This window comes from Candidatus Competibacter denitrificans Run_A_D11 (assembly GCF_001051235.1).
Lineage (GTDB): Bacteria > Pseudomonadota > Gammaproteobacteria > Competibacterales > Competibacteraceae > Competibacter_A > Competibacter_A denitrificans.
The window spans coordinates 115343-173013 of record NZ_CBTJ020000001.1; the positions used below are offsets into that span (position 1 = coordinate 115343).

The window sequence follows — 57671 nt, forward strand, 5'->3', positions numbered from 1 at the left end:
TAATCCAGTGACTGGAGCAACCATCCGCGCTCGTCCACCCCCGGTAAAGCAATCGTAAATCCGGCCTAATTCCGCGCCGGCCCGCACCCAGCGGCCCACCGCCACGGAAGAAGAAAAAATCCCCGATTGTTCAGCCAACACCACGAAAACCTGTCGCAAATCAAAGTAGCGCAATCGGTCTTCTTCATCGGTTAGGTTCAAACCATCGACGATCCCAGTGCGGTCAAGGAAGGACACCAGCGCTTTGAATAAATCCTCACAGTATGAGGTACATAAAGTACCTGCTTGTCCGATATGAACCGAGAAATTCTCCCCACCTAGTAATCGCCATGCCCGCCTCAGATCGGAACCGGCGCCAGGTTCCATCGGACGCTCAATAACGGCTGGGAGACCAAATAAACAGGCGGTAGCCCGCTCATCGTCGCTAGGCGCGTATAAGCAAACTTGAGGCATATCCTCAATATCAGGGCTATTTTGTTGAATTTCCACCCGATAATAAGCGGTACGGGTAAGCGCTACCAGTGCCTCAGTGGTCGCTCCCCAAAGTGAGCGGCGCTGATCGACGTGCGTGCGCGGTCGCTTCGCTATCCTCGTGGCGGGTAATTCAAGGATATTCGTCACGGGTACGATAACGACCCGTTCTCGCAGCCGCGAACCCGGCACCTGGCCGGAATGGATACCACTTAAAAAAGCGGCTAGCCGCGACAGCACAAACATGCCGTTCAAACCGGTGCCGCGCAGATCTCCTACCAAAGCCAGTCGGGGGGTACGCTCACGGGGACCGATGTCGTGGTAAAAAAGGTTTTTATTGCCACATAAAACAGTGGCCGACTCAATAGGCATCGTACTGATCAAGATCTTGCTCCATCATGGCGCGCCAAGTGAACCAAAAATTGTTCTTCTCTACCTATAGAACATAGTTCGGTTTTAAAATTTCACATAGGCGATGCCCCAATTCTGGAAACCGAAACTGTCGATGGCACACGCCAGATCCCAGAGCACGCAACCAAAGCCCACAGCAAACGGCAATATCTGGATGCAACCTTGTCAAAGCCATCAGTCAATCATTATACTGCGGGTCCGTTTTGACGGGCGATTAGCTCAGTGGGAGAGCACTACCTTCACACGGTAGGGGTCGCTGGTTCGAGCCCAGCATCGCCCACCATCTATTTTGTTTGAATCCCTCACCCTCTTTTCTGTTTTCCACAGCCCTGCTGTTCAGCTCGGCCCTTTTCCGCTGTACCCCATCAGTCGCTTTATCAGCCTGTTGCGCCTGTTTTGGAGAGTCTGGCCGTTCTGCGCTCAAGTTTTTGGCCATAAAAAAGAGCGCATTCGCTGCGCCCTTTTTTTGCTTCTCCACGCCTCGGCAACCCTTGAAAGTCTGCCGAGGACTGCGGGTTTCGCTTATTCCCCGATAATCTTCCTCACCACGTCAGTCATCGAGATGACGCCGGTGGGCTGATCGTTCTCGGTCACGATCAGGCGGTGCATCCGCCGCCCGGTCATCAGGCTCACCGCTTCGCTCAGCAGGATGTTGGCGTCACAGGTGGCGCAGCCGGGGGTCATGATGTCGCCGGCCTTCATCGCCCGCGCTTCTTCCGAAGTCCGGCCTTGCCGCGCCAGCACCATGTCGGTCTGCGACACTACGCCAACCGCCTTGCCGCCATCCATCACCACCACCGCATGGATTTCTTTATCCACCATGATCTTGGCGACCTGACCGACGGTATCGCCCGGCGCGCAGGCGATGATGCCGCGATGCATGAGGTCTTTAACCTGGGTGCCGTCGTCGGCAATCTTGATCGCTTCGGCTTCGGCGATGCCGGGCAGCGGCGCGGACATCGGGTACGGGTGCGGGGTCGTGTGTACGTCGCCCTTCGGGAGTATCGGATGAAGAATAGCTAGCGGTGCCTTACTGCTAGCGCCGAGGCCAAATTCCTTGGCGCCGACCAGCACCGCCATGTTGCCGTGCGGGTGCTTGTTTTCGTACATCAACTGATGCACATGGGGAATATCAGTGTAGGGGAAGGCCCGCGACAGACACGGGTCGAGCAGGCCGCGCACCGCCAGTTCGTTCATCTGCTTAGATTGCTCAGTGTTAGCAAAATGCGAGCCTTGCAGCCGCTTCTGGCGCATCCACAAATAGCGCAGATCGACGGTGGCGTTGTAGCCGGTCGTGCCCGCGCAAACGACGACCATGCCGCCGGTGTCGCAGACGAAAATCGAGGTCGGGATGGTGGTTTCGCCGGGGTGCTCGAACACGATGTTCGGGGCGCGCTTCTCGCCCAGCACTTCCCAAATCTTCGCGCCAAAGGCCCGCACCCCTTTCAGCCACTTGGCGTAGCCGACGTTATCCTTCCAGTGCGGCAACATGCCCCAATGGTCGAATTCGTTGCGGTTGATGCAGCCTTTCGCCCCCAGCTTCATGCAGTAGTCGAACTTGTCTTCGCCGGAGACCATCGCAATCGGGGTTGCGCCCGCCGCCTTGGCGATCTGAATCGCCATCGAACCGAGACCGCCCGCGCCGCCCCAAATCAGCGCCACGTCGCCTTTTTTGACCGCGTTCTTGCCCCAGCCGTGCAGCATCCGCCAGGCGGTGGCCGCCACCAGGACATACGCGGACGCTTCTTCCCAGTTCATGTGCTTGGGCTTGGGCATACACTGCTGGGCCTGCACCTTGGTGAACTGGGCGAAGCTGCCGAAGTTGGTTTCATAACCCCAGATGCGGAAGCTGGGCGAATACATCGGGTCGCCGCCACTCTTGACCCAGGCGCAGTTGCGATCCCAGGTGCCGCAATGGATGACCACCTCGTCGCCGACTTTGACGTGGGTCACGTCCTTGCCGATTTTGTAGACGATACCAGAGGCGTCGCTGCCGCCGATGTGAAATTCTTCCTTCTCGCCCGCCTTGTTGCGCGCGCCGATGACGTTGACCGGAATCCCCAGACCCGCCCAGACGTTGTTGTAATTGATGCCCGCCGCCATCACGTACACCAGCACTTCATCATCGGCGATGCTGGGCACATCGACCACTTCCTGCTGGAAGGCTTCGGTCGGCTTGCCGAACCGCTCGGCCCGAATCAGCCAGGCGTGCATTTTTTGGGGAATGACGCCTAACGGGGGTTGTTCGCCGAGGTTATAGAGTTCTTTGGCCATCTTTTTGATTCCTCTCTGTGGGGGTGGTTTTAAGGGTTGTTGTTGGAAACATCTTAATCGTGAGTTTTGATCGCCTGAATCACCCGCTCGCGCAAACGCTCGTATTCGGCAATCGGCGAGCGGCGCGGCGCGTCAGCCAAGGCGTTAAACAGCGCTTCCTCACCGCCGAGCAGACCCATTCCGTAGCGGCCAAATTCCTCGCGCAGGTGCTTGACCAGCCATTCCGCCTGACAGCGCTGGCGGCGGGCGGTGAACTGGCCCTGCCCCAGCAGCCATTGGCGGTGGCTGTCCAGCGCATCGGCCAGCTTATCGATACCGCTGCCGAGTGCAGCGCTGGCGGATAAAGCCGGGACTTGCCAGCCTTCCGGGTCCATCTGCCGCCGCAGGGTATTTTTCAGTTCGGACAAGGTTTTACGCGCCGCCATGCCGATGTCTTCCTTGTTGACCACGATGACGTGCGGCACCTCCATGATGCCCGCTTTCAAAAACTGAATGCTGTCGCCGGAAGCCGGTTGCGCCACAAAACAGGTGGTGTCGGTCATCTTCGACACGTCGATTTCCTTCTGGCCGACGCCCACCGTTTCCACCAGCACGATGTCAAACGCCGCCAGCATCGCCAGACTCATCGGCCAGACTTCGGCGCTGAGACCGCCAAACTCGCCGCGACAGGCCAGCGAGCGGATGAACACCTCGCGGTCGGCGCCGCTGGCGTGCATCCGCAGCCGGTCGCCCAGCAACGCGCCGCCGGTAATCGGGCTGGACGGATCGACCGCCAGAATGGCGACCTTCAAGCCGCGCTGCCGCCACACCTGAATCAGGGACGCGGTGAGCGAGGATTTGCCCGCACCCGGCGGCCCGGTGATGCCGATCAGATGGCCACCCGTCTCCAGCTTGGCAGCGGGCAGCGCATCCAAAAAGGCAGCGGCGCACTGGCGAGCCGCCGGGCGGCGGTCGTCCAGCAGATTCAGCGCCTGGGCCAGCGCCAGCCGGTCACGGCCGCTGACCGCAGCGGCCAGCGCCTCCGGTTCGGGCAAAACCCGACTCATACCACGGCGACCGCCTTCATCTCGTTGGCTTTGCGAATCAGGTTGAGGATGTCCACCATGATGCCGTTCATGTCGATGTCCTTCGGCGTGTAGACGGCGGCAATACCCCGTTCTTTCAACAGCTTGGCATCGCTTTCCGGGATAATGCCGCCGATGACCACCGGCAACTCCTTTAAGCCGACCTTGCCCAACTGGTTGAACACGTCTTCGACCATTTCGATATGGCTGCCGGACAGCACCGACAAGCCAATCAGATGCACGCCTTCTTCCAGCGCTGCTTTGGCGATTTGTTCCGGGGTCAGGCGGATGCCTTCGTAGACGATCTCGAAGCCGACATCGCGGCCCTTGACCGCAATCTGTTCCGCGCCGTTGCTGTGGCCGTCCAGACCGGGCTTGCCGATTAGCAGGCGCAATGGCCGGCCCAGCTCCTCGCCGGTCTTGCTGACCTGGGTGCGAATCGCTACCGCTCGCGCACTGCGGGCGTCGTCGTTGGCGGGAATGTCGATGCCGGTCGGGGCGCGGTATTCGCCGAAGATGTCGCGCAAGGTCTGCGACCATTCGCCGGTGGTCACGCCCGCATGAGCGCACAAAATCGAGGCGGGCATGATGTTCGCGCCGCTGCGGGCGGTTTCGGCCAGATTGGCCAGCGCCGCCTTGACTTCGGCGGCGTTGCGCTGGGCGCGGAAGGCGTTGAGCCGTTCGATCTGCTCGCGTTCGGCGCGGGGATCAACCTTCATGATGCCGCTGTCTTTGCCGCCGGTCAGCGGTGATTCCTCGGTTTCCTGATAGCAATTCAGGCCGATGATCTTCAGATCGCCGCGCTCGATGGCCCGCATCCGCTCGGTGTGGCTGGTGACCAGTTGCCGCTTGACGTAGCCGGATTCGATGGCCTGCACCATGCCGCCCTGCTCCTGCACCCGCGCCATTTCCGCCGTCGCACCATCCACCAGTGACTTGACCTTGGCGGCGATCACCGGCGAGCCGTCGAAGATGTCGCCGTATTCCAGCAAATCGGTTTCAAACGCCAAAACCTGCTGCATCCGCAGCGCCCATTGCTGATCCCACGGGCGAGGCAGACCCAGCGCCTCGTTCCACGCCGGTAGCTGGATGGCGCGGGCGCGGGCGCGCTTGGACAGGCTGACACCGAGCATTTCCAGCACGATGCGCTGGACGTTGTTTTCCGGCTGGGCTTCGGTCAGGCCCAGCGAGTTGACCTGCACCCCGTAGCGGAAGCGGCGCATCTCTTCGGTTTGTGCGTTGTAGCGTTCCTGCGCCAGCTTGTCCCACATCTCACCGAAGGCCCGCAGCTTGCAGGTTTCCTCAATGAAGCGGATACCCGCATTGACGAAGAAGGAAATCCGCCCGACCACCTGCTCGAAGCCGTCCGCGCCGATCTGGCCGGAATCGCGCACCGCGTCCATCACCGCGATGGCGGTGGACAGCGCGTAGGCCAGTTCTTGCGTGGGAGTCGCGCCCGCTTCCTGCAAGTGGTAGCTACAGATATTGGTCGGGTTCCACTTGGGAATGTTTTTGACGGTGTAGGCGATGATGTCGGTGGTCAGGCGCACCGAGGGCGACGGCGGGAAGATGTAGGTGCCGCGCGAGAGGTATTCCTTGAGGATGTCGTTTTGGGTGGTGCCTTGCAGTTGCTCCGGTTTCGCGCCCTGGCGCTCGGCGGTGGCGACGTACAGCGACAGCAGCCAGGCAGCGGTGGCGTTGATGGTCATTGAGGTGTTCATCTGCCCCAGCGGAATCTGGTCGAACAATGCCTGCATGTCGCCGATGTTGCCGATGGGGACGCCGACCTTGCCGACTTCACCCCGCGCCAGCGGATGGTCGGCGTCGTAGCCGGTCTGGGTCGGCAGGTCAAACGCCACCGACAGGCCGGTCTGGCCTTTGCTTAAATTGGTTCGGTACAACTCGTTGGATGCCTTGGCGGAAGAATGGCCGGAATAGGTCCGCATCAGCCAGGGTTTGTCGCGTTTGGGGTTAGACATTCGGCGCCTCTCTTGGGAGTTGTGGTTATTGGGTTGTTATTGTTACGTCCTTGTGATGGGTCAATTCTTGGGAGTTTCTATTTTTATCTTATAACCCGAAAAACTTTCTGAATTCGTGGTTCAATACCTTTAAGCTTGATATATTGATTACGGAGAATTTCTATGGCATCTATACGTTCGCTGACCGGTCTTGAAATCCAGTATTTATAATCATTAGTCTGCTCATGGAGCGGAACGATTTTTAATACTTTTTCCATAGCTTTAATATTAGTTAATTTTCTTCGGGAAAAATTTAGAAAAATCAACCTGAATCCCTTCGTTTTCAATCAGCTCTTCATGAAATAAGGTCTCGCCATTTTGAGTAGTAACAAACACTGTCCGGCTATATGGCTCGACCGTCCAAACCACTTTAACACCCTCATTGACCAATTGCGTCGCTTTTTGCAGCATCTCCTGAATTATCTGGCTCGACGAAACGACCTCAATAGCTAAGATAGGGCGTTCCTGAAAGCGAAGGATGTCACGAAAAGGATTAGACTGAATCTTAGCTTTCGGAAAAATAGAAATACCAGGCGTCAACCCGTTAGCAATATCGAGCGTTAATTCTGGCAATGGCTCAATAGTTTCATTACTTATCAGTTGTTTAAGGATTTGCAGGCAAATATAGCTATGATTGAGGGATGGCATGGCCGTTTCATCTTCGCTTTCAACGCTTGGTAGAGGACTAACCCCACTAGAGGTAGCAATATTTTCAAGCATCAAAACCTCCAATTAAATAACAATAAATTTTTCAAAAATATTCATCCTATATTTTATAAGGAAGAATCGGCATCAATTCAAAAAATTTTCGGCACTTCTCCACAACTGATTCCATAGATTGTGTGCGAAAAACCTCCGTATGCAATTTATCACATCCTACCGTGACACACTCGATTGCAGTTTTTTCCCAGAGCCGTTTACAGGGCCAAGCATTCACAACTTCAGCAAATGGAGCAGAACAACGCAATGCACGTAACCGCTCGGAAAGATTAATAGCAAATCCTACTTTGAAACGACCAGGATCATGATTTGGCTCAAGTATTAACAAATAAAAAACTCCCTGCTCAAAAAGTAATGCTTCAGGTCCTAGATTACTCTCTACTACATCTATATCAAAGTCTTCTTTAAGCTTTATCTGCTCGAGAACTTGTCTTAACTCTTCATTTGTAATATATGAAATTACTTGACCGCGATTGGCGGAACTACGCCTTTTAATAGGCTCTATATTAAGACGCTTTAGAATCTTAAAAATAGTGGCTTTTCGCTTCCCTGTTTGAGCGGCGACATCAATGATAGAGATTAAATTCTCAGACATTGAAACCAATTTAGGCAGCTCCAGAAGCCCCTCTCTCGCAAGGAAGAGGGGCTTTTCTCACCTCACGCCGGACGCCGTTTAATCAACAACCGCCGTTCAATCTCAAAAATCTTATTGCTGAGTTTCTCCTTACTCAATTTCTGCTTATCGTTCTCCTTGATAAACAAATCCGCGCCGTATTGTTTCAGCGCATCAGCGGCGCTGATGTTCTTCACGCCGATGAATTGGAAAGTGACGATACCCAAAGCATCATTATTCGGCACCGTTTCAGTCGCCACCACCCTTGAAAGCGCCGCCACCGTATCGCCAGAGATTGACGGCTGGGTGTGATAACCCTCAGTGAAGCCCAATTCCCACACCGCATTTTCGCTGACATCACGGCTGGCCAAGCCTTCCAGCCAGGCGAACACCAAACCGCCGTAGACAATCGGATCACCGCTCATCTTGCCCGACAGGCCAGTGCTATACACCCGGTCGAAGTGCAAGGGATGGGTGTTGCCGACCAGATAGGTCCAATACATGTGCTCGTCGGTGATGGTGCGACCGTTGTTGTGCACGATCAAATCGCCGAGCGAGAAATCCTCGAAATAGGTGTTGGGGCCGGTCAGCCCACCCGGATAGTTGCCCGCGTTGACCGGAATATCCACCACCGGATGCTCCACCCACGGGAAATCGACCGGCGTGGTCGGCGCAGGCGTGGTCGGCAGGCGATCGCCACGATAGCCGACCATGATTTTGCGCTCGTATTGCAGCACCACCTGATTGTGCTGGTTCACGCTCAGGGTACGAATCAGCACGATACCGGGCTTGTCTTCGCCGCGTACCTTGCGATCCACCACTTTGGTATAACCGCGCAGGGTGTCGCCCGGATACACCGGCCGCAGGAATTGCACGTTGTAATAGCCAAGATTGGCAATCGCCTTTTCGGAATCGTTGTGCACGCCCAGCGACAGCGTGACGTTGAACACCATCTGCGGGCTGGCGGGCAAGTCGGGGAAGCCGTGCGCCTTCGCATACTCCACGTTCAAATACAACGGGTTACATTGCATGAACACGCGGGAGAAATCCAGCATCGGCCCACGCTCGAAGGTGTAGCCACGCGGGTGGACAAACACCTGTCCCGGCACGAATTCATCCAGATAGCGCCCGTATTGCGGCCGCCGCGCCCATTCCACGTTGACCGTGACCGATCCGGCGACTTCGGTCTGCTCGCTCAAACGCATCGAAAAACTCATCGCTCAACCTCCCACTTCGGCTTTGGATTTGGCGTTGTCCACCAGAGAACGGGCAATCACTTTCAGCGCCAGGGTTTCCTCCGCGCCCTCGAAAATCGACAGCACCCGTGCATCGATAAAATAGCGGCTGACCGAGGTTTCTTCGGCGTAGCCCATGCCGCCGTGAATCTGCAACGCCTCGCGGGTCACCCATTCAGCGGTCTTGCAGGTGAAAAATTTGACCATGCTGGCTTCCATGTCGCCCTTGCCTTCATCCATCAAGCGCCCGACCGAATAGGTGAACTGCCGGCCGATGGCGAGATAAGTGGCCATCCGCGCCAGCTTGATCTGGGTCAGTTGGTAGTCGCCGATGGGATAGCCGAACACCATCCGCTCCTGGGAATAGCTCAGGGCCTTTTCGTAAGCCGCCTGCATGATGCCGATGGCGCGGGCGGCGGTCTGGATCCGGCCGCCGGAAAATCCGGCCATGGTGAAATAGAAACCCTTGCCCTCGCCCTTCGGCCCGCCGAGCATGTTCTCGTCCGGCACGAAGATGTTGTCGAAAAACAGGTCGAAGGAGTGCATCCCGCGATAGCCGATGGTGGCAATCGCCTTGCCGGTCAGCTTGCCGCCGCCGTCTTGGGTGAAGTCGATGGCGTGGCCGGGGGTGCTCGGTTTTTCCAGCAGGAACATGGACAGGCCGCGATGGCCGAACGATAGGTCGGGATGGGTGCGGGCCAGAATCAGCAGCACGCCGGCCTTGCCCCCGAAGGTGCACCAGGTTTTCGCGCCGTTCAGCAGCCAGCCGCCCTCGGTTTTGGTGGCCTTCAACCGCATGTTGGCGACGTCGGAGCCGTAGTTCGGCTCGGTCACCGCCACCGCGCACAGCATCTCGCCGGAGGCCAGTTGCGGCAGCCATTTGTTCTTTTGCTCTTCGGTGCCGCCCTTCAGGAGCGCCTTGGACAGGATTTCCGGCCGGGTGATCAAACTGCCGGCCGCGCCCAGCGAGCCGCGGGTCAGTTCCTCGGTCACCACGATCATGCCCAGGTTGTCTTCCTGCTCGTCGCTCTGGATGCCGCCGAAGCGTTCCGGGATAGAAATGCCGAAGCAGCCCATATCCTTGACCTGTTCCAGAATGGCGTCGGGAATGTCGAGGTCGTGACGGTGGACTTCTTCGGCCAGCGGCATCACCACTTCTTCAGCGACGCGGCGGAATTGCTCGCGCATCATCTCGTGGTGGTCGTCCAGCAGATAGGCGCCGGTCACGCCGTCCTGCGCCCGCATCAACTGGCCGAGTTCCGCCACATGGGCCGCTGGCAGTTGGGCGATGCAGAATTGGCGGACTTGGGGATCGTCCACCGTTTTGCTGAGCCAAGTGTCGTCGAGACCGAAATCGGTGGGACGGGCGCTCAGGCGATTGCGCACCGCTTGCAGGGCTTCGGCGGCGAACAGCAGCGCAAAGCGTTCTTCCAGCGTCAATTCACTGGCCGAACCGCCGCCCGCTGCCCGCGCCCGTTTGGCGTAATCCAGCCCGAAACGGGCGCCGGTAATTTCGGCGCAGGACAGCGCCAGGTCATAGCTGACCAATTGGTGATGGTCGAGCAGTGCGGCGGAAATTTTTCCGTCGGCTTTCTGGGAGCGTTCCTTCACGTCCGCCAGAGAATAATCGAGCGCCTTCTGGACGGTATCCAGCGCCAGCGCGGCCTGTTGTAATTGTTCTGCCGGATTTTGAATCGGTGCGGGCATGGGTTTTACCTCTTCATTAGTGGTGTTGTGTTTATTCTGAAAACCCTAAATTTGTTAACGCTATCACCAAAGTTTAAGCGGAAATGGCTTGGAGCACACGGGATTATGGCCCGCACCAGAAAATCTTTGCAGCACGCAACCCATAACCTATTCCTTGCGACAGTCTACCTCTCGGCGCAGCGGATTGGAGCAATGGCGGGTCTATTTGCCCGTATAATGGCCCCCTCAACGGCAGCGCTTTGACCGGCTATAGTGCCTGCCGTACTCTCGTTATTTTTCGCGATAGTCGCAACCCTGAAAACACCGTGCGGCCTCACAACAAAAGAGATCTCCGTGGCTACCATTTCCAACCCATCGACCGAACTGAGCCATTATGCCGGCGTGCTGGCGCTCGAATTGGATGCGGAGCAATCCGATCCGAACGGCGTACCACCCGCTCCGTTGGATGTAGCCACTGCCACCGCACTCGCCGGTCATCTCGCTAAGGATCTGGAACGCATTCTGGGCCACATCGACCCATTGGGTTTGATCCTGGTCGGCGCACTCTATGACCAAACCGAAATACTCCGGCCAGGCTTTCCGCTGACCAAGGCGCTAGCCGCCCTCTACAAAGGAAGTTCCCCTTCACCGGATTTCAAGCCGCAATTAATCGCGCTGGGTAGCGACCGAGGTTTCTTTCCCGTCGCGGCCATCAATCCGCTGCGCCGACCTGGGTCTGGCCCGCTGCTGTTACTCCCGTTTTGCTTCGTCGGACAAGCTAACGCGATTGCTGACTTGGCGCGAATCATGGAAGACATTTTGCTGCAAAGCGGCGAAGTGTCGCAAGCAACCCGTGAAGCAGTTCAGCAAATGTTTAATCTGACGATCCTGAATGTCTCTTTTGCGACCCTTAGCGACCTGTGTGCGCTCTTGCGGGTGCAGTTAGAAAGTAACGAATTACTACCGTTATGGCGCTTATTGGAGCATGGCTGGTTCGAAAAAGACGAAATCTGCACCGTCACGCTAGAGCCGGGAAATTATTTCATTGCTGAGAAGGATGATGTACACACCCTGTTCTATACCTTCGATGACTGGGCGCAATTTGGACCAGGCCAGGACTTGCCGGCGACGACTTTAGGAAGCGGTTATGGCCGTTGGACCCGCGCCCAACGACTCTACACGCTAGCTTTAGAATTGTACGGCGTACATGTGCGGACGGTGTTGGCTAATCCGCCACTGACCGCAACGCTGGCGGGTGCTGAAGGTGCAGCGGCCGTGGCAGCCCTGCGGGAGATTCCCTGCCTGTCTGGCGATTTCCTGGTGGAAGCAGTTTTTCAAAATGACAGTGAAAACACCGAGCAGCAAATACTGATCACCAATCAAGTTGATCTCGAACTGGGCACCCTAGCCTATACCGTCACCAGCTTGGATGCAGCAGGGAAATTATTGCGTTTGGAACACCACTACCCGCTGAACCCAGAGGGCCTAAAGGTGATCATTGACCGCTTGCGTCAGCGCGGCGCTGAGCAAGGTGCGCAACGGCGTGTTCTGCATCCGGGCCAACTGGTGTACTCCGAAACCGGACGCAGCCTGCGTGCAGCCGCTGAAACGGACGTAGCGGTACAAACCGGCAAGCTCCATTAGGAAGGTGCGCTGCCAGAGAGACATCCCTCCTCCAGCATAATACTCGGAGGTAGTCCAACATGGAGGTCCATCTGGCCGAGCGGCACATAAAACCAGAATGTCGATCCCTTGCCCTCTTCGCTGTCTACCCCAAGCGTCCCGCCCATCCGTTCGACCAATCGCTTGGCGATGCACAAGCCTAACCCAATCCCGCCAAACCGGCGCGAAATGGAACCATCCAACTGGGTAAATGGCTCAAATAGCCGAGCCTGCGCCGCCGGAGCAATGCCAACGCCGGTATCCGCTACACTGAACCGCAACCAGATCTTGCCATCTTTAGCGGCCTCTGGAGCCGGCTCACAACGGAGCACAATCTCACCGTGCTCGGTAAATTTGATGGCATTACTGAGCAAATTTAGAGCCACCTGCCGCAAACGGCCTTCATCACCCCGCGCAAAGGTTGGTGTTTGCGGTGCCACGAAAACATTAAAGCCAAGACTCTTCTCCGACGCCTTCGTGTTGATCACCTTAGCAAGCTCTTGTATCAGAGCGGTGGGCGAAAACGGCATCTGCTGCAATTCAATCTGACCGGCTTCGATGCGGGATAAATCGAGGATATCGCTGATCAACTGAAAGAGCGCCTCGCTCGACTGGCGAGCAGTCAGGGCAAATCGCTGTTGCCGGTGATCGAGCGTTGTTTTAAGCAGCAAATCAAGCATACCCAAAATACTATTTAGCGGAGTGCGCAGCTCATGACTGACCGTGCCGAGAAACTCGGATTTCAGTCGTGAAGCCTCTAATGCCGCATCGCGTGCCCGCTCTGCCTCTTCTTGCGCAAGCCGCAGTTGACCGTTGGCAACACCGAGCTGTTTACCCATAGCCACTAGGCAGATTGCCGTTTTTTGCAGCTCACGTACCTTAAAATTGGGAACCTGCTGTTGATAATCACCCTGGCCGATCCGCTCGACCAGGTTATCGACCACCTCCAGAGGTTGGGCGATGATGCTTGCCATAAGGCGGGCACGCCGATATAACACAGCAAAAAAGATTCCGTAGAACAATATGATACCACCGATCATCCACAACCCAATCATGAACAAACGATGGCCCAACTGGTTAGCCTGGGCATGGATGTTCGCTTCGCGCACCATCACCACTAATTTCCAGCCAGTTTCAGGAACGGTAGCCCAAGCCGCCAATTGTGGACCGTTCAATTCCAAAGGTGCGACGCCCTCGGGGCGAGCGCGCACAGGGGCGAATGCTGGGCGCCGATCAATGTTGAACTCTTCAGGCTTGAAGGTATCCTGCCGGATATAGTCGGTGTAGGCGTGAGTGGTCAGTTCCCGTAGATTCCAATCGGCTTCTCCGGCGGACGGCAGCGCAAGCAGGGTACCGGTTTTGCTGACCAACAACCCGTAACCCTGCCAAGGGATAGCCAGATTAAGAATCGTGTTGGCGATGGTCGCCACCGTGACATCCAACCCAATAACCCCTTCCAGGAAATTCTCCCGATAAACCGGCGCGATAGAGGACACCATCCAACCCTGGCCGGCCGGATCGACATAGACATCAGTCCACACCACACCACGCTGTGGGTTATGCTGGGCATCGGCTTCGTAATAAAAATTAAACTGCGGAATATCTAGCTTGGGCTGGTAGTGGCCCAACACGTTAAAATAGGGATAAATCCGATTCAGCGAATCGTGTGTATTCAGATAAACCTGGACCACCAACGGGTGGGTTTGCCGCAAATCGCGCATGAGCGGATCAAGCTGAACGGTGCGCCAAACCTTCTCGCGCTGCTCCGCTCCAACCGGCACGGCACCACTATAAAACAACGCGCTACCACCATTATCCTGGGTTGTGTAATACACACCATCAGGCGAATAGGCATAGCGCTTGCGCTCGTCCTTGTCAGGCTCGAACGGGATTTGCAGGATACGGGCCGTTTGGCGGCGGAACAAATCGGTCGATTGAGAAATCGCTTCGAGCTGCTTTTGGATAGCTACCGCTTCCCGTTGGGCGATGCGGCGTAACTCGTCGGTGGCGATAGTCCGCACCGTTTCGATGTTTTCTTGGGTCGCTAAATGATTAGCGGTCAAATAGATGATGACAAACACCACCTCGACCAACAACAGCGGCATGAGGGCTGCGCGAAAATACGAACGCCACACCCACTTTAGCAATGGAATCGCCGATCTTGGGTCCAGCGAAAGATCAGCATTCGCTTGATGATCCGTCACCTTCCACCTCCCCCATTCAGCAATGTCTCAATCCGGCACCAGAATGAGCCGCAACCACAAGCCTCTTTAGTATATTCCACGAATATTCTCATCCATGAGCGCCGATCTCGTGGCGAGACCGGAAATCTAGGTATCAACAGCTAGGTATCAACCTAGTATAACAAGGCGAGCTTTGAGCATCTCCACCCGACCACAAAAAACCATCGGAGACAAGCGGTGTTCCGGCTCCCCTACGGCACTAGCAAATCGCCGCCTTCCAGTTGCAAGAGTTCCACTCGCAACCCGATCAGCAACACACTGCCGATTTGGCGCCGTTGCCCGGTATCGGTGAACTCGAACACATACAACCGTTCCAGCTTTAACCGGCCATCACGCCGATCCCGCCGTGGCCAGAGCCGCTCCAAGGCGACGGTATCATCCAGCAACTGAACACCCGTTTCCCTGCAAGCACGAGCGCTGGCGGCTCGCGCCTGTTCACGAGCACCCAAGCTGTCTCGCCAAAACCACAGGCCGATGCCGACAACCAGGAAAAATCCCATAAGAAAGGAAAAACTCATCGGTTTACAGCAGCGGCTTTAAACGGGCCAAAATATCCTCGCGTGCCTGCGCCAACAGCGAGTCGCGGTCAAGACTGTCCAGAATGTCTTGCACCACACGCTTTGGCCCACCTTCACCCCACGATTTACCCTGCGCAAAATACTGTTCGGCGGCCTTACCCACCACATAAGTCCCATACCAAGCGACCGCGCCCTGCGCCGCAGCGGTCACGACCGTCGATAACCCAAGGCTAATGCCCTTGAGCGCCGAAGCCGCCAAATGCATGACCCATACCGTTCCCATCAGAAACACCAGTTGGGTAAAGATGGTCTTGAGCAGCGAACCAGCCTCACCACGGGTGATCGGCAAACCGTAGACCCGACTCAGATGGATGATCATTGCGGCATCAGTGGCAACCGCCGCGAGCAGATCGGCGACCGGAATCGGGTTGAGCGCCACGGCCACGCCCTTGGCCAGACAGTAGTTACGGACCACTTTTTCGGCTAAGTCGCGACGAATTACAATGATTTCGTGACTCAGCCGATCAGAAAAACGACCGGCGAATAACCCGGCGTTGAGGGCGGCCATGGTTTTGCCCTCGGCTTTGAGAATATCCCAGATCCGCTCCCGTAACGCGGCCACATCCGGTGCGGGTCGGCGGCGACTTTCCGTTTCGTTGCCGTCAGCGTCCACCAGAATCACAATGCGCTCGGCCGGTTGCGCGGCGGCGGTGACAATATCGTGTGCCTCGATCAAACCCTCGGCGCGCTGGCGCAAAGTCTGTAACAAAAGTTCCCGATCAGCCGGCGTGTAGCGATCAATCTTGTTCAGCACTAAGACCAGTCGTTGTGCGGCACTCTTCACTTGCCGCAACGCCCGCAGCTCCGTATCAGTGATATCGCCTTCTACCACAAATAGCACCAGATCGCAGCGACTAGCCACATCGTGCGCGAGCCGTTCCCGCTCCTCGCCAGCAACCTCATTAATCCCCGGCGTATCGATCAAAAACACGCCCCCGGCATCGTACTCCTGCCAGCGCGCGTGGGTAGCGTGGGTAGTTTCGCCATGCAGCGGGCTGGTTGAAAAGCGCGTTTCGCCCAATAAAGCGTTTAGCAGCGCCGATTTACCGACACTCACCCGCCCGAATACCGCGATGTGGATGTGACCATGTTCGATTTTCTCCAGCAGCAGTTGTAACTGCTGATAATCGGCGGCCAATGCCGAACGCACGGCTGGGGGTACCCGCTTATCATTGAGCAACTCTCGCAGGCTTTCGCGCGCCAGAGCCAGGTGCGAATCGCCGTTAACCGGTCCCTGTTCCGGCACCATCACCACTCTCCCGCTGTCGATTCCAAACCATTTGGGCCAAGCGTTTTGCACGCGCTTCCAAATCTTCACTCAAATTATCCTCGAACATCCGCAGGGTGGGGCCATTGACCAAATCACCCCGAGTTTCCAAGGAGCGGGCTATCGCCTTCCCCAAACTTTCGAACACCAATCCGTAAACCACTGCGTGGATCATCCCGCCCACGACGGTTCCCATGCCGGGGAAGGCTTTGAAGATGTTACCGACCAGCGCCAACAACAAATTGACGTTGCGCCGTACCTGACCGCCGGCCAGATTGAGAAAACGCTGCATATCCATCTCACGGGCCGGTACTTCGTAGAGTGCACACAAATCCTTGATGAGATTGATGCCCAGATAGCCCTGAATCAAAATATCGGTCCCGGGGCTAACCGCCGCCAATGCCCCAAAGACCGCTTTACGGGAATAGCTTTGCACGATATCGCCGGCTTTTCCCTGGCGGTACGCAGCGACCGCGACATCTAGTTTTTGCTGAGCAAGCACGAAGACCGCTGTATCGCGTAAGGCGTCGAGCACTTGCGGGTCGGTGTCAAGGTAGCGCTGTAACGCTCGGCGCAAGTCCTCGACTTGGGGTGGGCGTTCGCGCAGCGTGGTCTCTTCGCGGCCATCGTGATAGATGCGAGTCACCTCCTCTACCCCACCCGACTGCACTGGTGCTACTTCAACCTGTTCGCCGACCCGTTCGGCAAGTCGCTGGCGAATCTGTACCAGTTCCGCTTCGGCATACCGGTCAATCTTGTTCAACGCCACGATGACGGGGCTGCCCAAATCCACCAAGGTGCGCAGGGCCTCGTACTGGTCACGGGTCAAATCGCCCTCACAGACGTAGATGATGACATGGGCGCGCAACGCTTCATCCCGCGCTTGCCGATCAAGCGAACCATCCGCTTCGTTCAGGCCCGGCAAATCCGCCAAAATTAACCGATCCCCCGCCGAACTGCTCCAGGTGTAATAGGTCACTTCACGGGTGGTGCCACCGCGCACATCGACGGCAATATCAGTGCCCGGTAATAGGGCGCGGATCAGGGATGACTTGCCGGTGCTGATCTCGCCGAATACCGCCACGATGATTTCGCCTGCGGCCCGCCGTCGCTGCAACTCTTCCAGTTCGTCGCGAATGGAATCGACTTGAATGCCGGCTGCTTCTCGACGCTCGATCTGTTCACGCAGGCTTGCTTCATCGGGTGGTTTGGCCGGAGCCAGTCGGCGGGAACGCCCGGCAGGTTGGCCCCAATTGAGCACTCGCCAAACCCCATAAGCGCCCCCCGCGCTCAAAACCCCAAGAATCAGCAGATAGATGACCCAAAAGGTGGTGGGTGCCCGTTGTAGGCGCTCCCACACCGACAGACCCAGATCGGTGATATAAAGCACCAGCACCAATAAGACCGCCACACCGATACTGGCACCCACACCCAGCAGTAATCGAAACGGCAGCCAGCCACGCGACACAGAGGAAATCGCTCCGCTTGGAATCGATTGGCTAGGCTTGCTGTTAGAACGCTCAGGAAAAAGCTTGTCCATCGAAAATCGCTTAGGAAGCAACGCGCTCAGGGGCGAATAACGCGAGGAAGGATTGCGGCACCTTCTGGACCGCCCGTGTTTGATAATCGAAGAACACAATGCCGGTTTTGGCACGAGCCACTTCGCGGCCGCTGGTTTTCTCGGTCATCTGATAAACAAAATCGCAGCCGTATTTGTTGAAATCGGTGACCGCGACACCAATCACCAACACCTCACCGGCAAAGGCTTCCGATTTATAGAGAATCACATTATCGGCGATGATGACGCCTAAACCCTCGACATTGAGTTCCGGCAACCCATGATGCGCCATGAAACGATAGCGCGCCTCATGCATCAAGCTCACCACTATATCGTTGCCCATGTGGCCGGCATAATTGATATCGGTGATTCTGACCTGTAATTCAGTGTGGAAGGAAAAATCAGCCGGCAGCTTCAACTCGATTCGTGCCATGCCTTGCCTCAATGGGTTCGAAAATCAACTTTCAATTAGACTCAACCGCCACCACTGGGAATCATTGCGGCTGGGCGGGAATTGTAAACGATATTGCTAAAAACGGCCGTGTCCGATTTCTAACCGCTCTTGAAAAAGCTGATGGGAGAATAACCTGTATGCTGCTTAACTACGATATGCCGCTCTGGCGGCCGCCCTCCGAAGCGGACAGCTTTATCCTGCAAGCCACACTGGGTTGCAGCTTTAATCGCTGTAGCTTCTGTGCGATGTACCGCAGTAAAGAGTTCACCATCCGCCCACTCGATTAAGTACAAGCTGAGATTCAGACCGTGGCACGGGCCTATCCGGCTGTGCGACGGGTGTTCTTGGCTGATGGCGACGCGCTGGCGGCACCGACGAATCATCTGCTACACCTTCTCGGCACTCTGTCCGGCGCCTTTCCCAGCCTGGAACGGGTTTCCAGTTATGCCCTACCCGCCAATCTACTCAAAAAATCGGTGGAAGAGCTAAGGCAATTGCGAGAGAACGGCTTGACCCTACTCTACTACGGGATTGAAACCGGTGCGGCGGAGTTGCTCAAGCGCATCACGAAGGGCGCAACTCCGGAAGCCATGGTGACTGGGCTTGGCAAAGCCAAAGCCGCCGGCTTCATGATCTCAGCCACGGTGATTCTCGGCCTTGGCGGCCAACCGTACTGGCAAGAGCACATCGACGGCACTGCCGAGTTAGTGAATCAAGTCGCGCTGGATTATCTCTCGACGCTGCAATTGATGATCGAGCCATCCCTGCGTGCGGAATTTACCCGCAAATTCCGAGAGCCTTTTCATGAACAGGATGACCGGGCGCTGTTGTTGGAGCAAATGCGCTTAATCGAACGGCTGAATCCACCGGCTCCGCTGGTGTTCCGCTCCAATCATGCGTCCAATGCCCTGGCGCTGGCCGGGACGCTACCGCAAGACCAACTTGAGCTGCTGAGCCGGTTAGAATTGGCCCTGGCCGGTGGCCTGCACCTGCGCCCCGAATGGTTGCGCGGTTATTGACTCAGGCTGCAACGGACGTATCGACATGACGGACAGCGGCGACAATGCGATCTTCCAATTCGATTCGGGTCGCCAGCGACTCGCCCAACCGCGACAGTTCCTGGTTCAGTTCAGGCAATGCCGACTCGGCGAGTTCATCCTCGTAGCGGTCGTGAAAATCCAACGCGGTCTGGGTGGTGTGATCGATCTGGGTATAAAGCCGACGGGCCACATCGCGCGCTTGGCGATAGGGCGAGTCCGCCGACTGTTCCTCCAGAGCCTCATAGATTTCAAAGGGTCCGAGTGCCAAATAATCGACGAGGGCTTGGCGAAACCGGCGCAATAAGTGATAAACCGAGCCAGCGGGCGCCACCGGCTTCAGCATGGCCAGCTTGTGGAATAAAACTAAGCTTTCCTGGCGCGACATCAATAGTTTATGGATTAAATCTGGCAAGGTTTTGCTATGGAGCTGAGCGGCGTTAAGAGCAGCGTTCATCGTCATCTCTCCAGTGGGGTTTTTTTTCGCACATTATACTTGTGGTCGCATGAGACTATCACAAATCGTGCCAAATGCTATCACCTAACCCAATAACAACCGGTTAACGCCGTAGAGAGGAGGGTTTATCGACCACCTGATCGCGCAAATACACCGGCAAGGCGGCTTCGGCGGCAACCCATTCACTGCGCCGGTTCGGATCGGCGGCAAGCCGGGCGATATCACCGGCGCGTGGCCAACACTCTGCCAGCCAACCACTGACTGCCATGTGCTGGGAAAAAAGAGTGGCATACAGACTCCAGCCACTGCCCACCCCAAACCACTCATCCGCCTCGGCAGTTGCCAGATCCGGTGGGCAGACCCGTTCCGCACCCACCAGATGTGCCGTTTCACCAATCACCTGATAGGTGGCCCAATAGACTTCGCCCATTCGCGCATCCAAGGCGGTCGCAAGATAGCGGTGTCCGGTCTCACGGCCCCCGCCTAAGGCCAATGCGGCCAGCGTGGAAATCGGTACGGCCGGCAAATCGGCGGCAAACGCGAGGCCTTGCGCAATACCGGCTGCGATCCGAACCCCGGTGAATGCACCAGGCCCCCGCCCGAACGCGACGGCATCTATCTGCGATAAAGCCAGTCCTGCCTCGGCTAATAATGCCTCGATCATCGGTAAAACCAATGCAGCATGGCGGCGAGGAGCCAGCTCATAGCGCTCCAGCACCGCACCATCCACCCAAAGAGCCGTGGTGCAAGCATCGGTCGAGGTATCCAGCGCCAGCAGCTTCATCGAAAATAGCCTCTCGGCGGGCCTTTAACTCGCCAAACCGCTCTCGGCTTGCTCACGCCGTTGAGCGCGATCCAACGCCGGGCGCTCCCATAGCCGAGCGGCATAGGCTTGGACATGCTCATCCTTCAAGGGCAATTCCCAAGCGTGTGCCCATGCCAGGGTATGACCGATCAAAATATCAGCGACGCTAAATTGCGCACCCAAGATAAAAGGTCGGTGGCCTAAGCTAGCCGCCAAAATATTGACGGCGCCGGCAAATTCCCAACGAGCCGTATCCAGAATGGCCGGCACTCGATGTGCTCTCGGCAATGCAAAACGGTGCTTGGCCATGGTCCACAGCGGCTGCTCCAATTCGGCCATCGCAAAATAGCACCACTGATGACAAGTGGCGCGCTCGTGGGTACCAACAGCCGGTATCAGGTGAGCGTCGGCAAAGCGGTCGGCGATATAGGTGCAAATCGCAGCGGATTCGGTAAGGATAAAACCGCTATCCACCAAGGTCGGTACCTTACCGGCGGCGTTGAGCGCCAAATAATCGGGCTGATTTCCCGCACCAGCCCGCACATCGACCGGGACGTACTGATAGTCCGCATTGGCTTCTTCCAGCGCCCAGACCACGCGCGTGGAACGTGTGTTCGCACAACCGTATACCGTCAGCATCGTCGCCACCTCTGTTTGTAGATGTTTAAGCAGCCCGCAGCTAAGAATCCCGCTTGCGGACCTTTCTGGCTACCGGTGGATTGGTTTCTTCCCTGGGTATTTTTTTAGCGGTGCTCGCCCGTCTGGGCGCCGGACGCTGGTCACCCACGTCTGCCTCGTCAAGACGGCTGATCTTGAGCGGATATTGCCGCACCCGAACCTTTTTCAGGTGTTGAAAAATTTCCTTGGGCATTCCATCGGGCAAATCCACGGTGCTGTATTGATCGTAAATCTCAATACGACCGATGTAGCGGCTCTCGATACCCGCTTCATTGGCGATAGCGCCCACGATATTCTGCGGGGTAGCGCCGTGTTGATGACCCACTTCAAGCCGATACGTCACTTTATCCAAATCGGTGTCACGCTTGCCGCCCTCTCTGGCAAACCGTTCCCGCCGACCCGGCGCCGATCTTGGTTCCCGCTCTGGGCGAACCGGCAGCCTTTCCAACTCGCTTGGGATCGTGTCCTCAAATTGAAACGGGCGGTCGCGCTGCGCCAGCCATGTCAGAGCGGCCGCAATATCTTGGGCGCTAATCTCCTGTTCCCGTTCGATTTCGGCAACTACTTCCTGGAAAAACTCCAAATCCTGGGAACCCAGAATTTCGCTGACCTGTTGCTTGAACTGGGCTAGACGATGACCGGTGATCGCCTCTTGAGTCGGCAGTTGCATCCGCTCAATAGGCTGGCGGGTGGCTTTTTCGATGGCGCGCAACATGCGTAACTCGCGTGGCGCCACAAACAAGATCGCATCGCCAGTGCGACCAGCACGCGCCGTGCGGCCGATACGATGGACGTAAGCCTCCGTATCATAGGGAATATCGTAATTGACGACGTGGCTGATGCGGGATACATCGAGTCCACGCGCGGCCACATCGGTGGCGACCACGATATCCAACTGATTGTTTTTCAACTGCTCAATGGTCTTCTCCCGCAGCACCTGGGTCATGTCGCCATGCAAGGCGGCACTGGGATAGCCGCGCGCCTCCAAACGCTCCGATAATTCGGTCGCGGCGATTTTCGTGCGCACGAAAATCAGCACGGCATCGGCATCCTCCACTTCCAGTACACGGGTCAGCGCATCGAGTTTATGCTGTGGGCCGACCTGGCAGTAGCGTTGGCGAACCGTTTCGACCGTGGCGGTGCTGGCCTTGATCTTCACCTCTCGCGGTTCGCGCAGATGGCGATGCGCCACCTGGCGGATCGGCTCCGGCATCGTGGCGGAAAAGAGCGCAATTTGCCGCTCTGCCGGCGTTTGCTCAAGAATCCAATCCACATCGTCGATGAAGCCCATCCGTAGCATTTCGTCCGCTTCATCGAGCACCACCGTGCGCAATCCCGCCAGCGACAGCGTTTCTCGCCGTAGATGATCCATCACTCGGCCAGGCGTACCGACTACCACATGCACGCCGCGCTTCAGATGGCGCAACTGGATACCCATGCTTTGGCCGCCATAGATCGGCAAGACGTGGAAACCTGGCAAATGGCGAGCATACCCCTGGAACGCCTCAGCGACCTGGATCGCCAGTTCACGGGTCGGCGCTAGCACCAGCGCCTGCGGCAACCGCTCCGCCAGATTCAGGCGCTCCAGGATCGGCAGGGCAAACGCCGCCGTTTTGCCGGTGCCGGTCTGGGCTTGCCCCAAGACATCGGCTCCTTCCAGTAACGGGGGAATCGTTGCGGCCTGGATCGGTGACGGCGCTTCATAGCCAATTTCTTTGAGGGTTTCGAGCAAGGGTTGAGAAAGCCTGAGTTGCTCGAACGAGTCGATGAGTTCTGACATACCAAACAAGACCTGAGAGTTAGAAAAGCCCCAGCACTAATTCAGTGCATGAAGTGATTGAAATAAACGGTGTCGGCTCAGATCGGCCGTCATGAAGCGCGGTGCTTCAACGCGAATGCGCCAGACCGCGCCGTCGGCGAAATCGGCTAATGATGGCCCAACGCCAAATCAGATGCGCCAACACAAATGTCGCAATCCCGGCCACAACCGCCGTCGCCATCGAACCCGCCAGCAGCGGCAACCCAAGATCGCCGGCTTGCCGCAACAGCCACTCCAGAGAGGGTTCAAAATGCCAATCCACCGGCGGTCTACCCAGCAACCAGGCGCCGAACCGATAATTCACAAACGCAATGGGCGGAAGGGTCAACGGGTTGGTAATCCAAACCATGGCGACAGCCACCGGCAAATTGAACCGCAACCAAACCGCTGTGATCGCAGCCAGGATCATTTGCCATGGCACCGGCACGAATGCGAAGAAGGCGCCGGCTGTCAATCCTCGAACAGTGGACCGCCGGCTAAAATGCCAGAGTCGTGGATCGTGGAGATGATCACCCAGAAACCGCAAAGATTTATGAGTGCGTAACGAGTGGGGGTCGGGCAACCAGCGGCTGAAAAATGATTTCATTAAGGCTGAACTAAGCAGCGGCCGAAGCTTGGCACGTTAAGACTTTTATCATGTTCCACAGCCGTTTGCTGCGGGTGTCAGCAAAAATAACAAAAAATCATGGGTCTGGCAGGGACCGCGGCTTTCGACCATAGGCCAGGATCAGCAGAATCACTCCGACCAGAATCAGCGGCAGCGACAGGACTTGGCCCATGGTCAGCCAACCGAAGGCCAAATAGCCCAGATGGGCGTCCGGTTGACGCACCAATTCGACCAGAAAGCGAAAGATACCGTAGGTCAGAGCGAACACACCGGACACCGCCATGGCCGGGCGTGGCTTCGCCGAATACAGCCAGACAATGAAAAACAAAGCGACCCCTTCCAGGGCTGCTTCGTACAATTGCGAGGGATGATGCGGCAAGCCATCATTAGCCTGTCGGAACACCATTCCCCAGGGGACATCCGTCACCTTCCCCCACAATTCACCATTGATGAAATTGCCGATACGCCCGAACAGGATGCCCGGAGGAACCAACGGCGCAATGAAATCAACGGTGCCCCAGAACGGTTTACGATGCTTGCGGGCGAACAGAACCATCGCAAGCAACACGCCCAAAAAGCCGCCGTGGAAGGACATGCCGCCTTCCCAAATCCGAAATAGGATCAGGGGATTGTGTAAGAACGCATCGAAGCCGTAGAACAAGATATAACCGACGCGACCGCCGAGAATCACCCCCAAGGCGATGTAGAACACCACATCATCGACTTGCTCGGTACGCCAAGTTGAGCCAGCTTGGCGGGCACGATAGCGGCCCAATAGCCAACCACCGATGAATCCCAACAGATACATCAACCCATACCAACGCACCTGCAACGGCCCCAGACTCAACGCGACCGGATCGAAATCGGGATGCACCAGCATAAAAACTCCTTGATAGTCCACAGAGCAACATAGACCACACCCTCGCGGCAATCAGCGATTTCTTGGCAACGAAAATTCGCGGAAGGATTAGGGCGCGCGGCGGTGCGCAAGGATATACCGGTTTTGACCGCTTGTCCGATCAGTCGAGACAAAGACACGAACCAGCAAAGCACGGGCCTATGAAAAAGATGAGGAGTTACCCAGGCAGGTACAGATCGAGTTTTTTACGCTCTTCGGGAACCAACAGCAGGCATCGCCAAGCTCTTTATTTAGCGTTTCGAGTCCTAAACGTGTTATACAACAAAAACTGTCCAAAAATGACAAATAATAGGAAGATATTCTGTAATTTGTCAGATATGAACTTTTTCAAAAATTCCTTTTTTTGTCATAAAAATCTAACAATATAATTTTCGCTCACGTTTCCGCGCGATAGAATCCCGCGCCATCTCCAACAGTTCGACTGGTGGTTCGTAGCCGGTGCGGCGGCAATGGTGCAGATAATCGGTCAATCGAGGCTCCACATCACTGCGATTTGCCAGGTCAATCAGCTCCAGCAACTCAATCATCCGCAAGGTTGGAACGGTGGCAACGGTTTGCAGCATCTTGGCATTCCTTATTTTAAAAATTGCTTAAGTAATGGTTCGGGATAATCCGGGAAATCAGCAAAGAATTAAGCATATTTCATGCCAAAGTATCTATCGCTGACTTTGGTTGATGGAATCAGCGCCTGGGACGGCTCGATCTCGGCTAAACTTTTCTAACTTCGCCCTCTTCGATCAACCTGTCATCGCCAACGGAGCGCTCATGGCCAACTATCTCGATGTTTCGCTGACGATATCCCCAGATCTACCGCAATGGCCTGGAAGTCCACCGATTGAGCTGAAGCGGCGCCGTGACATGGCGCAGGGCGATAAAGCCAATGACAGCGTATTGATGTGTGGGGTTCATACAGGAACGCATGTCGATGCCCCTGTCCACTTTCTGGCGCATGGTGCCGATGTCACCCATCTCCCGTTAGAGATCCTCATCGGGCCGGCTGTGGTGGCCGCATTGCCCGATGTGGATGCCATCACAGCAGATACGCTAGAAGGCTTGAATCTACCCAGTGATACTCAGCGGTTGCTGCTACGGACCCGCAATTCGGAAAGCTGGCGACGGGGAGAGCGCGCCTTTCAGCCCGATTTCGTGGCGCTGACCGCCGATGCGGCGCGTTGGGTCGTCCATCGGGGAATTCGCCTGATCGGCGTCGATTATTTGTCGGTCCAACGCTTTCATGACCATCACGAAACCCACATCGTCCTGTTGGAGGCCGAGGTCGTCATCGTCGAGGGCTTAAATCTGGCGCAGGCCACGCCGGGAAATTATGAATTCATTTGCCTGCCGCTCAAACTGGCTGGCGCCGATGGCGCACCGGCTCGGGCAGTGCTCCGATCTCTATCGGAATGAACGCAAGAGCTTAAAAACATCCGCAATGTTTTTATTCAAGGCTTATGGGTCGCACCGACCGGCCGATCCGTCAGCCAACGCACAGTTCGTGTCATCGGTTCCGGTTGCAATGTGGCGTGTTGGATGGCGAATTGTGCGACCAGCAAAGCGTGGCAAGCATCGAGCACCGCTTCCCATTGCCTTAAATCTCGAACGACCAGATGTGCGGTCAGCATGATCCGTTCCGGCCCCACACTCCAGATATGCAGATCATGCACCGAAGCCACCCCCGGCACGGTCGCCAGCGCTCGGCCCACGGTTTCCGGCGCGAGCGCCAGGGGCGTCCCTTCCATCAATCCGTGCAACGCCTCGCGCAGCAGGCGCAAGCTGGACATCACGATTAAAGCGCCAATACCCAATGACAGCAGCGGATCGACCGGGGTCCAACCGGTAAAGGCGATGATGACACCAGACAGCAGCGCGGCCACTGAACCGAGCAAATCGCCGAGCACATGCAATAGCGCCGCACGGGTATTAAGGTTGTGCGCGCCGTGACCAAGCAACCAGGCTACCAAGAGATTGATACCTAGACCGACAGCGGCGGCTAGCGAAACTGCCTCGCCGAGCACCGGTTGCGGGTCATGCAAACGGCGGATGGCGGAAACCGCCAGCCATAAAACCAGTATCAGCAAAGCCAAGCTGTTAACCAGTGCCGCCAGAAATTCAGCCCGACCGAACCCGTAGCTATGCCGCGCCGACGCAGGGCGGCGCGCCAGCCACGCTGCAACCGCCGCCAATCCCAAGGCCGCTGCATCGTTGACCATGTGGCCGGCATCGGCGACCAGCGCCAACGATCCCGCCCACCAACCGACCCCAGCCTCTACGCCGGCATACGCTAGCGTCAGGCCGGTTGCCAGCCATAGGATACGACCAGCAGAATCACCATGATGATGGTGATGATGGCGGTCTTCGTGATCGTGATCGTGGTCGTGGTCGTGGTCGTGGTCGTGGTCGTGGTCGTGGTCGTGGTCGTGAGGCGAATGCATGATCCTGGCTCAAGCAGTAGCGTCAATTCCACCGGATGGCCGGTGAACAACGGCCGATGGCATGCGGGCCACACCTAATGTCTGGTAGTAATCCTTGCAGTCCAAGGAAGCCCCTCCTCTGAATAGAGTCGATCAATCAGCGGTCTTATTCCAACAATGTATGTGCGATTTTTTGGATATCAAGCGGCTATGGCCGCTTTTTAAGCGCCAAATTCCCAACGGTGCAGCCGTCCACTCTGCCGGTTTCATAGTAAGCTTGCCGCGTGCTCGCCAATCATTCCTGGCGGCGGATTTATACATTTCGAGGCCCCAAGTTTGCAGCGCGTTCTCATCTTTTTGATCGCCGCCTGGTCCGGTTTTTTCGTTATGGCGATTGAGCTGTTGAGCGGGCGGATTCTCGCGCCCAATTTCGGCAACAGCATCTACGTCTGGGGCGGTGTCATCACCGTGTTTATGCTGGCGTTGTCTATCGGCTATCTGCTGGGCGGACGGTGGTCGCTACACGATCCCAGCCTGCGCCGACTGGCCTGGCTGCTGATGCTGGGCGCTTCGAGCACGATTCCGGTAATCCTGTTCGGAAATGTGGTTCTCGACTGGGTTTTCGATCAGGTGCGCGACCCCCGCTACGGGTCTCTGTTGGCAGCGACTATGTTCTTTTTCATTCCGACCGCCATTGCTGGCATGGTGTCGCCCTATGCCGTTCGGCTGCTGGTGCGGAATCCTCATTCAAGCGGCCATTTCGCGGGGTTGCTGTATTTTTTCTCAACCTTCGGCAGTGCGGCTGGGACTATCCTCACCTCGTTTTATTTGGTTTTGTATTTTGAAATCAACCAGATTCTAACTGGCCTCATCGGCATTTCACTGCTTTTGGGCCTCATCGCCACCCTCATCGGAAATCGTGAAAATGCGCCCGGTGCCTAGCCTCAAAACACTGTTCGCCCTCTTTGCTTCGCTTATGGCCACCTCATCTTCTGCAACCAACGTCATCCACACCGAAAAGTCCCTCTACCGCAACATCGTTATTTATGAAGAGGGTGATCAGCGCTGCATGAGCTTCAGCCAACGCGACCAAAGTGCTCGGCAAACCTGTAAATCCCTGGGTGATCCGAACGCCTTCGTGTTCACTTACACCAAGATGATGATGGGCGCGTTGTACCTCAATCCCACGCCGCGAAATGTCCTGATCATCGGGCTGGGCGGCGGCGTGCTGCCGATGGCACTGGCGGCGATCTACCCTGATACGGTCATCGACATCGTGGAAATCGATCCGGCCGTGGTCAAAGTTGCTAGCCAATTCTTTGGCTTTCATTCCGGCCCGAAAATCCGCGTTATCGAAGAGGACGGACGGGTTTTTGCCAAGCGTGCCGGTAAAGCCGACCAGCGCTACGATCTGATCATGCTGGATGCATTTGACCATCAATACATCCCAGAGCATTTGCTGACTCAGGAATTTCTTCTTGAAATCAAAAAGCTATTAACCCCGGATGGGGTGCTGGCGGCCAATACCTTTTCGACCAGCCGTCTGTACGATCACGAATCGACCACCTACCAATCGGTGTTCGGCGTGTTCTACAACCTCCGGGTTCAATACAAAAATCGCATCATCCTTGCCAAGCTGGACGGTTTGCCTACCCGTGACGCCATCGAACGCAACGCCGCCACGTTGGAGGAAAAACTGAAGCCGCTCGGCTTTGGGCGCGACTGGTTGTTGCCATTGTTCTCGACCGAGCGCGACTGGAAGCCAGAGGCTCGCATCCTGACCGATCAATATTCACCGTCGAATCTGCTGAACAGCCCTCTTTAGCGGCGTTCAATCCGTTACGGCAATAGGGTGCCGATCCGATCCAGTTCGACCTTGAAACGGTTCCGGTCATTTTTCAACTCGTCCAATGGTAAAGCGATAAACGCTTCAATCCGGGCGCGCAGAATCCGATAAGCCTGCATGAACGCGGCATCGATTTCCGCATCCGTACCGGTGGCGTGAGCCGGATCATCAACCCCCCAATGGGTCCGCAACACCGGCCCCAGATAGGCCGGGCAGGTTTCGCCGGCCGCGCTGGCGCAAACCGTGATCACGATGTCTGGCGTCACCGGCAGATCATCCCAGGATTTGCTGTGATAGCCCTCGGTCGAAATACCCTCACGCGCCAATAAGGCGAGCGAACGAGGGTGGACCTTGCCGGTAGGATGGCTGCCGGCACTCAGCGCTTGCCAACCCGGCGGGGCGAGATGATTGAAGGTAGCCTCACCTAGGATTGAACGGCAGGAGTTACCCGTACAGAGAAACAAAATATTCATGATTCCGCGTTCCGGTCAGTGTGGACAAGGATCAGTTGTCATGTTGTGGTGCGGGCACAGCAGCCATAACGCCAAGACCCTGTTCGTACCAGGCGCGACTGCGATTAACGATATGCGCCACCAGCAACATCACTGGCACCTCAATCAGTACGCCGACCACAGTGGCCAGCGCCGCGCCCGATTCGAAGCCGAACAAGGCAATTGCCGCCGCCACCGCCAACTCGAAGAAATTGCTGGCGCCGATCAGAGCGGAGGGTCCGGCCACACAATGCGGCGAACCCACTTTGCGATTCAGCCAGTACGCCAGCCCGGCATTGAAAAACACCTGAAACAGGATCGGCACCGCCAGCAGCAAAATCACCAGTGGCTGGCGGATGATCTGCTCGCCCTGAAAACCAAACAGCAGCACCAGTGTCGTCAGCAGCGCCACCAGCGAAACCGGCCCCAGCGTCTCCAGCAGCCGCGCCAATCCTGCCGGACCTTGCGCTTTCAGCAGCAGGGCGCGCACTACCTGGGCAATGATCAGCGGAATGACGATATACAGCACCACCGACAGCAACAGGGTTTGCCACGGCACCACGATAGACGTTAACCCCAGCAGTAAAGCGACGATGGGACCGAAGGCAAACACCATGATGAGGTCATTCAGCGCAACCTGGGTCAAGGTGAAATGTGGCTCACCCTTGGTCAAGCTACTCCAGACGAACACCATCGCGGTGCAGGGTGCGGCGGCCAACAGAATCAGACCGGCGATATAGGATTCAATCTGCTCAGCGGGCAGCAGTGGTGCAAACAGGCTGCCGACGAACAGCCAACCGAGCAGCGCCATTGAAAAGGGTTTGATACCCCAATTGATCAATAGCGTGACCCCGATGCCGCGCCAATATTGGCCGACCTCGCGTAGTGCGGCGAAGTCGATCTTAACCAGCATCGGAATAATCATCAGCCAGATCAGCAGCGCCACCGGTAGATTGACCTGAGCGATTTCCAGCTTGCCGATGGTTTGGAACAAACCCGGCAGCAGATGGCCCAGCACGATGCCGGTTACGATGCACAACGCCACCCATACCGTCAGGTAGCGCTCGAAGAGGCCCAGCCGGCGACTCTCATCTGGGTTGGCATTGACTTCGCAAACAGCGCTCATCGTTCGTTCTCCACAACAGACCCGTCGGTGTGATCCGCCAGCATGGCTGGCAGATTGCAGCAGTGTTCGGTCAGATAGCCCAGCAACTCGACAATCACCGTGCAGCGCGCCTGGTAAATCAACTGGCGACCCTCACGGCGGCAATCCAACAAGCCAGCTTGTTGCAGCGTTTTCAGATGAAAGGACAGGGTTGCCAGCGGCAAGCCGAAATGCTCACCTACCTGTCCGGCGGGTTGTGGCCCGCTTTGCGCTAAATGACGAAAAATATGTAAGCGGGATTCCTGGGCAAGCGCGCTCAGAATCGCAATAGCGACTGATGTTTCCATAATTCCAAATATATAGAAATATAAGAGTGAAAACAACCGTGGCGTATCAAGGTAGGGGCTATTCGAGCAACGGTATTGCGGCACCAAAAGGGAAGCCGATCAGGCGCTGGCATCCCTTTGTTTTTAGACGATGAAATCAGCCAAGATTACGCTTGGGCAGAACATCTTTCAGCTTGGCATGGGCCTCACGCAGCATGGTTTCCGTGGTTGCCCAATCGATACAAGCATCCGTGACCGAGACACCGTACTTAAGCTGGCTGCGGTCGGCGGGAATGGATTGATTACCCGCACAGAGATTGCTCTCAATCATCACACCGACGATGGACTGGTTACCTTCCAAAATCTGATGGACGCAATCGCGCATCACCAACGGTTGCACGGCCGGGTCTTTGAACGAGTTGGCATGACTGCAATCGACGACGATATTCACCGGCAACTTCTTATCGCGCAATGCTTTCTCGCACAAGGCGATGGACACAGAGTCATAATTGGGCCGGTCGCCGCCGCGCAGTACCATGTGGCCGTAGCGGTTACCGGTCGTGCGGATGACCGCCGAGCGGCCAAATTGGTCGATTCCCAGAAAACTGTGGGAGCGGGCAGCGGACTGCAAGGCGTTGATCGCCACTTCCAAGCTACCGTTGGTGCCATTCTTGAACCCGACCGGTGTTGACAAGCCACTGGCGAGTTCGCGGTGAGTCTGCGATTCGGTGGTACGCGCGCCGATGGCGGTCCAGGCGATCAGATCAGCGATGTATTGGGGGCTGATTGGGTCCAGCGCCTCGGTACCGGCGGACAAACCCATTTCCGCCAGTTCCAACAGTAAACCCCGCGCCACTTGTAAGCCTTCTTCGATATGGAAGGAATCGTCCATGCGCGGATCGTTGATCAGTCCCTTCCAGCCAACCGTAGTGCGCGGTTTCTCAAAATAAACCCGCATAATGATAAACAGCGTGTCACCCACCTCATCGGCCAGTTTTTTCAAGCGTTGCGCGTAATCGCGGGCGGCTGTGACATCGTGAATGGAGCAGGGACCGACCACAGCAAAAACCCGATGATCCTGACGATCCAGGATACGCTGCACGGTCTGACGGCCTTCGAGTACTGTGGCCTCGGCGGTGTCGGTCATCGGCAACCGCTGTTTGATTTCCTCAGGCGTTAGCAACACATCTTGGGCGGCGACATTGACGTTGTGGATGAGATTCGGATGCATGGGGTTCCTGCCAGCAGTTAATTCAGCGAGTTCGGTTCGAGCGGACAACGCCACCCAAACGGCCGCATAGCATAGCGAATTCCAGGAAACAGCGGTAGCAGCGGGTTGCGGCAGGCTTTGCCGTTGATTCAAACCCCACCAGCACAACCCGGCTCAGAGCCGCGTCGATTCGGCAGCAGCCGTTTGCTGGTGGTTTTGCTAAGCTACCATTGACGATCCATTGGACGATGGCACCTCATGGCCAGCATCGACTTCGAGCATATCGATAAAATTTATCCCGGCGGTAACCAGGCGATCTTCGATTACAACTTAGCGGTTGCCGATGGCGAGCTGGTGGCGTTCGTCGGGCCTTCCGGTTGCGGTAAATCGACTCTGCTGCGCTTGCTGGCCGGTCTGGAAACCGTGACGCGCGGTACGCTGCGTATCGGCGGGCAAGCGGTCAATACCTTGCCGCCACAACAGCGTAATCTCGCCATGGTCTTTCAAGATTACGCGCTCTACCCCCACATGACGGTGCGGCGCAATCTGGAGTTTCCGCTGCAAATGCGGGATCTGCCAACGGCGGAAATCGGCCGGTTGACCCAGTGGGTTGCTGATTTGCTAAGTCTTGGCGATCTACTCGACCGCCTACCCCGTCAGCTATCCGGCGGGCAGCGTCAGCGCGTGGCGATGGGCCGCGCGCTGGTGCGACAACCGGCAATCTTTCTCATGGACGAACCCCTGTCCAATCTGGATGCTCGGTTGCGGGTACAAATCCGCGCCGAAATCGGTGAACTGCTAGACCGCACCGGGATTACCACGATCTACGTCACGCATGACCAGGCCGAAGCGATGACCCTGGGTGACCGGGTTGCGGTGATGGATCGTGGCCGTTTGCAGCAAGTGGCTCCACCGCAAGACTTGTACGAGCGGCCGGTCAATGTCTTTGTAGCCGGTTTTATCGGCAATCCCCCGATGAACCTGTTTCCCGCGCAACTGGCCGATACTGACAGCGGGCTGAGCCTGCACCTTGGCGAGCAACGCTTATCCCTGCTCTTGCCTGACGCGCTCCTTACCTCCTGGCGGGCCTGGCTTGGGGATTCGCTCACCGCCGGTATCCGGCCCGAACACCTGCATCTGGCCGATACGGACGCGGCGGGACTGAGCGCAACCGTGGTCGATGCCGAATATCTGGGCCATGAAACCTTGCTACACACCCGAATCGACGGCATGACAGCGCCAGCGCCAACACTCATAGCACGGCTTACCGGTATTCGTCCGTTCGCTAAAGGACAGTCGGTTCGGCTGGCGTTGGCAGCGGATCATCTGCACCTGTTCGGGCCTGACGGCCGGGTACGGACCAACGCTGCCGCCGACTTAGCCACTCGAATTTCACCTTGAGATTCTCCGCGATGAACGCAGATCGTGTCTTCCCCCCCCAATTTCTCTGGGGTGCTGCAACCTCGGCCTACCAGATTGAAGGCTCGCCACTGGCCGATGGCGCTGGCGCCAGTATCTGGCATGAGTTTTCCCACACGCCGGGACGCACTCGCGCCGGCGATACCGGTGATGTCGCCTGCGATCATTACCGCCGTTACCGGGATGATGTGGCGCTGATGCGGACGTTGGGTCTACAAGGGTATCGATTCAGTGTCGCATGGGGGCGGGTGTTGCCTGAAGGGCGCGGTTGGGTCAATCCGGCCGGGCTGAGCTTTTACCAACGCTTGGTTGACGCTTTGTTGGAACAAGGCATTGAGCCGATGGTGACGCTCTATCATTGGGATTTGCCGGCTGCACTGGACCGGTTAGGTGGCTGGCTCAATCCAGATAGCGCCGCCTGGTTCGCTGACTATGCCCAAGTGCTATTTCGGGCGCTGGGGGATCGGGTCAAGCTTTGGGTAACGCTGAACGAACCGTGGGTGGTGGTCGATGGCGGTTATCTGCACGGCGTGCTGGCACCAGGCCAGCGCAACCCGTTCGCTGCCCCCGTCGCAGCCCATCATCTCTTGCGCGCGCACGCCACTGCTGTGCAGGCGTATCGGGCTGAAAGCAACCAGCAAATCGGCTTGGTGGTCAATCTGGAACCGAAGTATCCGGCCACCGAAACGGTCGAGGATTTGGCCGCCACCATGCGCGCAGACGCTTATTGGAACCGCTTTTATCTTGATCCGGTCTTCTTGGGCAGCTATCCGCCGGAATTGCCGGAGATTTTCGGCGCAGCCTGGCCGAGCTTTTCCGCAGCGGATCTTGCCTTGATCCAACAGCCCATCGATTTTCTCGGCATCAATTACTACAGCCGACAAGTGGTGAGCCACGATCCCACCGATTGGCCGTTGGCCGCCGCTCGCGTCCGCCAGCCGCACCAAACCCATACCGGCCTGGACTGGGAAGTCTACCCGCAAGGGCTGACCGACATTTTGGAATGGGTCAGCGGCCGTTATGGGCCACTGCCATTGTATGTGACGGAAAACGGCGCGGCGTTCTACGATCCACCGCAGTCAGCAGGTGAAATCGCTGATCCGTTACGCCTCGCTTACCTGCGGACTCATTTGCGTGCTGCGTTGGCCGCCATCGACAAAGGCGTCGATCTGCGCGGTTATTTCGCATGGTCGCTGCTGGATAATTTTGAATGGGCGCACGGTTATTCACAGCGTTTTGGCCTTGTTCATGTGGATTATGCCACTCAGCAGCGCACACCCAAGGCCAGCGCACGGTTTTACTCTGAGGTGATCCGCAGCCATGGCGCCGCGTTGGCAACGGATTTTTCAACGGAGCGCGCAGGCTGAATCCTGCCATGGCCAGCCGCATCAGCCGTTTGCACGGGCTTCGATTGCAAGCCAGCCCACCCATGCCACAATGGAGGCAAATCTCGGTCATGAGGGCGACTCATGGAGTACGCAACGGCCACTGATCTCTACGCACAGGCCAATCAACAATGGCGAGAGGCTATCGAACTTGATTTGCACAGTTCGGAAGACATCGTTTACGCGATTATGCCCTTGCTGGCTCAGAGTCTCAGCCTAGAGCCGGATTATTTGCCGTCCCTGGATTTATTAAGCGACATGTTGATGGAGATCGGAGCTTATGACGAGGCACTTGAATTCGCCGAACGGTTGCACGATTTGGCGCCGGACGAAACGGATTATGACCACAAACTGGCGGCACTCGTCGGGGAAGAGAATCACCGGCGGCGCCTGATCCGAGCCTATTTGCGTCAGAAACGGCAGCGCTTGATCGGAAACCCGCATCACCACTGAACTTGCCGGCTATATTCCTCTACCCTTCAGCGTACAAGACGTAAACCTTATCCCCTCATCATGCTATAGAGAGCGGCACATGCAACCGACCGAATGGCACTATCTCGCTGCCCTTACCCCGGAAACGATTGGGGCGACGTTACAGCACTTTCAGAATCATCGCCTATCGGGGGTCGAGGTCGGCATTTTCGCCTTGGTCTGCGAGCAAGAGTGCGGCGCGACGGCTCTACTGCAAGAGGCAGCCAACGCCGTAAGGCTACCACTCGTCGGTGCGGTTGTCCCTGGCCTGCTGGTTGAGGCCAAATTCTGTCGGCAGGGTGCGCTGCTCATCGCGTTCGCTGCCACCACCCCACAACGGCTCTTCCGCTTTTCTTACCATGAACAGCATACGACGGATCAAGCCATTGAGTCGCTGAGTGATTTTATCGCCGAGCACGCCGACGAAAACGGGGCCGATACTTTATTGCTGCTGGTCGATGCGAAGCTACCGAACATGACCTCCGTACTGGATCGCCTCTATCTGGAAATCGGCGATCAAGTCAATTATGTCGGGACGTGCGTCGGCAGCGAAACCTTCCAACCCATGCCCTGTTTGTTCGATAACCGGCGCTTTATCGAGGCGGGTATTTTTGCCTTGGTATTGCGCCAACATCCAGGCGCGGCACTCGCTCATCACTATCGGGGCAATGAAAGCTTGTGGGTGGCTACTGCAACAGCCGGCAGCTACATCAAGACCATTGGGGGTCAACCGGCGTTCGAGGTCTATCAGAGGTTGATGGAGAGCGAATATGGAATCGACCTGGATCGGGAAAACTTTTATCGCCATGCCGTCCATTTCCCCTTCGCCTTGAATCGTGCCCATGGCGAGTCCATCGTGCGCATTCCGGTGTTGGTCGAAGAGGACGGCGCCGTTTACTGTTCCGGTGAAGTCCCGGAGAATGCCTTGCTCAGCGTGGTTCGCGCCGTAGCGCCCGGTAGCCTGGAGACCGTACATGCGTTAGGGGCATGGATGCGTCCGCATACCGCCCGTGGTGTATTAACCTTCTATTGCGCCGGGCGTCTCATGCATCTCGGTGTGGAAGCGGGTCTCACCGAATTGGCAGCGCTGACCAACGAACTGGCTCCTATGCCACTGTTCGGTGCCCTGTCCTTGGGAGAAATCGGCTCTGGACAGCGGCACTATCCCGCTTTTCATAATGCGATGATCGTGGCGCTACCTTGGATCTGACTCAAAACCAGTCCACCAGCATCCTCTATGACTTAGCGATGACGATGGCCGGTGAAACCCGGCCTCGACCGCTAGCCACCGTGATGCTCCAACAATTCCTGGCGCATACCGGCTGCGCCTGTGGTGTCCTGCTGCTTGATACATCGAACGCCGCGTTGGCTTCGGTGTCGGCCGGTGAAGCGGCTGACAACCACGCCAAGCACGTTTATATCGCGATAGGCAATCAGTCGCTGCGCGCTTTGGAAGGGCAGCGTGTTCTCTGGTCGGCCGATTTGCTGCAAGGCGACCGCGCGTGGTCTGCATCGGGTTGGTTTCCGGGCGGTGCCAAATATCCCTATGCGCTCAACCTTGTCTTGCCGGACATGGGCCATGTCTTGCTATTTTCCAGGGTCACCCTGAATACAGCGGTCGATCTAGCTAGAGTCCTGTTTCCGCCAATTTTGGCCAAATTTGCGCGCAGCCTACGGCTTTGTCTGGATAACGAAAGCCAGCGAGCGGCACTGCTGGAAGCTAAAAACGCCGCTGAGGCGGCCAGCCGCGCCAAAGGCATCTTTTTGGCCAATATCAGCCATGAAATCCGCACGCCAATGAACGCTATCCTCGGCTTGACCCATCTGTTAAGCCAGGAGATCAGTGCGCCTAAGCCACGCGAGCAACTGGCCAAGATCCAACAGGCAGCCCGCCATTTGCTCCAGATCATCAACGATGTTCTGGATTTATCCAAGATCGAATCAGAGCAATTGACCTTGGAGAAGGTCGAATTTTCACCGGTCCAAATCATCCATCACGCGATTGGCCTGCTGAGCGAACGGGTTACCGCCAAGGGACTGCAACTTGCGTGGGCTATCACGCCGGATGTACCGGAGCGACTGTGCGGCGACCCGTTTCGGTTAGAGCAAATCTTATTGAATTTCATCGGCAATGCGATCAAGTTTTCCCAACAGGGCGAGATTATGATCCGTGCGCGTCTGGAGGCCGAAGATGGCAACAGCGTGCTGGTCCATTTTGCAGTGGAGGATCAAGGTATTGGCCTGACCCCGGAACAGCAGGCTCGCCTATTTCAACCCTTTGTTCAGGCCGATGATTCGACCACACGCGAATACGGCGGTACGGGCTTAGGCTTAGTGATCAGTCGGCGCTTGGCGCTGCTGATGGGGGGCGACGTCGGGGTTGTCAGCAAGGCCGGGGTCGGCAGCATGTTCTGGATGACCGCCCGGTTAGGCAAGGTGGCGGAAGATCAGCCCAGGCCCGAAGTCAAGGTGGCATCGGACGTGCCCCCAGAGCGGATTCTGGCGCAACACTATCAGGGAGTCCGGGTATTGCTGGTCGAGGATAATCTCGTCAATCAGGAAGTGGCGCGGGCCTTGCTGGATCAAGCGGGCTTAACGGTCGATGTCGCTTGCGATGGTCAGCAAGCGGTAGAGCGGGTACAAGCCGACGACTACGCTTTGGTGTTGATGGACGTACAAATGCCCATCATGGATGGCCTTGAAGCGACCCGGCATATTCGAGCCTTGCCGGATAAAGCAAGCCTGCCGATTCTGGCAATGACCGCTAACGCTTTCGCGGAAGATCGCCAACAATGTCTGGCCGCTGGTATGAACGATTACATCAGCAAGCCGGTAGTCCCAGACGTACTCTATCGCGCCCTGTTGGCTTGGTTGCCGAGTGAAGCAGGAGTAGCGGAAAAAGTACCGGGAGAGAGCACCAGCCCAGCGGCAATGACGTGCAGCCACTCTTTAATTCGTTAGCGTTCAGGCATCATGATCCGCCGGAGCTTTGCCAAAAATTTCTCTGCAATCATCCAGATAGGCGTTACACAGTTGGGGGTTTCTCAAAGCCCCTAGCGGCCTGGCTGATAAATCTGATCGAATGTACCGCCATCCTTGAAATGTACCGCCTGTGCTCTGGCCCAACCGCCAAACACGTCAGCCACTGTGAACAGATTTAAAGCAGGAAACTGTTCCCGATAGCGCTCAGCAACCGCCGCTGTCTGAGGACGGTAATAATGCTTGGCAGCGAGTTCCTGCCCCTCCGGGCTGTACAGATAGTCGAGATAAGCCTGCGCCACCGGTCGCGTACCATGCTTATCAGCCATTTTGTCCACCAGCGCGACCGGCGGCTCAGCCAGAATGCTGATCGATGGCCGCACGATCTCAAAGTCCCCCTTGCCCATTTCCTTGACCGCCAAAAAAGCCTCGTTCTCCCAAGTCACCAGCACATCACCGATTTCACGCTCAACAAACGTGGTGCTGGAACCGCGCGCCCCTGAATCCAATACCGGGATATTGCGATACACGCGAGCAACGAAATCACGCGCCTTGGCTTCATCGCCGCCGGGTTGGCGCAGCGCATAGCCCCAGGCCGCCAGATAATTCCAGCGTGCCCCACCGGAGGTTTTTGGGTTGGGAGTAATGACGCTGATCCCCGGCTTCGCCAAATCATCCCAATCCTTGATCCCCTTCGGATTGCCTTTGCGAACCAGAAAGACGATGGTCGAGGTATAAGGCGCGCTGTTATGGGCCAGCCGTTGTTGCCAGTCGGTTGGTAACAGGCCACTTTTAGCGCTGATTTCGTCAATATCGTACGCCAGGGCTAGAGTCACGACATCCGCTTCAAGGCCATCAATGACCGAGCGGGCCTGTTTGCCGGAACCGCCATGGGATTGGTGAATCATCACCAAATCTCCCGTTTTCGCCTGCCAATATTTACTGAAGGCCGCATTGAAGTCAGTATAAAACTCGCGGGTCGGATCATAAGACACGTTTAATAAAGTCATGGTCTTACCGGCAGCGTCGGTGTTACTCCAGAAGCTCACCCCCAGTACCACCGCTAGCACCGCCAGTAGGAAAATTCGGCTGATCGCCATCAAAGACTCTCCAAGGACAAAATGAATACAAAGACACTATAAAGAAAATTTTTATATATAAAAATAATAAAAAAATATTTTATTATTCCAATAAGAGATTAAAACTCAAGCCCAGCCAGCCGATAGAGGGAACTTCCGCCCTCACCTAACCGCAATCCCCCATAGCCTACGAGAAGCAGACCCAGCCCACGCATCAGCAGGACATAACCTCGGCTATGGAGAGCGACCCCAGCATAGCCAACCCCAACCGCCAGCAAGATCTTGGAACCGACTAACAACACATAGAAGGCCACGATGAACGCAGCGACCGCCGACCAGCCATACCGCCACGCATCCAACACGGTCGGAGCACCGATAGCCAGCCAGAACAGATAAGGGCTGGGATTGAGAAAATTGGCGATCACCCCGCGACGCAGCGAATCGGCTCGGTTAACCAACGTCCGTTGTACACCGCGAAAGCGCAAGCCCTCGATTCCCAACCACACCAGATACCCACCGCCACCGATGTTGATAACAGCCAGCGGTAAGCTCCGGTTGGTGAGTGGCCACAGCAACCCAATCGTGATTAAGATGATCGGCGCATCGGTCAATAATGGTGCCAGTGCAACCCGAATGCCGCCACGGACACCGTATCGCAAGGTTTCATTCAGCACCAAGGCTAATAGCGGCCCCGGAGACAGCCCTCCGCTCAAGCCGAACAGCGCGCCGGCCAACAGAAACCCGATCACGAGGGGTAGCGCCTCTCTCTCTCCAGCGCGGAATGCAATTGCAGGTAACTGTCCAACCGGCGCGGCGCGACTGCACCGCACGCCACTGCTTGCCGCAAAGCACAATTCGGCTCAATCTCATGACGGCAATCGGAAAACCGACAACGACCGAGATAAGGCCCCAATTCCGGGAACCCCCGTTCCAGGTCGCCCACCCCGATGGCGCCCAATTCAAAACTGCGCACGCCCGGCGTATCGATTAAATCACCGCCATCAGGCAGATGGTAAAGCGTGCTGGCGCTGGTGGTATGGGTACCATGACCGGTCGCCGCCGACACCGCTTGAATGCGGATCTCACGATCCGGCAGCAAGGCTTTGACCAGTGATGATTTGCCGACGCCGGACTGACCAGCCAAAAGGCTGGTGCGGTTTTGCAACCAGCTACGCAATTCGTCTAAGCCACGGGCTGTGCGGCTACTGGTATAGAGCACCTGATACCCAATGCGTTGATAAGGCGCCAGCCGTTCGGCGAACGCGGATAGCATCGAATCATCCAGCAAATCCACTTTGTTTAAGACCAGTAAGGCGCGCGCACCGATAGCGGTAATGGCGATCAGATAACGGTCAATGAGGTATTCGCTTGGCTCAGGCGTCAAAGCAAGCACCACGGCAACAGAATCGACATTAGCCGCCAATGGGCGAGGCAGGCCGGCATGGTCGGGGCGGGTTAGCAGGGAATGACGTTCGTTAACCGCTATAACCACACCGCCACCGGTCTCGGAGGCTTGCCAGACAACACGATCTCCGCACGCTAACCGACCCAAATTCTGCCGCGCGGTGCAGCGATGCAACTGGCCTACCGTATCCTCCACCACCAGGGTGCGGCCTTGATGAGAGATCACCAAACCATCGACCCCGCTGCCAACCGTCGATTCTTCCACAGAATCCGCCGGCTGCCGGGCCAGCTCGCGGTGGCGGGCCTGTAAGCGCTCAATCCGCTCCCGTTGCCGTTGCGTCAAGCGTCGGCCGGCCATCTAGCCCAAGACCGGAGCGCGCGATACGCGGAATCGAGGTAAACTGGGTGCCTCCACGCTGGCCGGAAGCCTGCCGGTTAGTTCATCGTCCACCGTACTACTCCACTTAAAAGAATTCATGTCCCCCGATAACTTGATTTGGATTGATCTGGAAATGACCGGCCTGGACTCACAAACCGACCGTATCATCGAAATTGCTACCATCGTCACCGACAGCCAACTCAACCTTCTCGCCGAAGGGCCGGTGCTGGCGATCAATCAAAGTGAAGCGGTGCTGGCGCAAATGGACGACTGGAACCAAAAGCAGCACGGTGAATCCGGCTTGATCAGCCGGGTTCGTGCCAGTGTGCTGGACGAGGCCACCGCCGAAGCGCTCACCCTGGATTTTCTAGGCCAGCATGTGGCCAAAGGCAAATCGCCGATGTGCGGTAACAGCATCTGTCAAGATCGGCGGTTCTTGGCCCGTTGTATGCCGCAATTGGAAGCATTTTTTCACTACCGCAACCTTGATGTCAGTACGCTTAAGGAATTAGCCCGCCGCTGGTATCCAGGCCATCGCGGTTTCAATAAAACCTCGACCCATCTCGCGTTACAGGATATCCGGGATTCCATTGAGGAGTTGCGTTTTTACCGCGAGCACTTGTTCGTGGCGCCGGCAACCATGAATGAATAGTGGCACGGTAGGCGTCCTTGGCCAAGGATAACCCAGACGGTGGATCGTCAGGCTGATCCTGGAAAAATCTATCGGCATTGAGCGGTGGGAAGCGCCAGGAATGGCGCTCCCCCAAGCCGATTTACATGTTCGGATAATTCGGCCCACCCCCTCCTTGCGGAGTAACCCAGTTAATGTTCTGAGTGGGGTCTTTGATATCGCAGGTTTTGCAATGCACGCAATTTTGCGCGTTGATCTGCAAGCGTGGGTTGCTGCCGTCACCATCGCGCACGATTTCATACACCCCTGCCGGGCAATAGCGCTGTTCGGGCGCGTCGTACAACGCCAAATTGATCCGAATCGGCACGGTCGGATCTTTGAGCGTCAAATGGCAAGGCTGATCCTCTTCATGATTGGTACTGGAGATAAAGACCGAAGAGAGCTTATCAAAGCTGATCACACCGTCCGGTTTCGGATAGTCGATCTTGGCACATTCGCTGGCCTTCTTTAGCTTGGTGTGATCGGGCTTGTGGTGGAAAGTCCACGGCGCCTTGCCCCGGAACACGTAGGTATCGAGCGCCGAGTAGCCGATGGCCGCCCACAGCCCCCAACTGAATGAGGGCTTGATGTTGCGGACCTCATAGAGTTCCCGCCATAACCAGCTACGGCGCAGTTGCTCAGGATAATCGGTCACTTCATCGGCCTTGCGGTCGGCGGTAACGGCGGCAAACACGGCATCCGCTGCCACAATCCCCGATTTCATCGCGGTGTGCGTACCCTTGATCTTGGGCATATTGAGGAAACCGGCGGTATCACCGATCAGCAAACCACCGGGGAAAGTCAGTTTCGGTAACGATTGAATGCCACCTGCTGAGATGGCACGGGCACCGTAAGCAATGCGTCTGCCACCCTCGAAGGTCGGGCGGATATCGGGATGGGTCTTGAAGCGCTGGAATTCATCGAACGGTGACAGGTGCGGATTGGCATACCCTAGCCCGATCACGAACCCGACCGCCACCTGGTTGTTTTCCATGTGGTACAAGAAAGAACCGCCATAGGTGCTAGGATCGAGCGGCCAGCCGACCGTGTGGACGATCTTGCCGGCTTGATGCTTGGCGGGATCGACTTCCCACAGTTCTTTGATGCCGATGCCGTAGGTTTGCGGGTCCACGCCCTCACGCAAGTTAAACCGCTCGCAAAGCGTTTTGGTTAAAGAACCACGACAGCCTTCGGCAAACAGCGTGTAGCGGGCGCGCAACTCCATTCCAGGGGTAAATTGGTCGGTGGGGTGGCCTTCGCGGTCGATGCCCATATCACCGGTCGCCACACCGACCACCGCACCCTCATCGTTATAAAGCACCTCGGCGGCAGCGAAACCAGGATAGATTTCCACGCCCAACGCCTCGGCCTGGGTTGCCAACCAGCGGCACAGATTACCCAAGCTGATGATGTAATTGCCGTGGTTGTTCATCTGCGGCGGCGTGGGCAGCCGGTAAGAGATCTCACGGGTCAGCAGCAGGAAGCGGTCTTCCGTAGCCGGAGTATTGAGCGGTGCGCCCCGTTCCTTCCAGTCAGGAATCAATTCATCCAGGGCGCGCGGTTCGATCACCGCACCAGATAGAATGTGTGCGCCCACCTCTGAGCCTTTTTCGATGACGCAGACGGTGACATCCTGCTCGTGCTCCGCCGCCAATTGTTTGAGCTGGATGGCCGCCGACAGGCCAGAGGGACCGGCGCCGACGATCACCACATCATATTCCATCGTTTCGCGTTCCACCGAGCACTCCTTCGATTGGTTATCGGGTTGGAGAAGCGGGAAACATGCCGGCCGGGCCGTGCTCCCACAAAATAGTTCAATCCACGCCCGTGACCGGGCGCAACAGTATGGAAGAGGTTACGCCTCTCCCATACACGATTATCCCTCTGAAAGAGGAGGTTTCAAACCGAAGTTCATTTTCGATGAATCAACAAGCACTTACAGTCTAATTTCCTACTAATTAAAGACGATTTTTTGGAAAAAATCACCTTTTTTGCTGCGAGTGCGATAGAACCTGTCAACATCATTGGTCAACCGTCTCACTAAGAGGAGGATCAAGCTGTCGGACAAGAGATCGCGCTTTACCAAGAAAGCGCTTATCCCGTCATTGATCGCCGGGGACGCCAACGGCCTTGGGGATATCAGGGTAGTAAATCCACTTGCTCCAGCCACGCGGTGAGACAGCTCTGGCCGCGCACCTGGGCCTTGGGGGCGTAACGCGCGGTTTCCTGGCGCAGGTGCAGAACGCTCATCGTGGGCGTGGCGGCAATCTCACCGGCGTGACCGATAAACCAGCGCTCCAGATTGCGGGCACTGGTTTCGATGTGGAATTGCAAGGCCAAGCCACGTTTTCGCCACAAGAAGGCCTGGTGTAGATACTGATTGCTTGAGGCCAGTAATGTCGTCCCACCCGGCAAATCGAAGGTATCCCCGTGCCAATGCAACACCGGAATGCCATCGGCAAACGCAGCCAACGGGCTATTTCGGCCGGCTTCATGAATCTGTAGCGGCTTCCAGCCGATCTCTTTTTGCCCACCGGCATAGACCCGCCCACCCAAAGCTTGCGCCATCAACTGACAACCCAGACAGATTCCCAGAGTGGGGCGATCCGCTTGCAGCCTAATCGCCAACAAGCGCAGTTCGTCGCGTAGAAATGGGTAGGCCACCGTCTCGTAAACCCCGATTGGGCCACCCAATACCACCAGCAGATCGTCAGCCAGGGGATCAATGGCGGTCAGATCATCGTAACCAGCTTCCAGATAACGGATTGTGTAGCCGCGTTCGCGCAAGATGGGATCAAAAGCGTCGAGATCCTCAAAAGCAACATGGCGGATTGCCAGGACGGATTTCATAGGGTCAGTGAACCCATGGTTGGTACCAGCGCGCTTTGCCGCACTCGGTAAGCGCCTAAGTGGAAACCCGCGACATTGCAAACCCTGTGCAGGGTGGCCGAAAGCCAGCAGGAAAGGCCAAAGTGGCGGAGAGGGTGGGATTCGAACCCACGGACCCTCGCGGGTCAACGGTTTTCAAGACCGTCGCAATCGACCACTCTGCCACCTCTCCGATTAGCGCCATTCTAACGGCCCGCTGTTGTTGACGCCAGCTTCGAATCCAGGGTTGTCAGCTAAAGCAGACGGTGCGCTCAAGGAGAGCGTTTTCTGGCGGCTTCCGGCTGATAGGTGACCGCCAATATCCGCAAAGTGGTCGTGCGGTCGCCCGGCAAAGCCCAGTCAATCGATTGTCCAACCGATAAACCCAGCAACGCACTGCCTATCGGGGCCAGGATGGAGACCGTACCATGGGTTAAATGCATATCGTCGGGATAGACAAGCGTCAACTCGAATTCCCGGCCGCTGATTTCGTCAACGAACCGGGCCGTCGAATTCATCGTGATAACATCCGCCGGCATCGCATCGGGTTCCACCACTTCGGCCCGGTCCAGCTCGCGCCGTAACGCGGCCAAACCCGGTGCCGCATCGGGCGATACTGAGTCCAGTAATCGTTCCAGGCGCTGCAAGTCCTGGCTGGAGAGAATGATTTGTGGTTCTCGTGACATGATTTCGACTCTCATAAATTAATCTAGCGCGTGCGCTCACCCCTTCGGTTCACCCGAACGCCGCTAATCCCCCTGTCTAAATACCCTTACCATATACTGATGCAGCCAACAAAAAAACCTCGGCAAGCAACACCACCCGTTCAACTTTTCACTTTGTAAGGATCTGACTGGCGATGGCTTTCCAGAATCACACCGGCTGGCGCCGGCTTATTAACGCCACCGGCTATTCCTGGGCCGGACTTAAGGCGGCATGGCACAACGAGGAGGCCTTCCGCCAGGAGAGCCTGCTGTGCGCGGTATTCGCTCCGCTGGCGCTATGGCTGGGGAATACACCGGTGGAGCGCGCCCTATTGATCGGTAGCTTGCTGCTGGTCGTCATCGTTGAACTCCTCAATACCGGCATCGAAGCAGCCATCGACCGGATCGGCCCAGAGCGTCACGAGTTATCGGGCCGCGCCAAAGATATCGGCTCGGCGGCCGTCTTTATGGCATTGCTCAATGCCGCCATCGTGTGGCTGCTCATCGTGTTTGACTAAGCGCCATCATTGTCGGCAGCGGCCAACCCTTGGGTGTTAGCGCTCGAAAAAGCGCTCTGCGCTCAGCAGCGGCAAGACCCGCTGGATGATGGGATCGGCGGTGAAATAGTTTTGAATCACGCCATCCCGTAGATAATTGGTCAGCGCCAGCAAAATCATGCTCTGATCAAGCGCCAGATAATTGTGGGCGACCTGGCCGGTTTTCGGGTCCACGGCATCGTAAAAACCGAAATCGCCATACAGCGGATAACGGGTCGCCAGTTGCCGCAGGTTGGCCACGGCAGGGATGGGATCGGCCAGTAAAGCCAATGCGGCCGCGTGTGGCGTCACGGCACCCGCCCCATAGCCGCGCGCTCCAAGAATTCGCACGCCGTATTCGCTATAACCGTTGCCGGCCGGAGTCGAACTGGGCGACAAGCCCCACACCGGATAGCCCAACTGCTCCAGCGCAAAACGCCGCTGGATTTTTGCGTGCGCCTTGGCGTTTTCACCCAGGCCGGCCGGCGCATAACGTAATTCGTCCAAGACCAGCAACGGCATCAGGGCTTCAAACACACTCCCCCCCCAGGACGGAATGTATTTCACGCCCTTCCAGGCGTAATAGCCGCCAGGGAACGTGTAGCCATCAACCGTTCGGTTGACGCGGCGCTTGGGCGATTGCGATTGCCAACTGAAACTGGCTGGAAAGGTGCGCGCCAGCCGATACCAGTGCTCAATGGGAGCTTCGCCCTTGCCGATGGCGATGAGACTACCCAGCCGGGCCTCGCTGTAGAGCATCCCGTAGCTATATTCCGAGCGCTGCGGCAGATTGACGTAATAGCCATGCATCATCAACCGCTCGACCGGATCATAAAAAAAGCGGTAATTCTCCCGTTCGAGCAAGCGCGTACAGCGCCAAGCCTGTTCGGGAACCGCGTTGCGCGCCACGATCAATCCGGCGCTCAGCCACGCCGAATCGACAAAAGAGATGAAATGACTGGTGCGCTCCAGGGTCGTGGTGTCGTAATAGTTATAAAAAAATCCCTGGTAGGTTTCGAGCCGCTCCAGCGTATCCAGCGCCAAGCCAAGCCGGGTAACCGCCTCTGAGGGATCAATCAATCCCAACTCACGCGCTGCAATAATATCGATCAAATACAGGCCGATATTCGTCACATTGGTGTAATCGCCCAACCAGGTACGCTCCGGGGTCAGCGAGCCGTTCAGGCGCACCGTATCCAGCGGAATCCCGTGTACCCGGTCGGTCAATGCGACCAGGCCACGCCAGGTGTCATCGGCCAACCGCTGCAAAAAGGCGCGGTCGTCGGTCGGTAGTTCCGCCGGATCAACCGTCAATTGCGTCGGCCAGCCTGCCAACCGGCCATGCAAGTGGTGCTGAGCCGCTGCTTTACCACCCACGCTATTCTCCCAGGCAGTCTTCAGCGGCGGAATTACCGGATCACGGACACTGGGGCCGGGCTGGCCGGTCTTTATCAAGGCGATATCGTCCAACCAGTAGCCGCCGCTCGGCATCCGCACCCGACGTGGTTCTAACACGACGCCAAACTGCCGCAGATGTTGCCAGTCGCTGATCCCGCTCAGCAGATTCAACGGCACGCGAATCTGACGCCATTCTTCTCCAATACCGCTGATCACCGTGCTGCCTTTGCGCAACAGTCCAGCCGGCGCACCGGCCAACGGCTGCTTGAACTCGATTTTCAAAGCATCGGCATAGCCAATATCGCCATCTCCGCGAATCCAAAATTCCAGATGATCGTAAGCGGAGGCATCGAGATCAGGCAGTGTTAACTGCCAGCCGATGTCGCTATCGGCGCCAGGATCGAAGCGGTAGCGTAAGTGCAGTGCCCGACTGCCACCTGCCCGGTTGGCTGGCGCTATGTCGTACTGGATGCGCCCGGTAAAAATCCCCGGTTCCGCCGTCCAACCGCTCATACTACTACCGAACAGCGAACCGCTCATCCCCTCGAAATCGTGCAATAGCAGCCTGGGCACTAACGGAGAGCCAGGCAAATCGCGCGCTGTTGCAACCGGCGAGGCTATGCTCCAAACCAGTAGCCAAAATAGCAGACATGAGTAACGAAGCAGAGCTAAAGACATGCGCAGAGTTTCCAGGAGTACGTCAGCGGGTCAGCGTCCAGCGCCCATGGTTTTAGGAAAGCAAGTCGGTGGGTGCCGAACTGGACGGCTCAAGGTGTTTTTTGAGTAAGGCCGGAATTTCCCGCGCCGGTACAGGCGTACTAAAATAATAGCCCTGAAATTCATCACAGCGATGCGCGCGTAAAAAAGCCAGTTGTGCCGCGTTTTCGACCCCCTCGGCAATCACGCTCAAACCCATGTTGTGTGCCATAGCGATCATCGCTAACGTGATGGCCAAATCGTCCTGATTGGTTTCGATGCCGATCAGGAAAGATTTGTCGATTTTCAACCGGTCGATGGGAAAGCGCTTCAAGTAATTAAGAGAAGAGTAGCCAGTCCCAAAATCATCGATGGATAGCCCCACACCGATGGCTTTGAGCGCGTGCATGGCGATAATCCCACTCTCGACATCCACCATCATCAGGCTTTCAGTAATTTCCAGTTCAAGGTAGGCCGGCTCCAGGCCAGTCTCGCGCAGAATACGGCCGACGTCCTCTATCATGGTCGGCCGCAGAAACTGACGGGCTGACATGTTAACGGCCATTTTCAAAGCGGGTAACTGCTGATCCTGCCATACCTTAGCCTGCACACAGGCGGTTCGCAGCGCCCATTCACCGATCATTTCGATCAAGCCGCTTTCTTCGGCCAGTGGCACGAAGGTCATGGGCGACACCCGGCCACGCCGGGGATGATGCCAGCGGAGGAGCGCTTCAACACCGACGACCTGGCCTTCGCGCACGCTGACCTGCGGTTGGTAATGCAACTCTAGTTGATTGCGCTCAATGGCATAGCGCAATTCCTGCTCCAAGGTCAGCCGCTCCAAGGCGCGGACGTGCATGTCATGGGCATAAATCTGAAAATTGTCACGGCCTTTTTCCTTGGCGCGCTGCATCGCGGTATCCGCATTTTTTAGTAGCGTCTCGGCATCCACGCCGTCCTTGGGAAAAAAGCAGATGCCAATGCTGGCCGTTAAAAAATAGTCATGGCCTTCAGCCTGGAAGGGTGTCTCGAAGCACTGCAAGATGGCGCGCGCCAGATCGCCGCCCCGTTCAAGCACGCGCGTATCTTCCAACAGATAGATAAACTCGTCAGCGCCTGTGCGAGCCAAGGTATCTTCTTTTTTGGCGCAATCGCGCAGGCGGTCGGCCACCACTTTGAGCAGCGTATCTCCGGCAGCCCGGCCCAGGCCCTCATTGACCTTCTTGAAATGGTCAAGATCAACATGCAACAACGCGACGCCGCCATCGTCATGGCGGGCACGGGCGATAGCATGGCCGAGTCGATCCCGCAACAGATTCATGTTGGGTAACTCGGTGAGCGCGTCATGAGTCGCCTGATAAGCCATCTGCTGGCCCAAGCGGTGCGTTTCCGTGGTATCGGCCAATGCGACGACCACGCCGGAAACTTGGCCTTTCTGATCACGCAGCGGAACCGCCGAGGCGCGAACAGCGTATTCCCGACCCTGGCTATTGATGAGAACCTTTGGCTCGGACAGCCCGACCGAGCGGCCTTTTTCGAGACACAGCGCCACCAAATCCACCAGCGAATAGCCACCAAAACCATTATCAGCCCGAAAAATTGCGCCGAGTGTTTTTCCCTGCAAGTCGGCAAATACGCCGCCGAGCATAGTCTCTGCGACCGGATTAAGGTATTCGACAGCACCTTGGGTGTTGGTCACGATGACCGCATCATCGATTGAGCGCAAGGTAGCTTTAGCAAGCTGTTCTTTTTCGAAGAGGGAACGCACGGCATTGCGCAGACGCCGCCAGCTCCACAGAGGGTAGCTCACGCTTTGGGTGAACAGCGCCACCGCGGGCGGAAACCAGCGGTGAAAGCCATGCAGCAGCACAAGATCGGCTGTCAGAGTAACCAGTAATGCCAAGACCGCTAGGAGCAACGTCCAGCGCGGCGGGAAAAGTGCGTAGAGCGCTAACGTCAGTAACAGGAGCACTAACGTCAACAGCAGCGACCAAGGATCGCCCAATGGCTGGAGCAGCAAGCCACGTTTCAGCGCATCCAGCACGTTCGCGTTAAACTCCACCCCCGACATCGGTCGGGCCAAGCCAGAAACGGGGGTGGGTAGAGCATCGTCCATGCCACCCGCTGTAGCACCGACCAACACATATTTATCGTGAAACGCCGCCGGATTGACGGCACCACGCAAGACCAACTCATAGGAAAACTGCTGAAAATGCCCTGGTGGCCCAGCAAAGGGAATTAACACCCGATAATCGCGTTGCCAGAGGTAATACGATGGAGCCATCGCCTCTGTGGGTCGTCGGCCAGACAAAGCCTGCCAGTGACTCGGATCGACCACCGCCAGCAACGCCAGCGTCAGAGTGGGCCAATAGGGTGACCCCAATCCAGCTTTCAAATAAATGTTCCGTGCGATTCCATCGGGGTCTAACTCCACATCGACGTGGCCGATTGCAGCCGCTGCCTGGGTTAAAGCTGCTATAGGCAGCGTTTCCACCAATTGACCGCCGGTACGTGTCTGTTCACTAAGCACCGGCAAAACGACGCGACCACTTGCCGCCAATGCCGCTTGGAGGGCGGTATCCGCCACCGGATCAGCCGTGTCCGGCTCAGCGAACACGATATCCATGGCGATACCCTTCGCATCGGCTTCAGTGAGTTTACGAATCAAATCAGCATGTAATCGACGTGACCAGGGCCAGCGACCCAATGTCCGCAAACTTTGCTCATCAATGGCAACGATGACGATATCGTCAGCCGGCGGTCGTGACCAAGTGGCTATATAGCCATCGTAGATCAGCAAATCCCAGCGATGCAGCCAATCGGTTTGCAATAAAACCAAGGCTAGTACGGGTAGGCCGAGACATAGGCCAGCCCTCCTCCACCAGTGAGTGTGGGATCGAACGGAGAATGTCATAAGACTAAAATGAGCGCCAAAAAGGTAACCCAGCCGGCCGGCCAATAACTCGCGGGCGGAACATCGATCCGCTGGGTCGCACCATACGGCCCGATGAAACCATCCGTGTCGATAGAACGCATCCGTAAATAATGAAAGCCCGAGTCCGGGCGCGGTACAGTCAATTGCGGTTCGCTCACTTGCCTGGAAACGATGACATCCTCGAAGTCGGTGTCGCGCGCCATCTGAAATTCGTATTTTTGCCCCGGCAGGCCAGCCCCCCAGCGGAAGGTTATGGTTTCGGCGGCAACTTCGGGCGGCTGCAAAGCCAGGACAGGCTGTACACGAACCCGTTGCGGATCGCTAAACGGCCCTTCCCTACCGGTGTTATCGCGCACCGCAACACGCCAATAATAGCGGCGCGGCTCGAGCGTCCGCTCCGGCGTCAGTTTTGGGTTGGGGTGATCGGCGATATCAAGCAGGGGCGTTGCAAAGCCCTCATCGTCCGCCAGTTGAAAATGGTAGGCAACGGCTTTGGCGGGTTCAGACCACTCGAAACGCAGCGATGGCGCCAGGAGGGCACTTTCGTGGGCGGGATAAATCAACAATGGCGGTTCAGGACGGGCGTGCAGCCGAAACCGATGATACGCATCGCGGCCTTCAAGGCCCTGGGCATCAATGGCACGCAAGCGCAGGACATAATCGCCATCCGGTAAATCAGGGCCGCGCACACCCGGCAGAGTCAAAGAACCGTCGAACAACAACGTCTCGAAACGCTCGGTGGATGCGATCTGCGCACGATAGGCGACCGCTCCTTTTAAGGCGGCAAAACGTAGTTGGATCGGAACGCGCGTGACCACCGGTGGCAGGCTCTTAGTATCCGGTGCCGCCAGCAACGCCACCGGCGGCGCCAATGGCTTGCCGGCCTGGGCCAGCGCACCAAAGCCTTCGCTGACCGACCGACTGCCCCGCTCACCCTGAAAGGCTACTCCACCCTCCAACACCTCCATCCGCGCGATCTCAGCGCCGCTATCCATGCCGAAACGGTAATGGGTGCCGCGCACGGCCGAGGTGGCGACCGGTGTGGAGATCTGGTAGCGGGAACCGGCTTCTAAGCGAGGTATCACCCGGTTTTCCACCCGGCCTTGCAAGAGACTCAATACGGTATCCATCACGTTGGTGCGGCCGCGCGAGCGCAAGCTCTCCAGGGTCAACTGGCTATCCGCTTGGACCAGCGTGCGGGAACCATCCCCGAATGCCAAGGTGATATTGCCATCCGGGCCGGTTTGTACACTATCACCGCTTTCCAGAAATTGGCCAACCTGGATCGGCGCGATTTGGCCTGTGGCAGCGAGCGTGGCCTGTACCTGCCCTTGGATGCTGATGACCTGAACCATCGCCGGCAACCGCTTGAGCCACGCGATTGGGATTCGCAGCTTTGATCCCGGCGGCAGTTGACCTGGGTTTGCGACCCCGTTAAGGGCCTGCAACTTCGGCCAATAGTCCATTCTCACCAAATGCTCGGCTGTAATACTCCAGAGGTTGTCGCCCGGTCGCACGGTATAAAGCCATTCCTGGGAATGCGCGACCGGTAGGGCCGCCAACCAAGCCAACACCATATACCTGCATAAAATGCCAGCTTTGATTGTGCGCATGAGTTTTAGCATCCCAAAAGATAACCACTTAGTAGCCGTTTTACCAAATTAACAGGCCGTAAGCCAACCCAATTCTAGAGCAGCTGCCGTAAAGAAATCGGGGGGTCATTGGTCAGTATTCGACCTTAGCGTACAAGCTCTTCGCGGTCGCTTCCCTGGCGTCTCCAAACGTGCGAATGCCGTGCGCAGCCAACAAGGGAATCATTCGCAGAAAAACTTCCCCGGTCACAAGCGCATCGCCCAGCGCGGTATGGCGAGCCACCACGGTGACACCAAGCCGCTCCGCAATCGCTTCCAGCGCATGGGAACTCTGATTAGGGTGCAAAACGCCGGAAAGTAGCAGCGTATCCAGTACCGGCTGGGTGAAGCGCACTCCGGTCTGCGCTTCCTTCATTTGCAAAAAGCGCATATCAAACGCGGCATTGTGGCCCACCAAGACCGTATCCTGGCAATATTCATGAAACTGGGCCAGCACTTTATCCACGGTCGGTTGCCCACGCAGCATTTTATTCGAGATGCCGTGAATCGTTTGCGACATCGCAACGATAGGTCGGCCTGGATCGATCAACTGCTCATACGTTTCGAAACGCAATAGCCGATTGTTAACAATGCGCACCGCACCGATGGAGATGATTTCATCGCCGGCAGCCGGATCAAGACCCGTGGTCTCGGTATCGAATACCGTATAGGCCAATTCGCTCAACAGTCGCTCATCGAGTTCTGGGGTCTGACCCGCCTGGTGGAACAGGTCGAAATCGTAGAATTCGGGGCGGCTTTCGCCAATTCGCACGGGCGCACCCAATGCAACCCGTGTCGGTTTGACGGTAGGCAGCAAGAAACGAATCAATGAGCGCTGCCGCTCCTGATCCACCATATAGACAATTTCAGCGGCCAAACGGTCGATCACATCGCGCAGGGTCAACGGGCTATCCTCGCCCCCAGCCCGCATGGCTTCCATCTCCCATTCGCTCAGCGTTCGCTGCGACAAGGGTGAACCCCGCCAGAGGAGATCAAGCTCGGCGATGCGCGCGTGGCGGGTAAGATTAAAACAAATGTCCTGCACGCCGTACTCGTCTTTTAAGCGCCCGGCGAGGTAGGTCAGCGCCTGCACCAGGGTATAGCTGTCCGCCTTGATCCAGAGGGAATCGTCTAATACTTCTGCCAGGGTAGCTAAGCCAAGCCGACTTTCGATCCGACGACGGGCGGCGGCGATGGCATCCACTGCAAGCATCTCTTCCAGCGGCCAACGGGTTTTGAGGGAATCGGCATAATCCAGGCTCGTTTTATCAAGCTTCCCGCTCAGCATTCGTGCTTCTTCGCGGATGACTTGCAGAAAACGGTCGCGATGGATCGGCTCACAATCAGGATAGGCCGTCAATGTCTCCACTGCGGCGCGGATATTAGCAAGCGCGGCGCGGCTTCCTTCGGTGAGCGACTGTAACAACATATCGCGCGTCGTATCGACTTCAAAGGTTTCGGTGATGTTCTCCAACGTCATCACAAAGCCATCACTGTCAGTTTGTCCGTCTGCCGGCGCGGAAGCAGCCTTTGTGGCACCCAAAACCAGTGCCATCCGCACCCGGATGAACTCACCCGTTCGCGTCGTGAACACGAACTGGGCGATGGGATCGGCTTCGTTTTTCTCCAGCCGTGCCCGCATGGTTTCCAGCGCGTGCGCCAGGAGGTTTCGCTCAACGATGGCGAAAATCGAGCGGCCAAGCCCGATTAACGCGGCGGTTCCAGCACTGGAGAGATCACTCGAACCGAGCAGCGCGTAGCGGGCACGTTCGTTGTAAAGCAGAATGCGGCCGTCGGCATTGCATACCAACACCCCTTGGCTCAGCTCGGACATCAGTGCGGCTAAGCGGTTTTTCTCTTCCTCGACCGAGGCTTTCGCCTGCGCTACTTTGGCTTCGAGATCCTGCGCCAACAGTTCACCCCGCTCGGCCATTTCGTTGACCGCTTGGGCCAGTGAGCGTAACTCGGCAGGGCCAACCGTTGCCAAGCGATGGCCCGGATTGGCATTGAGGGTGATCCGAATCCCTTCGGCGACTTTCAGAGCACCCTTTACATACACCTGATAGGCCATAGTGAAAGCGATGCCGAGAATGGCCAGGACCAGCAAACCGATCTCTGCAATCAATTCCCCATGCGGGGCCAGGATCGAGATCAGCGCGCGTTGCTGATCTGGCTCAAGGGCATGAAAAACCCCATAACCACCCACAATGAGCAGCACGGCCACCAGCGTCAGAAAAATGCCGAGAACAAGCAGGAAACGCAGATTGTCGCGCATCGGAGAGCACCATCAAGCAGGCTTTATCGCTTGTATTATCATTGTTTTATAGTACGGGAAAAAATCTGAGGCAAACATATAAGGATTATTACAATATTAATATCGGATTTATAGGGGATATTGCATTAAAAACACTACAAAACATGAAATAAATGGGACTCACATAGACAATTTATCGAACACCTTATAAAGTTTTTGAGTTTGCTAGCTTTATCTTTTCGTGAGAGATGGCCCGAATAACAACCCACCACCCAGGAGAAAAATCAATGTCGTCCGAAGTCTACGAGCGGATTCGAAGGAATCCGAAATTTGATGAACTGGTCAGCAAGCGCAGCAGCTTTGCCTGGACGCTGACGGCTGTGGTCCTTGGCCTCTATTTCATCTTCATTATGATCGTGGCGTTCAATCCGACGCTGCTAGCCAAGCCGATCTGGGAAGGCGGGGTAGCTACCATCGCCTGGCCCATTGGCGCAGGCTTGATTCTGTTGTTCTGGTTATTAACGGGGGTCTACATCCGGCGCGCTAACGGCGAATTCGATGACATCAACTCCCAGCTCATCAAGGAGGCCATCGAATGATCACTCGTCGCTTCTTGCAATTTGCCGCCGCCGTACTCGCACTGGGCTGGATCGGCCTGGCCGTTGCCGCCCCCGACGTCGGCCAGGCTCAAAAGCAGGCGCTCAACATCCACGCCATCGTGATGTTCTTCATCTTCGTGATGATGACCCTTGGCATCACCTACTGGGCGGCCCAGCGCACCAAGACGGCCAGTGATTACTATTCTGCCGGTGGCGGCATCACCGGCACCCAGAACGGATTGGCCATCGCCGGCGATTACATGTCGGCCGCCACCTTGCTGGGCTTAACCAGCATGACCTATTTCCAAGGCTTTGACGGCTACATCTACTGCATCTGCTTCTATGTCGGCTGGCCGTTTATCATGTTTATCATGGCCGAACGGCTGCGTAATCTCGGCAAGTTCACCTTTGCGGACATTACGTCCTACCGGCTGGATCAGCGCTCGGTGCGTACCGTGGCCGCCATCGGTTCGCTGACCGTGGTAGTGTTCTATCTCATCGCCCAGATGGTCGGCGCGGGCCAGCTCATCAAGCTGCTGTTCGGCTTGGAATACTGGATCGCAGTGGTGATCGTGGGTGTACTGATGGTGATCTATGTCACGTTCGGCGGTATGATCGCCACCACCTGGGTGCAAATCATCAAAGCCTGTCTGCTGCTGGGCGGCGGCACCCTGGTAATGCTACTGGCTTTTTCCCAGTTCGGTTTCAGCCTAGAAACGCTGGCCACCAAGGCGGTGGAAAACTCCAAGAAAGGCATTGCGCTGATGGCACCGGGTTCGTTTCTGTCCGATCCCGTCACAGCGGTATCGCTGTCGCTGGGTTTGATGTTTGGCACCGCCGGACTGCCCCACATCCTGATGCGCTTCTTCACCGTGCCCAATGCCAAGGAAGCGCGCAAGAGCGTATTTATCGCCACGCTGTGCGTCGGTTTCTTCTTTACGGTGGTAGCTATTATGGGTTTGTCGGCGATTACCATCGTCGGCACCAACCCGGAATATTTTGAGGGTGGTGATCTGGCGGGCAAGCTGCGCGGCGGCGGCAATATGCCGGCCATGCATCTGGCGCATGCCGTTGGCGGCAATCTGATGCTGGGCTTTTTATCGGCGGTGGCCTTCGCCACCATTCTCGCCGTGGTGTCGGGGCTGGCGCTGGCCGGTGCATCGGCTATTTCCCACGACCTCTATGCCAATGTGATCCGCCGCGGTCAGGCTACCGAGACCGAGGAAGTCCGTGTCTCCAAGCGCTCTTCGCTGTTTCTGGGTGTCCTGGCCGTGTTGCTCGGTATCGCCTTCGAGAAGCAAAACGTGGCGTTCATGGTGGGCTTGGCCTTTGGCGTGGCCGCTTCGTGCAATTTCCCGGTACTGATTCTGTCGATGTACTGGAAAGGCCTAACCACACGCGGCGCGATCTGGGGCAGCATTGCCGGGCTGGTGTCGGCAGTGTTGATCGTGGTGCTGTCGAAGGCGGTCTGGGTGACCGTGCTCGGTAACAAAGCCCCGCTCTTCCCCTACGAACAGCCGGCGATTTTCTCGATGCCGATTGCCTTCTTCTTCGCATGGCTGGGATCGACCCTTGATAACAGCGCTCGTGCCGCCGCAGAGAAAGAAGCGTTCGAGGATCAATACGTGCGTGCCCAGACGGGCTTCGGTGCGGCAGGCGCCGCGTCGCATTAGTCTTTGCTTGGAGCGGCTCGATAGGAGGTTGGGCCGCTCACGCATTGTCCTGGTTCAGGCTATCCGCCTCAGCAAAGCCAGCGTTTCAACATGATGGGTTTGCGGAAAAAAGTCGTAAGGATGCAAGGCTTCCACTGCATAACCTGCGCCGGCCAATCCGCTGAGATCCCGGCTTAAGGTCCCGGCACTGCACGATAGATAGGCCAACCGTTCGGGCCTAAATTCGTTCACTGCCCAGCCGAGCACCTCCGATTCCAGACCAGTGCGCGGCGGATTGACATAAAGCAGCCGAGGTGCTGCGCTCTGCTGCGCCCAATCTCGTAACTGCGGAATACGATCCGCGCACTTGCCGCGCAGGATTTGAGCGCCCGGTGCATTCAAGCGCGCACAGTCAACCGCCTCACCGCCTAATTCCACCCCGATGACTCGTGCATCGTATGCCGCCCAACGCATCAGGCTAGCGCCAATCCCGCAATAGAGATCCGCGATTCCTGAAGCGGCCGTTGGGGCTAAAAATGCTTCTGCCGTTGCCAAGGCTCGATCATACAAAGCCGGAATCAGTTGTTGAAAAGCGGTCGGCCCATAGATCAAGCCAAACGCATCGCGTGAACGCGGCTCACCCCAAA

General features: G+C 56.9%; 51 protein-coding genes, 2 tRNA genes and 1 pseudogene (2 of these 54 running past the window's edge). 16 read left to right on the forward strand and 38 right to left on the reverse strand.

The genetic code is table 11. The features are described from left to right. Nucleotides 1–855 carry the 5' portion of a succinylglutamate desuccinylase/aspartoacylase family protein gene (locus BN873_RS00405; protein ID WP_139031615.1) on the reverse strand. The gene continues 135 nt to the left of window position 1, outside the view, so 855 of the gene's 990 nt are visible here — the first part of the coding sequence; its start codon is at nt 853–855; its stop codon lies off the left edge, out of view. Between the two features lie 235 nt (nt 856–1090). Here BN873_RS00405 and BN873_RS00410 point away from each other — a divergent pair. Continuing rightward, nucleotides 1091–1165 (forward strand) — tRNA-Val (locus tag BN873_RS00410). 239 nt (nt 1166–1404) lie between these two features. Here BN873_RS00410 and BN873_RS20720 read toward each other — a convergent pair. The 8 genes and pseudogenes from BN873_RS20720 to BN873_RS00445 all read right to left on the reverse strand — a co-directional run bounded on the left by BN873_RS20720 (nt 1405) and on the right by BN873_RS00445 (nt 10513). Beyond that, entirely contained in the window at nt 1405–1842 is a 438-nt protein-coding gene (locus BN873_RS20720) for a CBS domain-containing protein (RefSeq protein WP_320411693.1), read from the reverse strand. 81 nt (nt 1843–1923) lie between these two features. Further along, nucleotides 1924–3156, reverse strand: a pseudogene (gene ccrA, locus BN873_RS00415) (crotonyl-CoA carboxylase/reductase); the annotation flags it as partial. 53 nt (nt 3157–3209) lie between these two features. Then, complete coding sequence (gene meaB / locus BN873_RS00420) at nt 3210–4202, reverse strand: methylmalonyl Co-A mutase-associated GTPase MeaB (protein ID WP_048669894.1); 993 nt, start codon at nt 4200–4202, stop codon at nt 3210–3212. After that, nucleotides 4199–6199: a protein meaA gene (locus BN873_RS00425; protein ID WP_048669895.1), complete on the reverse strand. Its 2001-nt coding sequence runs from the start codon at nt 6197–6199 to the stop codon at nt 4199–4201. The genes meaB and BN873_RS00425 overlap by 4 nt, the downstream gene beginning before the upstream one ends. Nucleotides 6200–6466: 267 nt before the next feature. Continuing rightward, complete coding sequence (locus BN873_RS00430) at nt 6467–6958, reverse strand: Uma2 family endonuclease (RefSeq protein WP_048669898.1); 492 nt, start codon at nt 6956–6958, stop codon at nt 6467–6469. Between the two features lie 46 nt (nt 6959–7004). Further along, nucleotides 7005–7562, reverse strand: coding sequence for a hypothetical protein (locus BN873_RS00435; RefSeq protein ID WP_171820388.1), 558 nt, complete (start codon nt 7560–7562; stop codon nt 7005–7007). 53 nt (nt 7563–7615) lie between these two features. Then, nucleotides 7616–8776 carry a MaoC family dehydratase gene (locus BN873_RS00440; protein ID WP_048670092.1) on the reverse strand — a complete coding sequence of 387 codons (1161 nt, stop codon included), beginning with the start codon at nt 8774–8776 and terminating at the stop codon, nt 7616–7618. Nucleotides 8777–8791: 15 nt separating this feature from the next. Next, on the reverse strand, nt 8792–10513 hold the full coding sequence (locus BN873_RS00445; protein ID WP_048669902.1) for an acyl-CoA dehydrogenase family protein: 1722 nt from the start codon (nt 10511–10513) through the stop codon (nt 8792–8794). A 333-nt stretch (nt 10514–10846) separates the two neighbouring features. On the opposite strand from BN873_RS00445, the gene BN873_RS00450 reads away from it, so the two are divergent. Next, nucleotides 10847–12136: a hypothetical protein gene (locus tag BN873_RS00450; protein WP_048669903.1), complete on the forward strand. Its 1290-nt coding sequence runs from the start codon at nt 10847–10849 to the stop codon at nt 12134–12136. On the opposite strand, the gene BN873_RS00455 is transcribed toward BN873_RS00450, so the two are convergent. The 5 genes from BN873_RS00455 to BN873_RS00475 form a co-directional block, all read right to left on the reverse strand. Next, nucleotides 12133–14358 carry a sensor histidine kinase gene (locus tag BN873_RS00455; RefSeq protein ID WP_048669904.1) on the reverse strand — a complete coding sequence of 742 codons (2226 nt, stop codon included), beginning with the start codon at nt 14356–14358 and terminating at the stop codon, nt 12133–12135. The genes BN873_RS00450 and BN873_RS00455 overlap by 4 nt on opposite strands. A 230-nt stretch (nt 14359–14588) precedes the next feature. Further along, on the reverse strand, nt 14589–14897 hold the full coding sequence (locus BN873_RS00460) for a DUF3301 domain-containing protein (RefSeq protein WP_048669906.1): 309 nt from the start codon (nt 14895–14897) through the stop codon (nt 14589–14591). Between the two features lie 22 nt (nt 14898–14919). Next, nucleotides 14920–16224 carry a GTP-binding protein gene (locus tag BN873_RS00465; RefSeq protein ID WP_082161001.1) on the reverse strand — a complete coding sequence of 435 codons (1305 nt, stop codon included), beginning with the start codon at nt 16222–16224 and terminating at the stop codon, nt 14920–14922. Continuing rightward, nucleotides 16199–17710 (reverse strand): GTPase, encoded by a 1512-nt coding sequence (locus tag BN873_RS00470; protein WP_048669910.1) that lies wholly within the window; start codon nt 17708–17710, stop codon nt 16199–16201. The genes BN873_RS00465 and BN873_RS00470 overlap by 26 nt, the downstream gene beginning before the upstream one ends. Nucleotides 17711–17792: 82 nt before the next feature. After that, the gene (locus tag BN873_RS00475; protein ID WP_048669911.1) at nt 17793–18233 is read right to left on the reverse strand and encodes an acyl-CoA thioesterase; all 441 of its coding nucleotides are present in this window, start codon (nt 18231–18233) and stop codon (nt 17793–17795) included. A gap of 158 nt (nt 18234–18391) precedes the next feature. Here BN873_RS00475 and BN873_RS21220 point away from each other — a divergent pair, with 158 nt between their 5' ends. Then, nucleotides 18392–18541 carry a hypothetical protein gene (locus BN873_RS21220; RefSeq protein ID WP_320411689.1) on the forward strand — a complete coding sequence of 50 codons (150 nt, stop codon included), beginning with the start codon at nt 18392–18394 and terminating at the stop codon, nt 18539–18541. 21 nt (nt 18542–18562) lie between these two features. Beyond that, nucleotides 18563–19273 (forward strand): radical SAM protein, encoded by a 711-nt coding sequence (locus BN873_RS00480; protein ID WP_320411690.1) that lies wholly within the window; start codon nt 18563–18565, stop codon nt 19271–19273. Between the two features lies 1 nt (nt 19274). Here the strand turns inward: BN873_RS00480 and BN873_RS00485 are convergent, their stop codons facing one another. The 7 genes from BN873_RS00485 to BN873_RS00515 all read right to left on the reverse strand — a co-directional run bounded on the left by BN873_RS00485 (nt 19275) and on the right by BN873_RS00515 (nt 25139). Then, nucleotides 19275–19748 carry an Rsd/AlgQ family anti-sigma factor gene (locus tag BN873_RS00485; protein ID WP_048669912.1) on the reverse strand — a complete coding sequence of 158 codons (474 nt, stop codon included), beginning with the start codon at nt 19746–19748 and terminating at the stop codon, nt 19275–19277. Between the two features lie 103 nt (nt 19749–19851). Next, nucleotides 19852–20532 (reverse strand): tRNA (adenosine(37)-N6)-threonylcarbamoyltransferase complex dimerization subunit type 1 TsaB, encoded by a 681-nt coding sequence (gene tsaB / locus BN873_RS00490; RefSeq protein WP_048669914.1) that lies wholly within the window; start codon nt 20530–20532, stop codon nt 19852–19854. Between the two features lie 24 nt (nt 20533–20556). Beyond that, the gene (locus BN873_RS00495; protein ID WP_048669915.1) at nt 20557–21192 is read right to left on the reverse strand and encodes a glutathione S-transferase family protein; all 636 of its coding nucleotides are present in this window, start codon (nt 21190–21192) and stop codon (nt 20557–20559) included. A 40-nt stretch (nt 21193–21232) separates the two neighbouring features. Then, a complete protein-coding gene (locus tag BN873_RS00500) occupies nt 21233–23011 on the reverse strand; it encodes a DEAD/DEAH box helicase (protein WP_082161004.1) in 1779 nt (592 codons plus the stop codon). A 106-nt stretch (nt 23012–23117) separates the two neighbouring features. Continuing rightward, the gene (locus BN873_RS00505; RefSeq protein ID WP_048669916.1) at nt 23118–23636 is read right to left on the reverse strand and encodes a DUF2062 domain-containing protein; all 519 of its coding nucleotides are present in this window, start codon (nt 23634–23636) and stop codon (nt 23118–23120) included. Nucleotides 23637–23733: 97 nt separating this feature from the next. After that, on the reverse strand, nt 23734–24537 hold the full coding sequence (lgt, locus tag BN873_RS00510; RefSeq protein WP_048669917.1) for a prolipoprotein diacylglyceryl transferase: 804 nt from the start codon (nt 24535–24537) through the stop codon (nt 23734–23736). Nucleotides 24538–24932: 395 nt separating this feature from the next. Further along, the gene (locus tag BN873_RS00515) at nt 24933–25139 is read right to left on the reverse strand and encodes a hypothetical protein (RefSeq protein ID WP_048669919.1); all 207 of its coding nucleotides are present in this window, start codon (nt 25137–25139) and stop codon (nt 24933–24935) included. 202 nt (nt 25140–25341) lie between these two features. On the opposite strand from BN873_RS00515, the gene BN873_RS00520 reads away from it, so the two are divergent. Continuing rightward, the gene (locus BN873_RS00520; RefSeq protein WP_048669920.1) at nt 25342–25983 is read left to right on the forward strand and encodes a cyclase family protein; all 642 of its coding nucleotides are present in this window, start codon (nt 25342–25344) and stop codon (nt 25981–25983) included. A gap of 35 nt (nt 25984–26018) precedes the next feature. Here BN873_RS00520 and BN873_RS00525 read toward each other — a convergent pair whose 3' ends face one another. Further along, nucleotides 26019–27008, reverse strand: a complete 990-nt coding sequence (locus BN873_RS00525; protein ID WP_048669921.1) for a cation diffusion facilitator family transporter — start codon at nt 27006–27008, stop codon at nt 26019–26021. A gap of 366 nt (nt 27009–27374) precedes the next feature. On the opposite strand from BN873_RS00525, the gene BN873_RS00530 reads away from it, so the two are divergent. Together BN873_RS00530 and BN873_RS00535 are read left to right on the forward strand one after the other, a co-directional pair. Next, nucleotides 27375–27929 carry a fused MFS/spermidine synthase gene (locus tag BN873_RS00530; protein ID WP_171820389.1) on the forward strand — a complete coding sequence of 185 codons (555 nt, stop codon included), beginning with the start codon at nt 27375–27377 and terminating at the stop codon, nt 27927–27929. After that, nucleotides 27913–28812, forward strand: a complete 900-nt coding sequence (locus BN873_RS00535; RefSeq protein ID WP_053085189.1) for a spermidine synthase — start codon at nt 27913–27915, stop codon at nt 28810–28812. Before BN873_RS00530 ends, BN873_RS00535 begins: the two co-directional genes overlap by 17 nt. Nucleotides 28813–28826: 14 nt before the next feature. Here BN873_RS00535 and BN873_RS00540 read toward each other — a convergent pair whose 3' ends face one another. The 4 genes from BN873_RS00540 to BN873_RS00555 form a co-directional block, all read right to left on the reverse strand. Beyond that, the gene (locus tag BN873_RS00540) at nt 28827–29306 is read right to left on the reverse strand and encodes an arsenate reductase ArsC (RefSeq protein WP_048669922.1); all 480 of its coding nucleotides are present in this window, start codon (nt 29304–29306) and stop codon (nt 28827–28829) included. A 31-nt stretch (nt 29307–29337) separates the two neighbouring features. After that, entirely contained in the window at nt 29338–30402 is a 1065-nt protein-coding gene (gene arsB / locus BN873_RS00545; RefSeq protein WP_048670098.1) for an ACR3 family arsenite efflux transporter, read from the reverse strand. Nucleotides 30403–30446: 44 nt separating this feature from the next. Beyond that, nucleotides 30447–30776 (reverse strand): ArsR/SmtB family transcription factor, encoded by a 330-nt coding sequence (locus BN873_RS00550; RefSeq protein WP_048669923.1) that lies wholly within the window; start codon nt 30774–30776, stop codon nt 30447–30449. 136 nt (nt 30777–30912) lie between these two features. After that, nucleotides 30913–31986: a 3-deoxy-7-phosphoheptulonate synthase gene (locus tag BN873_RS00555; protein ID WP_048669925.1), complete on the reverse strand. Its 1074-nt coding sequence runs from the start codon at nt 31984–31986 to the stop codon at nt 30913–30915. A 237-nt stretch (nt 31987–32223) separates the two neighbouring features. Here BN873_RS00555 and BN873_RS00560 point away from each other — a divergent pair, with 237 nt between their 5' ends. From BN873_RS00560 to BN873_RS00580, 5 genes are all read left to right on the forward strand, one after another. Beyond that, nucleotides 32224–33366: an ABC transporter ATP-binding protein gene (locus BN873_RS00560; protein WP_048669926.1), complete on the forward strand. Its 1143-nt coding sequence runs from the start codon at nt 32224–32226 to the stop codon at nt 33364–33366. 11 nt (nt 33367–33377) lie between these two features. Next, nucleotides 33378–34751 (forward strand): GH1 family beta-glucosidase, encoded by a 1374-nt coding sequence (locus BN873_RS00565; protein WP_048669928.1) that lies wholly within the window; start codon nt 33378–33380, stop codon nt 34749–34751. A 102-nt stretch (nt 34752–34853) separates the two neighbouring features. Continuing rightward, nucleotides 34854–35222: a hypothetical protein gene (locus BN873_RS00570; protein WP_048669930.1), complete on the forward strand. Its 369-nt coding sequence runs from the start codon at nt 34854–34856 to the stop codon at nt 35220–35222. A 79-nt stretch (nt 35223–35301) separates the two neighbouring features. Next, entirely contained in the window at nt 35302–36450 is a 1149-nt protein-coding gene (locus tag BN873_RS00575; protein ID WP_048669931.1) for an FIST signal transduction protein, read from the forward strand. Next, entirely contained in the window at nt 36441–38201 is a 1761-nt protein-coding gene (locus tag BN873_RS00580; RefSeq protein ID WP_053085190.1) for a response regulator, read from the forward strand. Before BN873_RS00575 ends, BN873_RS00580 begins: the two co-directional genes overlap by 10 nt. Nucleotides 38202–38293: 92 nt before the next feature. On the opposite strand, the gene BN873_RS00585 is transcribed toward BN873_RS00580, so the two are convergent. From BN873_RS00585 to rsgA, 3 genes are all read right to left on the reverse strand, one after another. Continuing rightward, entirely contained in the window at nt 38294–39319 is a 1026-nt protein-coding gene (locus tag BN873_RS00585) for a sulfate ABC transporter substrate-binding protein (protein WP_048669932.1), read from the reverse strand. 98 nt (nt 39320–39417) lie between these two features. Then, nucleotides 39418–40047, reverse strand: a complete 630-nt coding sequence (locus BN873_RS00590; RefSeq protein ID WP_048669934.1) for a LysE family translocator — start codon at nt 40045–40047, stop codon at nt 39418–39420. Beyond that, nucleotides 40044–41060: a small ribosomal subunit biogenesis GTPase RsgA gene (gene rsgA, locus BN873_RS00595; RefSeq protein ID WP_048669936.1), complete on the reverse strand. Its 1017-nt coding sequence runs from the start codon at nt 41058–41060 to the stop codon at nt 40044–40046. Before rsgA ends, BN873_RS00590 begins: the two co-directional genes overlap by 4 nt. Before the next feature lie 118 nt (nt 41061–41178). Here rsgA and orn point away from each other — a divergent pair, with 118 nt between their 5' ends. After that, nucleotides 41179–41733, forward strand: a complete 555-nt coding sequence (gene orn, locus BN873_RS00600; RefSeq protein WP_048669937.1) for an oligoribonuclease — start codon at nt 41179–41181, stop codon at nt 41731–41733. Nucleotides 41734–41854: 121 nt separating this feature from the next. Here orn and BN873_RS00605 read toward each other — a convergent pair whose 3' ends face one another. The 4 genes from BN873_RS00605 to rnk all read right to left on the reverse strand — a co-directional run bounded on the left by BN873_RS00605 (nt 41855) and on the right by rnk (nt 45305). Continuing rightward, a complete protein-coding gene (locus BN873_RS00605; protein WP_048669938.1) occupies nt 41855–43489 on the reverse strand; it encodes an electron transfer flavoprotein-ubiquinone oxidoreductase in 1635 nt (544 codons plus the stop codon). 401 nt (nt 43490–43890) lie between these two features. After that, on the reverse strand, nt 43891–44601 hold the full coding sequence (locus BN873_RS00610) for a glutamine amidotransferase (RefSeq protein ID WP_048669940.1): 711 nt from the start codon (nt 44599–44601) through the stop codon (nt 43891–43893). 123 nt (nt 44602–44724) lie between these two features. Further along, a tRNA-Ser gene (locus BN873_RS00615) sits at nt 44725–44812 on the reverse strand. Between the two features lie 79 nt (nt 44813–44891). Beyond that, the gene (gene rnk / locus BN873_RS00620) at nt 44892–45305 is read right to left on the reverse strand and encodes a nucleoside diphosphate kinase regulator (RefSeq protein ID WP_048669942.1); all 414 of its coding nucleotides are present in this window, start codon (nt 45303–45305) and stop codon (nt 44892–44894) included. Nucleotides 45306–45478: 173 nt separating this feature from the next. Here rnk and BN873_RS00625 point away from each other — a divergent pair, with 173 nt between their 5' ends. After that, nucleotides 45479–45841, forward strand: coding sequence for a diacylglycerol kinase (locus BN873_RS00625; protein ID WP_048669943.1), 363 nt, complete (start codon nt 45479–45481; stop codon nt 45839–45841). A gap of 36 nt (nt 45842–45877) precedes the next feature. Here BN873_RS00625 and BN873_RS00630 read toward each other — a convergent pair whose 3' ends face one another. The 4 genes from BN873_RS00630 to BN873_RS00645 form a co-directional block, all read right to left on the reverse strand. Further along, nucleotides 45878–47935: a glucoamylase family protein gene (locus BN873_RS00630; RefSeq protein WP_082161005.1), complete on the reverse strand. Its 2058-nt coding sequence runs from the start codon at nt 47933–47935 to the stop codon at nt 45878–45880. A gap of 52 nt (nt 47936–47987) precedes the next feature. Then, nucleotides 47988–50792 carry an EAL domain-containing protein gene (locus BN873_RS00635; protein WP_048669946.1) on the reverse strand — a complete coding sequence of 935 codons (2805 nt, stop codon included), beginning with the start codon at nt 50790–50792 and terminating at the stop codon, nt 47988–47990. 71 nt (nt 50793–50863) lie between these two features. After that, the gene (locus BN873_RS00640) at nt 50864–52501 is read right to left on the reverse strand and encodes a FecR family protein (RefSeq protein WP_048669948.1); all 1638 of its coding nucleotides are present in this window, start codon (nt 52499–52501) and stop codon (nt 50864–50866) included. Nucleotides 52502–52613: 112 nt separating this feature from the next. Then, nucleotides 52614–54794, reverse strand: a complete 2181-nt coding sequence (locus BN873_RS00645) for a 3'-5' exonuclease (protein WP_048669949.1) — start codon at nt 54792–54794, stop codon at nt 52614–52616. Nucleotides 54795–55060: 266 nt separating this feature from the next. On the opposite strand from BN873_RS00645, the gene BN873_RS00650 reads away from it, so the two are divergent. Then, nucleotides 55061–55372, forward strand: coding sequence for a DUF485 domain-containing protein (locus BN873_RS00650; RefSeq protein WP_048669950.1), 312 nt, complete (start codon nt 55061–55063; stop codon nt 55370–55372). Further along, nucleotides 55369–57045: a cation acetate symporter gene (locus BN873_RS00655; protein WP_048669951.1), complete on the forward strand. Its 1677-nt coding sequence runs from the start codon at nt 55369–55371 to the stop codon at nt 57043–57045. The genes BN873_RS00650 and BN873_RS00655 overlap by 4 nt, the downstream gene beginning before the upstream one ends. A 54-nt stretch (nt 57046–57099) precedes the next feature. On the opposite strand, the gene BN873_RS00660 is transcribed toward BN873_RS00655, so the two are convergent. Then, nucleotides 57100–57671, reverse strand: partial view of a class I SAM-dependent RNA methyltransferase gene (locus tag BN873_RS00660; protein WP_071243943.1) — the 3' portion only. 565 nt of this gene lie beyond the right edge of the window; the window shows 572 of its 1137 coding nt (coding positions 566–1137); its start codon lies off the right edge, out of view; it ends in the stop codon at nt 57100–57102.

What these genes read in the sequence shown, in the direction of transcription:
- BN873_RS20720 (WP_320411693.1), bottom strand. Translation starts at nt 1,842, where the DNA reads ATGTCCGCGCCGCTGCCCGGCATCGCCGAAGCCGAAGCGATCAAGATT.
- meaB (WP_048669894.1), bottom strand. Translation starts at nt 4,202, where the DNA reads ATGAGTCGGGTTTTGCCCGAACCGGAGGCGCTGGCCGCTGCGGTCAGC.
- BN873_RS00425 (WP_048669895.1), bottom strand. Translation starts at nt 6,199, where the DNA reads ATGTCTAACCCCAAACGCGACAAACCCTGGCTGATGCGGACCTATTCC.
- BN873_RS00430 (WP_048669898.1), bottom strand. Translation starts at nt 6,958, where the DNA reads ATGCTTGAAAATATTGCTACCTCTAGTGGGGTTAGTCCTCTACCAAGC.
- BN873_RS00440 (WP_048670092.1), bottom strand. Translation starts at nt 8,776, where the DNA reads ATGCGTTTGAGCGAGCAGACCGAAGTCGCCGGATCGGTCACGGTCAAC.
- BN873_RS00445 (WP_048669902.1), bottom strand. Translation starts at nt 10,513, where the DNA reads ATGCCCGCACCGATTCAAAATCCGGCAGAACAATTACAACAGGCCGCG.
- BN873_RS00460 (WP_048669906.1), bottom strand. Translation starts at nt 14,897, where the DNA reads ATGGGATTTTTCCTGGTTGTCGGCATCGGCCTGTGGTTTTGGCGAGAC.
- BN873_RS00465 (WP_082161001.1), bottom strand. Translation starts at nt 16,224, where the DNA reads ATGGTGCCGGAACAGGGACCGGTTAACGGCGATTCGCACCTGGCTCTG.
- BN873_RS00475 (WP_048669911.1), bottom strand. Translation starts at nt 18,233, where the DNA reads ATGGCACGAATCGAGTTGAAGCTGCCGGCTGATTTTTCCTTCCACACT.
- BN873_RS21220 (WP_320411689.1), top strand. Translation starts at nt 18,392, where the DNA reads ATGCTGCTTAACTACGATATGCCGCTCTGGCGGCCGCCCTCCGAAGCG.
- BN873_RS00485 (WP_048669912.1), bottom strand. Translation starts at nt 19,748, where the DNA reads ATGAACGCTGCTCTTAACGCCGCTCAGCTCCATAGCAAAACCTTGCCA.
- tsaB (WP_048669914.1), bottom strand. Translation starts at nt 20,532, where the DNA reads ATGAAGCTGCTGGCGCTGGATACCTCGACCGATGCTTGCACCACGGCT.
- BN873_RS00495 (WP_048669915.1), bottom strand. Translation starts at nt 21,192, where the DNA reads ATGCTGACGGTATACGGTTGTGCGAACACACGTTCCACGCGCGTGGTC.
- BN873_RS00500 (WP_082161004.1), bottom strand. Translation starts at nt 23,011, where the DNA reads ATGTCAGAACTCATCGACTCGTTCGAGCAACTCAGGCTTTCTCAACCC.
- BN873_RS00505 (WP_048669916.1), bottom strand. Translation starts at nt 23,636, where the DNA reads ATGAAATCATTTTTCAGCCGCTGGTTGCCCGACCCCCACTCGTTACGC.
- lgt (WP_048669917.1), bottom strand. Translation starts at nt 24,537, where the DNA reads ATGCTGGTGCATCCCGATTTCGATCCGGTCGCGTTGAGTCTGGGGCCG.
- BN873_RS00515 (WP_048669919.1), bottom strand. Translation starts at nt 25,139, where the DNA reads ATGCTGCAAACCGTTGCCACCGTTCCAACCTTGCGGATGATTGAGTTG.
- BN873_RS00520 (WP_048669920.1), top strand. Translation starts at nt 25,342, where the DNA reads ATGGCCAACTATCTCGATGTTTCGCTGACGATATCCCCAGATCTACCG.
- BN873_RS00525 (WP_048669921.1), bottom strand. Translation starts at nt 27,008, where the DNA reads ATGCATTCGCCTCACGACCACGACCACGACCACGACCACGACCACGAC.
- BN873_RS00530 (WP_171820389.1), top strand. Translation starts at nt 27,375, where the DNA reads ATGGCGATTGAGCTGTTGAGCGGGCGGATTCTCGCGCCCAATTTCGGC.
- BN873_RS00535 (WP_053085189.1), top strand. Translation starts at nt 27,913, where the DNA reads ATGCGCCCGGTGCCTAGCCTCAAAACACTGTTCGCCCTCTTTGCTTCG.
- BN873_RS00540 (WP_048669922.1), bottom strand. Translation starts at nt 29,306, where the DNA reads ATGAATATTTTGTTTCTCTGTACGGGTAACTCCTGCCGTTCAATCCTA.
- BN873_RS00550 (WP_048669923.1), bottom strand. Translation starts at nt 30,776, where the DNA reads ATGGAAACATCAGTCGCTATTGCGATTCTGAGCGCGCTTGCCCAGGAA.
- BN873_RS00555 (WP_048669925.1), bottom strand. Translation starts at nt 31,986, where the DNA reads ATGCATCCGAATCTCATCCACAACGTCAATGTCGCCGCCCAAGATGTG.
- BN873_RS00560 (WP_048669926.1), top strand. Translation starts at nt 32,224, where the DNA reads ATGGCCAGCATCGACTTCGAGCATATCGATAAAATTTATCCCGGCGGT.
- BN873_RS00565 (WP_048669928.1), top strand. Translation starts at nt 33,378, where the DNA reads ATGAACGCAGATCGTGTCTTCCCCCCCCAATTTCTCTGGGGTGCTGCA.
- BN873_RS00570 (WP_048669930.1), top strand. Translation starts at nt 34,854, where the DNA reads ATGGAGTACGCAACGGCCACTGATCTCTACGCACAGGCCAATCAACAA.
- BN873_RS00575 (WP_048669931.1), top strand. Translation starts at nt 35,302, where the DNA reads ATGCAACCGACCGAATGGCACTATCTCGCTGCCCTTACCCCGGAAACG.
- BN873_RS00585 (WP_048669932.1), bottom strand. Translation starts at nt 39,319, where the DNA reads ATGGCGATCAGCCGAATTTTCCTACTGGCGGTGCTAGCGGTGGTACTG.
- rsgA (WP_048669936.1), bottom strand. Translation starts at nt 41,060, where the DNA reads ATGGCCGGCCGACGCTTGACGCAACGGCAACGGGAGCGGATTGAGCGC.
- orn (WP_048669937.1), top strand. Translation starts at nt 41,179, where the DNA reads ATGTCCCCCGATAACTTGATTTGGATTGATCTGGAAATGACCGGCCTG.
- BN873_RS00610 (WP_048669940.1), bottom strand. Translation starts at nt 44,601, where the DNA reads ATGAAATCCGTCCTGGCAATCCGCCATGTTGCTTTTGAGGATCTCGAC.
- rnk (WP_048669942.1), bottom strand. Translation starts at nt 45,305, where the DNA reads ATGTCACGAGAACCACAAATCATTCTCTCCAGCCAGGACTTGCAGCGC.
- BN873_RS00625 (WP_048669943.1), top strand. Translation starts at nt 45,479, where the DNA reads ATGGCTTTCCAGAATCACACCGGCTGGCGCCGGCTTATTAACGCCACC.
- BN873_RS00630 (WP_082161005.1), bottom strand. Translation starts at nt 47,935, where the DNA reads ATGTCTTTAGCTCTGCTTCGTTACTCATGTCTGCTATTTTGGCTACTG.
- BN873_RS00640 (WP_048669948.1), bottom strand. Translation starts at nt 52,501, where the DNA reads ATGCGCACAATCAAAGCTGGCATTTTATGCAGGTATATGGTGTTGGCT.
- BN873_RS00645 (WP_048669949.1), bottom strand. Translation starts at nt 54,794, where the DNA reads ATGCGCGACAATCTGCGTTTCCTGCTTGTTCTCGGCATTTTTCTGACG.
- BN873_RS00650 (WP_048669950.1), top strand. Translation starts at nt 55,061, where the DNA reads ATGTCGTCCGAAGTCTACGAGCGGATTCGAAGGAATCCGAAATTTGAT.
- BN873_RS00655 (WP_048669951.1), top strand. Translation starts at nt 55,369, where the DNA reads ATGATCACTCGTCGCTTCTTGCAATTTGCCGCCGCCGTACTCGCACTG.